This window comes from Nocardia terrae, assembly GCF_009760405.1.
Classification (GTDB): Bacteria; Actinomycetota; Actinomycetes; order Mycobacteriales; family Mycobacteriaceae; genus Nocardia; species Nocardia terrae.
In genome coordinates, this window is record NZ_WRPP01000004.1 from 803,227 (window position 1) to 851,696 (window position 48,470).

40 protein-coding genes and 1 riboswitch are annotated in these 48,470 nt (G+C 67.0%); of the genes, 22 read left to right on the forward strand and 18 right to left on the reverse strand.

What is annotated here, in order from left to right; all coding sequences use genetic code 11:
- Window positions 1-38 precede the first annotated feature (38 nt).
- Window positions 39-1,700 (reverse strand): phosphomethylpyrimidine synthase ThiC, encoded by a 1,662-nt coding sequence (thiC, locus tag GPX89_RS23755; protein ID WP_157389746.1) that lies wholly within the window; start codon window positions 1,698-1,700, stop codon window positions 39-41.
- A riboswitch (TPP riboswitch) is annotated at window positions 1,692-1,802 on the reverse strand. Its footprint overlaps the gene before it by 9 nt.
- Window positions 1,803-1,899: 97 nt before the next feature.
- Entirely contained in the window at window positions 1,900-3,294 is a 1,395-nt protein-coding gene (locus tag GPX89_RS23760; protein ID WP_157389747.1) for a lipase family protein, read from the reverse strand.
- A gap of 99 nt (window positions 3,295-3,393) precedes the next feature.
- Between GPX89_RS23760 and GPX89_RS23765 the strand changes: the two genes are divergently transcribed.
- Window positions 3,394-4,068: a TetR/AcrR family transcriptional regulator gene (locus GPX89_RS23765; protein ID WP_157389748.1), complete on the forward strand. Its 675-nt coding sequence runs from the start codon at window positions 3,394-3,396 to the stop codon at window positions 4,066-4,068.
- A 487-nt stretch (window positions 4,069-4,555) separates the two neighbouring features.
- Here GPX89_RS23765 and GPX89_RS23770 read toward each other — a convergent pair whose 3' ends face one another.
- The 4 genes from GPX89_RS23770 to GPX89_RS23785 all read right to left on the reverse strand — a co-directional run bounded on the left by GPX89_RS23770 (window position 4,556) and on the right by GPX89_RS23785 (window position 10,220).
- Window positions 4,556-6,907, reverse strand: a complete 2,352-nt coding sequence (locus GPX89_RS23770; RefSeq protein ID WP_157389749.1) for an MMPL family transporter — start codon at window positions 6,905-6,907, stop codon at window positions 4,556-4,558.
- A gap of 160 nt (window positions 6,908-7,067) precedes the next feature.
- Entirely contained in the window at window positions 7,068-8,246 is a 1,179-nt protein-coding gene (gene fahA, locus GPX89_RS23775; RefSeq protein ID WP_157389750.1) for a fumarylacetoacetase, read from the reverse strand.
- 36 nt (window positions 8,247-8,282) lie between these two features.
- Window positions 8,283-9,488, reverse strand: coding sequence for a homogentisate 1,2-dioxygenase (locus GPX89_RS23780; RefSeq protein WP_157389751.1), 1,206 nt, complete (start codon window positions 9,486-9,488; stop codon window positions 8,283-8,285).
- A gap of 105 nt (window positions 9,489-9,593) precedes the next feature.
- On the reverse strand, window positions 9,594-10,220 hold the full coding sequence (locus GPX89_RS23785) for a TetR/AcrR family transcriptional regulator (RefSeq protein ID WP_157389752.1): 627 nt from the start codon (window positions 10,218-10,220) through the stop codon (window positions 9,594-9,596).
- Between the two features lie 131 nt (window positions 10,221-10,351).
- Between GPX89_RS23785 and GPX89_RS23790 the strand changes: the two genes are divergently transcribed.
- The 4 genes from GPX89_RS23790 to GPX89_RS23805 all read left to right on the forward strand — a co-directional run bounded on the left by GPX89_RS23790 (window position 10,352) and on the right by GPX89_RS23805 (window position 16,205).
- On the forward strand, window positions 10,352-12,271 hold the full coding sequence (locus GPX89_RS23790) for an acyl-CoA dehydrogenase family protein (RefSeq protein ID WP_157389753.1): 1,920 nt from the start codon (window positions 10,352-10,354) through the stop codon (window positions 12,269-12,271).
- 234 nt (window positions 12,272-12,505) lie between these two features.
- Complete coding sequence (locus tag GPX89_RS23795; protein ID WP_157389754.1) at window positions 12,506-13,459, forward strand: oxygenase MpaB family protein; 954 nt, start codon at window positions 12,506-12,508, stop codon at window positions 13,457-13,459.
- Window positions 13,460-13,637: 178 nt separating this feature from the next.
- Window positions 13,638-15,464 (forward strand): acyl-CoA dehydrogenase, encoded by a 1,827-nt coding sequence (locus GPX89_RS23800; RefSeq protein ID WP_328602225.1) that lies wholly within the window; start codon window positions 13,638-13,640, stop codon window positions 15,462-15,464.
- Window positions 15,465-15,566: 102 nt separating this feature from the next.
- Window positions 15,567-16,205, forward strand: a complete 639-nt coding sequence (locus tag GPX89_RS23805; protein ID WP_157389956.1) for a hypothetical protein — start codon at window positions 15,567-15,569, stop codon at window positions 16,203-16,205.
- Window positions 16,206-16,211: 6 nt separating this feature from the next.
- Here GPX89_RS23805 and GPX89_RS23810 read toward each other — a convergent pair whose 3' ends face one another.
- The 3 genes from GPX89_RS23810 to GPX89_RS23820 are packed head-to-tail and all read right to left on the reverse strand — an operon-like array spanning window position 16,212 to window position 18,684.
- Window positions 16,212-17,027, reverse strand: a complete 816-nt coding sequence (locus tag GPX89_RS23810; RefSeq protein WP_328602226.1) for an exodeoxyribonuclease III — start codon at window positions 17,025-17,027, stop codon at window positions 16,212-16,214.
- Window positions 17,028-17,078: 51 nt separating this feature from the next.
- On the reverse strand, window positions 17,079-18,056 hold the full coding sequence (locus GPX89_RS23815) for an N-acetylglutamate synthase, CG3035 family (RefSeq protein ID WP_157389756.1): 978 nt from the start codon (window positions 18,054-18,056) through the stop codon (window positions 17,079-17,081).
- 7 nt (window positions 18,057-18,063) lie between these two features.
- Entirely contained in the window at window positions 18,064-18,684 is a 621-nt protein-coding gene (locus GPX89_RS23820; RefSeq protein WP_157389757.1) for a peptide deformylase, read from the reverse strand.
- A gap of 242 nt (window positions 18,685-18,926) precedes the next feature.
- Here GPX89_RS23820 and GPX89_RS23825 point away from each other — a divergent pair, with 242 nt between their 5' ends.
- The 5 genes from GPX89_RS23825 (at window position 18,927) to GPX89_RS23845 (ending at window position 23,376) form a co-directional block, all read left to right on the forward strand.
- Window positions 18,927-19,268 (forward strand): DUF3263 domain-containing protein, encoded by a 342-nt coding sequence (locus GPX89_RS23825; RefSeq protein WP_157389758.1) that lies wholly within the window; start codon window positions 18,927-18,929, stop codon window positions 19,266-19,268.
- 17 nt (window positions 19,269-19,285) lie between these two features.
- Window positions 19,286-19,870, forward strand: coding sequence for a LytR C-terminal domain-containing protein (locus tag GPX89_RS23830; protein ID WP_407939473.1), 585 nt, complete (start codon window positions 19,286-19,288; stop codon window positions 19,868-19,870).
- A 150-nt stretch (window positions 19,871-20,020) separates the two neighbouring features.
- Window positions 20,021-20,689 carry a superoxide dismutase[Cu-Zn] gene (gene sodC, locus GPX89_RS23835; protein ID WP_157389759.1) on the forward strand — a complete coding sequence of 223 codons (669 nt, stop codon included), beginning with the start codon at window positions 20,021-20,023 and terminating at the stop codon, window positions 20,687-20,689.
- Window positions 20,690-20,707: 18 nt separating this feature from the next.
- The gene (locus GPX89_RS23840; protein WP_157389760.1) at window positions 20,708-21,856 is read left to right on the forward strand and encodes a glutamate--cysteine ligase; all 1,149 of its coding nucleotides are present in this window, start codon (window positions 20,708-20,710) and stop codon (window positions 21,854-21,856) included.
- Between the two features lie 161 nt (window positions 21,857-22,017).
- Window positions 22,018-23,376 (forward strand): phosphatase PAP2 family protein, encoded by a 1,359-nt coding sequence (locus GPX89_RS23845; RefSeq protein ID WP_157389761.1) that lies wholly within the window; start codon window positions 22,018-22,020, stop codon window positions 23,374-23,376.
- Between the two features lie 22 nt (window positions 23,377-23,398).
- Here GPX89_RS23845 and GPX89_RS23850 read toward each other — a convergent pair whose 3' ends face one another.
- The 4 genes from GPX89_RS23850 to GPX89_RS23865 form a co-directional block, all read right to left on the reverse strand.
- Window positions 23,399-24,721, reverse strand: a complete 1,323-nt coding sequence (locus GPX89_RS23850) for a hypothetical protein (RefSeq protein ID WP_157389762.1) — start codon at window positions 24,719-24,721, stop codon at window positions 23,399-23,401.
- Window positions 24,722-24,807: 86 nt separating this feature from the next.
- The gene (locus GPX89_RS23855) at window positions 24,808-27,078 is read right to left on the reverse strand and encodes an AAA family ATPase (protein WP_328602227.1); all 2,271 of its coding nucleotides are present in this window, start codon (window positions 27,076-27,078) and stop codon (window positions 24,808-24,810) included.
- Between the two features lie 117 nt (window positions 27,079-27,195).
- A complete protein-coding gene (gene pssA, locus GPX89_RS23860; RefSeq protein WP_157389763.1) occupies window positions 27,196-28,110 on the reverse strand; it encodes a CDP-diacylglycerol--serine O-phosphatidyltransferase in 915 nt (304 codons plus the stop codon).
- The gene (locus GPX89_RS23865) at window positions 28,110-28,826 is read right to left on the reverse strand and encodes a phosphatidylserine decarboxylase (protein ID WP_328602248.1); all 717 of its coding nucleotides are present in this window, start codon (window positions 28,824-28,826) and stop codon (window positions 28,110-28,112) included. The genes pssA and GPX89_RS23865 overlap by 1 nt, the downstream gene beginning before the upstream one ends.
- 287 nt (window positions 28,827-29,113) lie before the next feature.
- On the opposite strand from GPX89_RS23865, the gene GPX89_RS23870 reads away from it, so the two are divergent.
- Complete coding sequence (locus GPX89_RS23870) at window positions 29,114-30,142, forward strand: beta-ketoacyl-ACP synthase III (RefSeq protein ID WP_157389765.1); 1,029 nt, start codon at window positions 29,114-29,116, stop codon at window positions 30,140-30,142.
- Window positions 30,143-30,205: 63 nt separating this feature from the next.
- Here the strand turns inward: GPX89_RS23870 and GPX89_RS23875 are convergent, their stop codons facing one another.
- Together GPX89_RS23875 and GPX89_RS23880 are read right to left on the reverse strand one after the other, a co-directional pair.
- Window positions 30,206-30,904, reverse strand: a complete 699-nt coding sequence (locus GPX89_RS23875; RefSeq protein ID WP_157389766.1) for an SIMPL domain-containing protein — start codon at window positions 30,902-30,904, stop codon at window positions 30,206-30,208.
- 15 nt (window positions 30,905-30,919) lie between these two features.
- Window positions 30,920-31,375, reverse strand: a complete 456-nt coding sequence (locus tag GPX89_RS23880) for an SRPBCC family protein (RefSeq protein ID WP_157389767.1) — start codon at window positions 31,373-31,375, stop codon at window positions 30,920-30,922.
- Window positions 31,376-31,957: 582 nt separating this feature from the next.
- On the opposite strand from GPX89_RS23880, the gene GPX89_RS23885 reads away from it, so the two are divergent.
- From GPX89_RS23885 to GPX89_RS23935, 11 genes are all read left to right on the forward strand, one after another.
- Window positions 31,958-33,631, forward strand: a complete 1,674-nt coding sequence (locus tag GPX89_RS23885; RefSeq protein WP_328602228.1) for an FAD-dependent oxidoreductase — start codon at window positions 31,958-31,960, stop codon at window positions 33,629-33,631.
- A gap of 10 nt (window positions 33,632-33,641) precedes the next feature.
- Window positions 33,642-35,117 carry an ATP-binding protein gene (locus GPX89_RS23890; protein ID WP_157389768.1) on the forward strand — a complete coding sequence of 492 codons (1,476 nt, stop codon included), beginning with the start codon at window positions 33,642-33,644 and terminating at the stop codon, window positions 35,115-35,117.
- Window positions 35,117-35,470: a UBP-type zinc finger domain-containing protein gene (locus GPX89_RS23895; RefSeq protein ID WP_157389769.1), complete on the forward strand. Its 354-nt coding sequence runs from the start codon at window positions 35,117-35,119 to the stop codon at window positions 35,468-35,470. Before GPX89_RS23890 ends, GPX89_RS23895 begins: the two co-directional genes overlap by 1 nt.
- 136 nt (window positions 35,471-35,606) lie before the next feature.
- Window positions 35,607-36,038, forward strand: a complete 432-nt coding sequence (locus tag GPX89_RS23900; RefSeq protein WP_157389770.1) for a hypothetical protein — start codon at window positions 35,607-35,609, stop codon at window positions 36,036-36,038.
- Between the two features lie 147 nt (window positions 36,039-36,185).
- Window positions 36,186-37,076, forward strand: a complete 891-nt coding sequence (locus tag GPX89_RS23905) for an RNA polymerase sigma-70 factor (protein WP_157389771.1) — start codon at window positions 36,186-36,188, stop codon at window positions 37,074-37,076.
- 92 nt (window positions 37,077-37,168) lie between these two features.
- Window positions 37,169-38,251, forward strand: a complete 1,083-nt coding sequence (locus GPX89_RS23910; RefSeq protein WP_157389772.1) for an NAD(P)/FAD-dependent oxidoreductase — start codon at window positions 37,169-37,171, stop codon at window positions 38,249-38,251.
- Between the two features lie 67 nt (window positions 38,252-38,318).
- The gene (locus tag GPX89_RS23915) at window positions 38,319-39,074 is read left to right on the forward strand and encodes a Clp protease N-terminal domain-containing protein (protein WP_157389773.1); all 756 of its coding nucleotides are present in this window, start codon (window positions 38,319-38,321) and stop codon (window positions 39,072-39,074) included.
- A gap of 107 nt (window positions 39,075-39,181) precedes the next feature.
- Window positions 39,182-39,484, forward strand: coding sequence for a hypothetical protein (locus tag GPX89_RS23920; RefSeq protein ID WP_157389774.1), 303 nt, complete (start codon window positions 39,182-39,184; stop codon window positions 39,482-39,484).
- Window positions 39,485-39,749: 265 nt separating this feature from the next.
- Window positions 39,750-41,372, forward strand: coding sequence for a chaperonin GroEL (gene groL / locus GPX89_RS23925; protein ID WP_157389775.1), 1,623 nt, complete (start codon window positions 39,750-39,752; stop codon window positions 41,370-41,372).
- A gap of 196 nt (window positions 41,373-41,568) precedes the next feature.
- Window positions 41,569-43,317, forward strand: a complete 1,749-nt coding sequence (locus GPX89_RS23930) for a DUF262 domain-containing protein (protein ID WP_157389776.1) — start codon at window positions 41,569-41,571, stop codon at window positions 43,315-43,317.
- Entirely contained in the window at window positions 43,304-44,542 is a 1,239-nt protein-coding gene (locus GPX89_RS23935) for a type II toxin-antitoxin system HipA family toxin (RefSeq protein WP_157389777.1), read from the forward strand. Before GPX89_RS23930 ends, GPX89_RS23935 begins: the two co-directional genes overlap by 14 nt.
- A 404-nt stretch (window positions 44,543-44,946) precedes the next feature.
- Here GPX89_RS23935 and GPX89_RS23940 read toward each other — a convergent pair whose 3' ends face one another.
- The 3 genes from GPX89_RS23940 to GPX89_RS23950 form a co-directional block, all read right to left on the reverse strand.
- Window positions 44,947-45,801 carry an SDR family NAD(P)-dependent oxidoreductase gene (locus GPX89_RS23940; RefSeq protein ID WP_235947783.1) on the reverse strand — a complete coding sequence of 285 codons (855 nt, stop codon included), beginning with the start codon at window positions 45,799-45,801 and terminating at the stop codon, window positions 44,947-44,949.
- A gap of 60 nt (window positions 45,802-45,861) precedes the next feature.
- Window positions 45,862-47,694: an ArnT family glycosyltransferase gene (locus tag GPX89_RS23945; RefSeq protein ID WP_157389779.1), complete on the reverse strand. Its 1,833-nt coding sequence runs from the start codon at window positions 47,692-47,694 to the stop codon at window positions 45,862-45,864.
- 166 nt (window positions 47,695-47,860) lie between these two features.
- Window positions 47,861-48,004, reverse strand: coding sequence for a hypothetical protein (locus GPX89_RS23950; protein WP_157389780.1), 144 nt, complete (start codon window positions 48,002-48,004; stop codon window positions 47,861-47,863).
- Window positions 48,005-48,470: the final 466 nt, after the last annotated feature.

Genomic DNA, 48,470 nt, shown 5'->3' on the forward strand with positions numbered 1-48,470 from the left:
GACGGCCCGAAAGCCATCCGCCCCGAATTCGATTCGTCCTACACGACCGGCAGGTACACCTTGTTGCCCGCGTCGGCGAACTCGGCGGACTTCTCCGCCATGCCCGCCTCGATGGCGTTCACGTCGGTGAGGCCGTGCTTCTCGGCGTAGTCGCGCACGTCCTGCGAGATGCGCATGGAGCAGAACTTCGGACCGCACATGGAGCAGAAGTGCGCGGTCTTGGCGGGCTCGGCCGGCATGGTCTCGTCGTGGTACTCGCGCGCGGTGTCGGGGTCCAGCGAGAGGTTGAACTGGTCGGTCCAGCGGAACTCGAAGCGCGCCTTGGACAGCGCGTTGTCGCGGTCCTGCGCGCGCGGGTGCTGCTTGGCCAGGTCGGCGGAGTGGGCGGCGATCTTGTAGGTGATCACGCCGACCTTCACGTCGTCGCGGTTGGGCAGGCCCAGGTGCTCCTTCGGCGTCACGTAGCACAGCATGGCGGTGCCGGCCTGGGCGATGATGGCCGCGCCGATGGCCGAGGTGATGTGGTCGTAGGCGGGCGCGATATCGGTGGCCAGCGGGCCGAGGGTGTAGAACGGAGCCTCCTCGCAGAGCTCCTCCTCCAGCCGCACGTTCTCCACGATCTTGTGCATCGGCACGTGGCCGGGGCCCTCGATCATGACCTGCACGCCATAGGATTTCGCGATCTTGGTGAGCTCGCCCAGGGTGCGCAGCTCGGCGAACTGGGCCTCGTCGTTCGCGTCCGCGATGGAACCCGGGCGCAGGCCGTCACCAAGGGAGAAGGTGATGTCGTACTTCGCGAGAATCTCGCACAGCTCGGCGAAGTTGGTGTACAGGAACGATTCCTGGTGATGCGCCAGGCACCACGCGGCCATGATCGAACCGCCGCGGGACACGATGCCGGTGACGCGCTTGGCGGCCAGCGGCACGTAGCGCAGCAGCACGCCCGCGTGCACCGTCATGTAGTCGACGCCCTGCTCGGCCTGCTCGATCACGGTGTCGCGGTAGATCTCCCAGGTCAGCTTGGTGGGATCGCCGTTCACCTTCTCGAGGGCCTGATAGATCGGCACGGTGCCGACCGGGACCGGCGAATTGCGCAGGATCCACTCGCGGGTCTCGTGAATGTTCTTGCCGGTGGAGAGATCCATGATGGTGTCGGCGCCCCAGCGGGTGGCCCACACCATCTTCTCGACCTCCTCGGCGATGGAGGAGCTCACGGCCGAGTTGCCGATGTTCGCGTTGATCTTCACGGCGAACTTCTTGCCGATGATCATCGGCTCGGACTCGGGATGCTTGTGGTTGGCGGGGATGACCGCGCGACCGGCGGCGACCTCGTCGCGGACCAGCTCGGGCGCGACGCCCTCGCGCGCCGCGATGTAGGCCATCTCCTTGGTGACGATGCCCTGGCGAGCCCAGTTGAGCTGGGTCGGCGGGCCGTCGACCTGCGGCTTGTCCCAGCTGTCGCGCAGCTTGGGCAGCCCGGCCTCGAGGTCGATGGTGGCGGTGTCATCGGTGTACGGACCCGAGGTGTCGTACACGTCGAAGTGCTCGCCGTTGGTGAGGTTGATGCGCCGCACCGGGACGTTCAGGGTCGTGCCGTCGGCCTCGACCTGCTCGTAGTGCTTGACGCTGCCCTCGATCGGACCGGTTGTCACAGAGTCGACGGGCGCGGCGGAGGCGCCATTGGACACACGACTGGACATTTGAATCCTCCCTACGCCGGCATTACCCGGTCAGGTTCATACGGTCGACGGCCCACTAGCCGTCCTCTCAGCCCGCTGGTGCGAGCCCCCGTTGGCATACGTACTTTCCCGCCGACCATACCCGGTCCCGGGCCGCCAACGACCCGGGACCGCGGAATATACGATCCGGTCCGGTTCAGTGAACGATGGTTCGCTCTACTCAGTGCTCCTGCGGTCCGATGGGCCAGCCGAGCGCGCCGAAGGCGGCGTTCAACTCGATCTCGACCTGGGTCGCGAGGGCATCCACGCTGCCGAGCATGGTGATGACATCGTCGGTGCGGCAGCCGGCCGGATCCGCCGCGCCCGGGGCGAGCCGGGACTTGATCCAGTTGAACGCGTCGGCCATGCCGAGGGTGGTCAGCGTCAGGTGCTCACTGAGGTGATCGCGTTTGTAGTACACCGAGCTGCCGCCGTCGCACCACCGCTGAACCATGCGGTCGTTGGTGTACCAGGGCACGGCCTCGTCGTAGACGCCTTGGTAGACCATGGTCGGCGCGGTCGGCGGATTGCCGCCCAGCACAGTCGAATCGAAGACCTCCTTGATCTCCGGCAGTGCCAGATAGTCCGCGATCGGGATGGTCATCATCCGCTGGTAGTCGGTGAACATCAGGTTCAGCACATTGCGCACCAGGCACTGGTTGGCGGTGCGGTCCATGATCGCGCGACCCTCCGGCGTGAGGTACTTCTCGGTGGTCTCCGCGAACTTCGGATAGGCGTTGCGCAGCGAGGCGATGCCGACGCCGATGAGGCTGGCGAACATGGAACCGTTGACATGCAACAGTGATTCGACATCCGAGACCGGCGCGCCCAGGGCGACGCCCTTGATGTTCAGCTCCGGCGCGTAACTCGGCTGCATCTCCGCCGCCCAGCCGCTGCCCATGCCGCCGCCGGAGTAACCCCACAGTGCCACCGGTGTATTCGCGCCGTCCAGGCCCAGCGGCTGGAAGCTCTCGGCGGCGCGCACGCTGTCGAGAATCATGTAGCCGGGCTCCTTGGCGACCGCGAGATGCCCGTTCAGGCCCTCGTAGTCCGGGACATTGACGGCATAGCCCTGGCTGATCGAGCCCGCGAGCTCCAGGTACTCGACCGTGGAGTGGATGCCTTCCAGCGCGGGCAGCCCGCCGCCCTGCTGCAGGATGTAGGAGGGTGCGCAGTTGGGTGAGGTGCTGTCGTAGAAGAACTGGTGCGAGACCAGCGGACGGGTGTGAGAAGTGTTGGCCCCCTCGGGAATCGCCACCGTGGTGGCCGCGACCGTGGGCTGCCCGAACAGATCGGTGGTGCGGTAGAGCAGCTGCCACGACCGCACGTGCACCGGCAGCACGGTGAGCACCGCCAGCTGCACCTCGCGGCTGCGCAGAATGGTGCCCGGATCAGCGGATTCGAATCCGTCGGGCGCTTGGTAGAACGGATCGGCGTTCAGTGGAAGCGGTTGCGCGGCCGCCGTTCCCGTGGTGACGCCCCCTAGTAGCACGGCCATCCCGGCCGTCAGCGCCGTCGCGAGTGCGGCCGCGAGCAGCCGCCTACCCCGCCTTCGGCGATCCCCTTTGATTGCCACGTCTCTGTTCCCTTCCTCATCGACGTGACAGCGATTACAACACGGCATCCACTTACCAACAAGATGTCTTTCTGAAAACTGCTTGGCTATCGTCTAGGCATGTCCCGCAGCACCCCCGCCGCGCCGACCGACCGGACCCCCGTGCGGCGTCGCATCCGCGGCCTCGACGCCGACGAGCGCAGCGCCCAGCGCCGCCGTCAGCTCCTCACCGCCGCCACCGAACTCTTTGCCCGCCAAAGCTATTCATTGACCTCGATCGAGCAGATCTGCCAGCACGCCTACGTCGGCACCAAGGGCTTCTACGACCACTTCGAGAGCAAGGAAGCCTGCTACACCGCGCTGCTGGTACAGATCAGTACCGGAATCCAGCAACGCGTCACCGAGGTCGCCCTCGAAACCGCCGACAGCGACTGGCCCACCCGCCGCGCCGCCGTGGTCGCCGCCTTCGTCCACGCCATCGCCGACGACCCCCGCCTGGCCAAGGTCACCTTCGGCGAGGCCGGCGGCATCTCCCCGGCCGTCGAGGCCCAGCGCCGCGTCAACCGCCGCTGGTCCGCCGAATTCCTGAAACACCAATGGCTGCAGGACGGTTCACCCGACGACCCCGCCCTGCTTCCGCTGGCCCTGGCCACGATCGGCGGCATGTTCGAACTCGTCGCCGACTGGCTGCACCACCACGACGACGGCGGCGCACCGGATTCCGTCGACACCCTGGTCGCCGACCTCCAGCATTTCGTCACCATCGTCGACGCGGGCCGCGCCGCGATCCGCTGAACGGTCCGGTTCAGCCGCGGGGCGGGCGGCCAGCATGATGTCCCGGAGCGAGATGTGGGCGGGTTCGGCGTCGTTGCGGGGTGCCAGGCCGATGCGTAGGGGAGGGGCGGGGTTTCGACGGGGAGGTCGAAGACCGTGAGGCCGAGCTGTTCGGCCATCGGGCGCACTGCTGATCGCGGTGCTGGCGTGGCATTCGCTGCGCTCACCGCATCGGCTCATCGATCCGCGGGTGTTCCGGTCGCGGCGGCTGCGGGCGGCGGTGCTCGGCACCGAGACCACCTTCTTCGGCCTGTTCGCGCTGTTCTTCGTGAATTCCCGATACCTGCAGTACGTCAAGGGTTTCTCGGCGGCCGCCGCGGGTATGGCCATCGTGCCGCTCACCATCGGCATGATCCTGGTGCCGCGCTACGCGGTGCGGCTGGAAGCCCGCCTGGGACCGCGGATTCCAGCCGCGGGCGGTCTCGCGGTCATCGGTACCCTTATGGCCTCACCCGCGGGGGACGGCGCCCGCCATCCGGCGGCCTTCGCCGACGGCATGGGAATCGGCCTCGGCGTCATCGGCGGCCTGGTTCTGCTCGCCGCCGCTGCCGTCGCCGTCGGCTACCGCCGGTGATTCCTCGAACCCGATCCGCTTGTGCAGCGCCGCAAGCGGTTTCGGGGCCCACCAGTTGCCGGTGGACATCAGGCGCATGAGGGCCGGGGCCAGCAGGCCGCGGATGATGGTGGCGTCGGAGACCACCGCCAGGGCCAGGCCGATGCCGAACAGTTTCATGGGCGCGACCTCGGAGGTGGCCACCGCCAGCAGGACCACGGCCATCAGGCCCGCGGCGGCGGTGAAGATCCGGCCGGTGCGGGCCACGCCGAGGGCGACCGAGCGGGTATTCGCGTCCCGGCCGCGGTCGGAGGCCAGCCACTCCTCGCGAATCCGGGACAGCAGGAAGACTTCGTAGTCCATGGACATGCCGAAGGCCAGGCAGAACATGAGGATCGGCATGAACAGGTCGATGCTGCCGGTCGAGGTGAAACCCAGCGGGCCGGACAGGTGGCCCTGCTCGAAGATCCAGATCATCGCGCCGAAGGTGGCGGTGAGCGAGAGCATGTTCAGCAGCAGCGCCTTCACCGGGAGCACCACGCTGCCGGTGAACAGGAACAGCAGGATCAGGGTGATGATCGCGATCAGCCCGGCCGCCAAGGGAATCCGGCTGATGACCGAATCCATGGTGTCCTCGTTCAGGGCGGCCGCGCCGCCGAAGAGCACGCTGCCCGGTGCGGGCACCGCCCGCAGGGCCGCGAGCTGCCGCTTGCCCTCGGGGGAGTAGGGCGCGACCGTGGTGCCGACGGAGAGGTAGGTCCCGTTCGATCCGGCCATCTGCGGGATACCGGCCGCCACCTTCTTGACCTCGGCAGCCCCGGGCGGCACGGCGTACACGCCGTCGCTCGACAGCACCGCCGCGACCCCCGACACCGCAGCCAGATCCTTGGCGTACGCACCGATCTCCTTGGCGTCACCGTGGAATCCGGGCAGTACCAGGACCGCGCTGGCGGCCATATTGGCATCGAAGTCCTGGCGCAGCGTGTCACCGACCTGCCTGCTGGAGGCGAACGTGCCGATCACCCGATCGTCGGGAGTCCCGAAATGCGCCTTCAGGAACGGGGATCCGAGCGCGAGCAGGACCGCCGTCGCGACCACCGCGACCGGCAGCGCGCGCCGCATCACCCAGGCGACCAGGCGATACCAGAAGGTGTCCTCGGGCCGCTTCGGTGCGGTCTCGCCGCGACCGAGCAGGCGGCGCAGCGGTTTCCGCAGATCCCAGGCATTCACACGATCGCCGAGCAGGATCAGCGCGGCGGGCAGCAGCAGGACCGACGCGCCGACCGCCGCCGCCACGACCGCGACACCGGCATAGGCGAAGGACTTGAAGAACGGCTGCGGGAACACCGCCAGCGCGGCGAGCGCCAGCGCCACGGTCAGCCCGGAGAAGACCACCGTGCGCCCGGCCGTCTGCACCGACCGCAGGATGGCGGATCGGGTATCGCGGCCGTTGGCCAGCTCTTCGCGGTAGCGGCTGACGATGAACAGGCTGTAGTCGATGGCCAGGGCCAGACCCAGCGCGCTGGTCATGTTCAGCGCGAAGATCGACACCTCCATGACCGTGGTGAGCCCGCGCAGAATGCCCAGCGTCGCGGCGATAGCGAACAGTCCCACACCGATCGGCAGCGCCGCCGCGATCACGCTGCCGAACACCAGCACCAGCAGCAGCCCCGACACCGGCACCGCGATGGCCTCGGCCAGCACCAGATCCTTCTCGACCTGGTGGTTGATATCGGCGAAGGTGCCGGCCATGCCGCCGACCCGCACCTGCACCCCGTCGTGGTCGCCGTTGAACTCGTTGGACAGGTCGGCGGCCCGGTTCTGGACGTCGGTGTCGGTGCCGGTGACCGTGGCCATGATGAGCCCGCGCTTGCCGTCCTTGCTCTTCAGCGCACCGGCCAGGTCGGAGCGGGTGGTGAGGTTGCTCCAATAGGACTGCACGCCGGTCACATTCGGGTTGCCGCGCAGTTCATCGGTGATGCGCTGCGCCTCGGCCCGCACGTCGGGGCTGTTGACGCCGCCCTCGCCGCTCACCATGACGATGAGGTTGGGATTGCCGCCGGGGAAGTTCTTCGTGATGAAGTCGTTGGCGCGCACCGACTCCAGCGAGTCGGTCAGGTATCCGCCACCGACCATGTGCGATTTCGCGGTGGCCCCGAAGCCGCCGCAGACGAGCATCAGCAGCAGCGCGGCCACCAGGACCGCGCGCGGGCGTGCCATGGCGAACCGGGCAAGACTGGTCAACATGACGCCACCCTCCGAAGTCTTCAGACATTCGGAACGGTAGCGTTCCTAACCTACCGGTAGGTAGGGTGATACTGCTCATGGACATAGCACATGGCTATAAAGACTGATTGTGGTCTCGCCGCAGCAGTAGCTGCGGCGAGACGAAGATTGGGGATAAGGGCTAGTTGGCCTTGACGACGCGGCCGCGCACCTCGCCCAGTGTCAGGCGGCCACCCCCGATCGCGGGCGCGGTCGCCGTGATCGTCACCTCGTCGCCGTCGTTGAGGAAGGTGCGCTGCACCCCGTTCAGCTCGATCGGTTCGGTTCCGCCCCAGCTCAATTCCATGAGTGACCCGCGCTCCGCGCGATCCGCGCCGGAAATGGTGCCGGACGCGAACAGGTCGCCGGTGCGCGTCGAGGCCCCGTTCACCGTCATGTGCGCGAGCATCTGCGCGGGAGACCAGTACATGCGCCGGAAGGGCGGTTTCGACACGACCTGTCCGTTCCATTCGACCGCCAGGTCGATGTCGAGTCCCCACGCCGCACTGTCGCGCAGGTAGGGAAGCGGCTCGGGATGCTGCGGCGGCAGCGGGATGCGCGCCTCGGCCAGTGCGTCGAGCGGAGTCACCCACGCCGACAGGGTGGTTGCGAAGGACTTGCCCAGGAACGGGCCCAGCGGTTGCCCCTCCCACGCCTGGATATCGCGCGCCGACCAGTCGTTCACCAGCGCCACCCCGAAGACGTGCTCGGCGAACTCGCCGGTCTCGACGGGCTTGCCGAGCTCCGAACCGGCGCCCACGATGAAACCCAGCTCCGCCTCGATGTCCATGCGCCGGCTGGGCCCGAAATCCGGTGTGCCCGAATCGGTCTTGCGCTGCCCGTGCGGCCGGACGATATCGGTGCCCGAGACCACCACCGTGCCCGCCCGCCCGTGATACCCGACCGGCAGGTGCCGCCAATTCGGCAGCAGGGGTTCGGAGTTGGGCCGCAGCATGCGTCCCAGGGCGGTGGCGTGATCGAGACTGGCGTAGAAGTCGACGTAATCGCCGATCTCCACCGGCAGATCCAGCCGCACGGCGCGCACCTCGTGCACCGCCGCCGCGGGCAGCTCCGATTCGGCGGCCGCGTGCACCCGCTCGCGCACCTCCCGCCAGCAGCTCGGACCCTGGGTCATGAAGGCGTTCAGGCTGGGCTGATGGAACATCGGATCGTCCAGCGCCACCGCCAGATCGATGATCGAATCACCCAGCCGCGCACCCACCCGGGGCTCCTCGCCCAGGGGCCGGAACACGCAGTACGGCAGGTGCTCCGGACCGAAACCCGAACCCTCGGGAACCTCGATACGCACCCGGCTGCTCATCTCCCCGCTCACCTTCCCCGTCACCAACCCATCCACTCAAATCCACTGACTCGGACCACGGCCCGACCAGGTCCACGCGTAGCCGGGGTCTTCGCACGCCATCGCGCCCTCACCCAGCTGCAGCGGGTGGAACGTGTCCACCATGACCGCGAGCTCGTCGAAGAACTCCTTGCCGATGCTGCGCTCGTAGGCCCCCGGCTGCGGCCCGTGCGCGTACCCGCCCGGATGCACCGACACCGACCCCTGCCCGATACCGGATCCCTTGCGCGCCTCGTAGTCTCCGCCGCAATAGAACATGATCTCGTCGGAGTCCACATTGGAGTGGTAGTAGGGCACTGGAATCGAGAGCGGGTGGTAGTCCACCTTGCGCGGCACGAAATTGCAGATCACGAAGTTCTGCCCCTCGAAGGCCTGATGCGCCGGCGGCGGCTGGTGCACGCGGCCGGTGATCGGCTCGAAGTCGGCGATATCGAAGGTGAACGGATACAGGCAGCCGTCCCAGCCCACCACGTCGAACGGGTGGGTGGCGTAAACCATGCTGGTGCCCACGATCTCACCCGCCGGACGGTGTTTGACCAGCACCTCGACATTCTCGCCCGTGGCGCTCACCGGTTCGGTCGGCCCGTGCAGGTCTCGCTCGCAGTAGGGCGAATGCTCCAGGAACTGACCGTATTTCGACAGGTACCGCTTGGGCGGTGTGATGTGGCCGGAACCCTCGATCACATAGGCGCGCAGGGGTTCGGGCCCGTCCGGGATCCAGCGGTGGGTGGTGGCGCGCGGCAGCAGGACCTGCAGGCCCTGCCGTACCGGCAGCGACCCGAAGACGGTTTCCACTCGCCCCGAACCGGATTCGATGTAGACCAGCTCGTCGCCGATCGCGTTGCGGTACAGCGCCGATTCCCGCAGCGCCGCCACATAGGAGATGCGCACGTCGGCATTGCCCAGCAGCAGCCGCCGCCCGGTCACCACATCGCTCTCGGCGGGCTTGTCGCCCAGGAACAGTTCATGCAGCTTCAAATGCCGGTGCCGCAGTGGGTGATTCGGGTACAGCCGCTGCTCGGGCAGCACCCACACCGACGAATCCACAATGGCCGGAGGCATTCCCCGGTGATAGAGCAGCGAGGAATCGCCGGAGAAGCCCTCTTCTCCCATCAGCTCTTCGTAATAGAGCCGACCCTGCTCGTCTCGATGTTGGGTGTGCCGCTTGGGCGGCACCGAACCAACTTGCCGATAGAACGTCATCGCGGCCTCCCGCATTGACCGATGGTCCCTTTCCCATCGTAGCCATCGGATTGCGGGTGCGGCCTCGGTTCGCGAAGGTGTGCTCGGGCGTGCCTGATCGTGTTCTCAGGCGTTGCGGAGCGCGCGGTACACGGCCGCTCCGACGAACTCGCCCAACGTGTCCGGGGTCCAGTCGCCCGGGTCGGTGAGCAGGGTCCGGACCGCGCCCTCGCCCGCGGAGACCCACAGTTCGACCAGTGCGGAGAGTTTGCGCTCGGCGTCCTCGGTGCCCCACGCCTTCAGGGTCGGCCGCAATCGCCGGGTGCAGCGTTCCACCGCGAGCAGCCGGCCCTTGCCGAACGAATCCGCCACGGCCGGATCGGGATTGCCGTAGAGCAGCCGCCAGCTGTCGGGGCGCCGGGACACGGTGTGCAGCAGGGCGCGGAAGCCCTCCACGAACACCGCCTCGTCGGCCTCCACCCGGCGGCGGGGCAGCACCTCGAGGACGCCCGCGACCAGGTACTCCTCCTCGCGGTGGATCAGCGCCTCCAGCAGTTCCACCCGGTCGGTGAAGCAGGCGTAGACGACGGGCCGGGTCACCTTCATGCGGTCGGCGACCGCGGCGATGGTCACCGCGGCGATGCCGTCGGCGACGGCGATCTCCAGTGCGGTGTCGAGGACTTGCGGGCGGCGACGTTCGGGACCCAGATGCCGCGCGCGCTGGCGTGGTCGTGTCGCCGAATCGGTGCCCATGCGCACCGACGATAGCAGTGTGTCCGGAGCGGGGAACGGCAGGTCGGGCGGCATCACAAGATCATTTCCTACATTGGTGGATAATAATGCTACATTCACGAAGGAAATCACCCGGAGGAGTCTGAATCCCGATGAGCCAGAGCTTGTTCAACCCGAAGACCTGCGAATTCACCGAATTCGACGCCGAGACCCGGCGACTGCTGCGCGCCACCGTCGACTACTTCGAGACCTTCGGCAAGACCCGGCTGCTGGCCGAGAGCCGGGACCGGGTCTGGTACGCGGACTTTCTGGACTTCTGCAAGCGTGAACGGGTCTTCGCGACCTTCCTGACCCCGGCCGCGCAGGCGGGCGGGGACCCGAACAAGCGCTGGGACACCGCGCGCATCGCCATGATGAGCAAGATCCTCGGCTTCTACGGCATGCAGTACTGGTACGTGTGGCAGGTGTCGATCCTGGGGCTGGGCCCGATCTGGCAGAGCGCCAACCAGCAGGCCAAGGCCCGCGCGGCCGCGCTGCTGGAATCCGGTGAGATCTTCGCCTTCGGTCTGTCGGAGAAGGAGCACGGCGCGGACATCTACTCCACCGGCATGGTGCTCGAGCCGAAACCGCGCGGCGGCTACACCGCGTCGGGCGGCAAGCACTACATCGGCAACGGCAATCTCGCGGGCATGGTGTCGGTCTTCGGCCGCCGCGCCGACAAGCCGATCATCGACTCCTCGGACTTCATGCGGAAGATGACCGACGAGGAGTACTCGGGCTACCTGTTCTTCGCCGCCGATTCCGGGCACAAGAACTACAAGCTGCGCAAGAACGTGGTCGACTCCCAGATGTATGTCGCCGCCTTCGATCTCGACGAGTATCCGGTCGCCGAATCCGACATCCTGCACACCGGCCGCGCGGCCTTCGACGCCGCCATGAACACGGTCAACGTCGGCAAGTTCAACCTCGGCTTCGGCGCGGTCGGCGCGTGCGAGCACGCCATGTTCGAGGCCGTCACCCACGCGCACGGCCGAATGCTGTTCGGGCACCGCGTGACCGAGTTCCCGCAGGTGAAATCGCTGCTCGCGGACAGCTACGCGCGTCTGATCGGCATGAAGCTCTACAGCGAGCGGGCCATCGACTACATGCGCTCGGCCAACGAGAACGACCGTCGCTACCTGCTGTTCAACGCCATCGAGAAGATGTCGGTCACCCGCCACGGTCAGAAGCTGTACGAAGACCTCGCCGATGTCATCGCCGCCCGCGGCTTCGAGAACGACATGTACTTCCCCATGGCCATGGTCGGCATGTTCGGCCTGCCGCGCCTCGAGGGCACGGTCCACGTGAACATGGCCCTGTCGCTGAAGTTCATGCCCAACTTCATGTTCCATCCCGCCGACGCCGGTCTGGCCGCGCTGCGCTACCTGCCGGGCGCGGGCGTCGCACCCAAGGGCGCGGTGCGCGCGGTCTCCGGCGCGCTGAGCTGGACCAGCCGCCGCACCGCCGGTCCGGCCGCCAGGGCCGTGCCCGCGCTGAAGTCCGAATTCGCCCGTGCCGCACACGCTCCCGTGCCGACCCGCCGCGACAGCGCCGACGACGAGTTCCTGTTCCGCCAGGGCCCCAGCAGCGGCCTGGGCAAGATCCGCTTCGCCGACTGGCGTCCGGTCTTCGAGAAGTTCGCGCACATCCCGAATGTCGCGGTCTTCACCGAACAGGCCCTGGCCTTCCAGACCCTGCTCGCCGCCGCTACCCCGACCGCCGCACAGCAGGAGGACGTCGACTTCCTCTTCGCCCTCGGCGAGCTGTTCACCGCGCTCCCGTACGCCCAGCTCATCCTCGAGCAGGCCGACATCGCCGGCGCCGACGAGGCCGTGCTCGACCAGCTCTTCGACCTCTTCGTCCGCGAGTTCTCCAAGCACGCCCTGACCCTGCACACCAAGCCCACCGCCACCAAGGCCCAACAGGTCCGCGCCCTCGACCTGGTCCGCCGCCCGGTCGCCGGCCCGGCTCGCTTCGAGCGCGTGCTCGAGTGGGTCACCGCCCTCGCGGGCGCCTACGAAATGAACCCCTGACCACCGCCGATGTGCACCGGCACTCCGGATCCGCAAATGCTACAGTCGTGAATGAAACCGGTGAGTTCGTTCGGGACTGGACAACTGATTTGGCGACGACCGGGGTAACTCCCCGGGTACGCCCGAGATTTATTCGGCACCCAACCGCCGGCACGGGTGCCCACCATCGACGGCTCCCAAGTCGCCCGCTGAAGTCGCGGGGAGGCGGGGGAGTGACTGCAAAGGAGCAGAACGATGACCGAAACGACCGCGCGCCCGCAGTTCGACGCCCCGGCTCGCACCATTCGTGAGGTCGACTACGGGTTCTTCGGGCCCGGTTCGCCGACCTGGAAGGTCTGGACCGCGCCGACCGCGCTGATCGGTTTCCAGCGCGCGGTCACGCTCGAACACTTCGATCCGGATCTCACCGCGGCCGTCGCGGATGTCGGCGGCATCTACAGCGATCCGCGCGGGCGGCTCGACCACACCTTCGCGTACTTCCTCATCGCGGCCGTGGCCGACAGCCGGATGGCGATCGAGGCGTCCGAGCACCTCATGCGGGTGCACGCCAAGGCCACCGGCATCGAGCCGATCAGCGGAAAGCGCTACAGCGCGAACAATCCCGACTCGCAGCTGTGGATCCATGTCACCGGCTGGCATTCGGTGCTCAAGTGCTACGAGATGTACGGCCCGGGTCCGCTGAGCCCGGAGGAGGAGGCGCAGTACTGGCGGGAGTGCGTCATTGCCGCCGAGCTGCAGACCTGCAAGCCCGAGGACGTGCCGACCTCCCGTGCGGAGGTCCGCGAGTACTTCGAGCGGGTGCGCCCGCGCCTGTGCACCTCCGAGCGCGCTCGCCGCGGCATGCGCTACCTGTTGTTCACCCCGTCCGAGAAGGGCGTGAAGCTCTGGGCCGGAAGCCGTTTGGTGGCACCCGCCGCCATCGCCACCCTGCCCGGGTGGATGCGCGAGACCGGCGGATTCGATCAGCCCGGCCTGCTCGACGCGGCCTACCCGCCCGCGGTGCGACTGGCGATGACCGCACTGAAGAACGACCGGCTCGAACTGAAGGTCGCCAAGAACTTCATCGGCAAGATGACCGGCCGCCTGCTCGAGGAGCACATGCGAGCCGGGGTTCCCACGAATCCAGTGACCGTCACTCCGGCGCAGGCCAAGGAACTGTACGGCCGTTCAGCACGCTCGAGTGCATAACGACGCGGTTAACATTTCACGGTTTTTACCGGTCGGAAGGGCCTTCCCGGGTTAAGGGGCTTGCCTACGCTTGCGTAACCGGACGGGCGTACGGCAACCTTCGCTTGATCGTCAAGGCGCTTGATCAGATCGTTCGACATTTTTGATCAGTTCAGACTTCAGCCGAGGAGGCCCTTCCGTGTCCCACTACAAGGCGAACCTACGAGACATCGAGTTCAACTTGTTCGAAGTACTGGGTATCGGGGATCTGCTGGACAAGGGCGCCTACGGCGACCTGGACGCCGACACCGCGCGCGAGATGCTCGCCGAGGCGAAGCGCCTGGCGGAGGGCCCGATCGCGGAGTCGTTCGTGGATGCCGACCGCCACCCGGTCGAGTTCCTTCCGGACCAGCACACCATCACCGTGCCGGAGTCGCTGAAGAAGACCGTGGCCGCGGTCAACGAGGCGGGCTACTCGGGTCTGGGCATGTCCGAGGACATGGGCGGCGTGCCCGCGCCGAACGCGCTGATCTGGGGCATCCAGGAAATGATCGTGGCCGCCAACAACTCGGCCTCCTTCTTCAACATGGGTCCGCTCATGCACAAGGTGCTCTTCGACGAGGGCACCGAGGAGCAGAAGAAGTGGGCCACGCACGCGTGGGAGAACCGCTGGGGCGGAACCATGGTGCTCACCGAGCCCGACGCCGGTTCCGATGTCGGCATGGGCCGCACCAAGGCCATCGCGCAGGCCGACGGCACCTGGCACATCGAGGGCGTGAAGCGCTTCATCTCCGGCGGCGACGTCGGCGACACCGCCGCCAATATCTTCCACCTGGTGCTGGCCCGCCCCGAGGGCGCCGGACCGGGCACCAAGGGCCTGTCGCTGTTCGTGGTGCCGCGCTTCCTGTTCGACACCGAGACCATGGAGATCGGCGCCAAGAACGGCGCGCTGGTCACCGGCGTCGAGCACAAGATGGGCATCAAGTCCTCGCCCACCTGTGAGATCACCTTCGGCGGCGACATCCCGGCCGTGGGCTACCTGGTCGGCGGCGTGCACAACGGCATCGCGCAGATGTTCAAGGTCATCGAGAACGCGCGAATGATGGTGGGCACCAAGGCCACCGGCGCGCTGTCCACCGGTTACCTGAACGCCCTGGAGTACGCCAAGCAGCGCGTGCAGGGCGCGGACCTGACCCAGATGGCCGACAAGGCCGCGCCGCGCGTCACCATCACCCACCACCCGGACGTGCGTCGTTCGCTGGCCACCCAGAAGGCTTACGCCGAGGGTCTGCGCGCGCTGTACATGTTCTGCGCCTCGTACCAGAACGCCGATGTGGCGCAGGCCAATTACGGTGTGGACGCCGAACTGGCCGAGCGGGTCAACGATCTGCTGCTGCCGATCGTCAAGGGCTGCGGCTCGGACCGGGCCTACGAGAGCCTGACCGAATCGCTGCAGACCCTGGGCGGCTCCGGCTACCTGCAGGACTACCCGATCGAGCAGTACATCCGCGACTGCAAGATCGACTCGCTTTATGAGGGGACCACCGCCATCCAGGCGCAGGACTTCTTCTTCCGCAAGATCATTCGCGACAAGGGTGTGGCCCTGGGCCACGTCGCGGGCCTGATCCAGAAGTTCATCGACGGCGGCCCGGACCAGTTCAAGGTCGAGCGCGGACTGCTCGGCGCGGCGCTGGCCGACGTGCAGGCCATGGCGGCCACGCTGACCGGGTACCTGATGGCCTCGCAGCAGCAGACCGACGAGATCTACAAGGTCGGGCTGGGCTCGGTCCGATTCCTCTACGCCGTGGGCGATCTCGTCATCGCGTGGCGTCTGCTCGAGCAGGCCGCCATCGCGCAGGCCGCGCTGGACGCGGGCGCGGACGCCAAGGACAAGAACTTCTACACCGGCAAGGTCGGTGTCGCGTCCTGGTTCGCGAAGAACAAGCTGCCGCTGATCAGCGGCGTGCGCAGCGTCGTCGAGAACATCGACAACGACATCATGAAGCTCGACGAAGCCGCCTTTTAGTGGGTTACTCCCCTCGGCGAGTCTCACGGCTCGCCGAGGGGACACGCACTTTTCATTTCTGACCTGCGGTGAAGTGTCGTGCCCACGGGGTACAACTACGACATGGTCTTCCCGGTTTCATTCGGCTGGATCCAGATCCTGTTGCTGCTGCTCGGCATTGCGGCGATCGGTCTGCTCATCACGGCCGTGTTCAAGGCGCGCAAGGTCGGCTGGCGGGTGCTGGCCGGACGCGGCGCGGGCGCGGTCGGACTCGTACTCGTCGCGGTGGTGATCCTGTGGATCACCACGCTGCTGCAGACCTTCCTCGGACTCACCGGGGAGGTGAAGGCCGCCCATATCGAGGCCAAACCCATTGCGGGCCAAGAACACATGATGACCGTGGATCTCACCCTCTACGGCGACAAGGACCACGGCGACCAGCACAAGACCTACCAGGTCGAAGGCGACATGTGGGTGCTGCAGGCCAATATCGTGGAGCTCGAGCCGTGGGTGAACGCGCTGGGCTTCAACTCCGGCTACAAGGTGACCCGGCTCTACGGCCAGCGCCTGGACGGCATCGCCACCAAGCAGAACCAGATCTTCCTCAATGGCAGCGACGCCGACTTCTTCCAGGACATGAAGAATCAGTCCTGGTACACAAAGCCTTTCGTGCGCTCGGCCTACGGCAACGCGGTCATCGCCATGGCCGGGAATTACGACGTCTTCATCTCGCGTGACGCCATCAAAACCCGACCGGTCTGATCTAAATCAGTCGGCGAGATCGGCCACCACGGGCGCGTGATCGCTGGCGCCCTTGCCCTTTCGCTCCTCGCGGTCCACGTTCGCCTCGGTGACGCGGGCGGCCAGGGCGGGGGAGCCCAGGATGAAATCGATGCGCATGCCCTCTTTACGGGGGAAACGCAGCTGGGTGTAGTCCCAGTAGGTGTAGACGCCCGGACCGGGGTGGAACGGCCGCATCACGTCGCCGTAGCCCGCCTCGCCGAAGGCGTCGAAGGCGTCGCGCTCCTGCTCGGAGACGTGTGTCTTGCCCACGAACAGCTCCGGATTCCACACATCCAGATCGGTCGGCGCGATGTTCCAGTCGCCGACCAGCGCGATCTGCGCGTCCGGATCCTCCGAGAGCCACTTCGCGCCCGCATTGCGCAGCGCGGCAAGCCATTCCAGCTTGTAGGTGTAGTGCGGATCGTCCAGGGCCCGCCCATTGGGCACGTACAGGCTCCACACCCGCACCCCGCCGCAGGTCGCCCCGATCGCCCGCGCCTCGACCACCGGCGCGCTCAGCAGCGACGCACCGGCGTCCTTGTCGAAGCCCGGCTGGTCCGGGAACCCGATCTCGACATCGTCCAGGCCCACCCGCGAGGCGATGGCCACGCCGTTCCACTGGCTCAGGCCGATGTGCGCGACCTCGTACCCGGCGGCCTCGAACGCCTCGAGCGGGAACTGCTCGTCCTTGCACTTGGTTTCCTGCATGGCGAGCACGTCGATGTCGGCGCGGTCCAGCCACGCCAGCACCCGATCCTGCCGGGTGCGAATCGAGTTCACGTTCCAGGTGGCGATGCGCACGGGTAAACCTCTCAGCAATAGTGTCTTTCGAAAGCTCGGGAAGCAGCAGGGTCAGGGCGCGACGTACCGGTAGCGGTGGTGCTCCACGAAACCCATCTCCTGATACAACGCCTGGGCCGCGTCATTGTCATCCGACACCTGCACGTACGCGTGCGTGGCCCCGCGCGCCTGGCCCCAGCGGATCATCTCCGCGCACACCAGCGATCCCAGCCCGTGCCTGCGGTGTCCGGCCGCCACCGCCACACAGGTGATCCCCACCCAGCGGCGGCCGTCCGGCGCGGTGGTGAGCGCGGCCCGGCCGATGGCCAGCGGCGTCGGCAAACCCAGTGTGGCGAAGGTTACTTCGCCGTCGCGCACCGCGGTGAGCACCTCCACCGACGGCGTGGACCCGACGTCGGTGTCCCCGCCGCGATGCCGGTGCATGGACAGCCACGCGCCGTCCGGTTCGGGGGTGAACCGCACCATGGGCGGCCCCTGCGGCAGCATCACGTTCTCGATATCGACGGCCATGACCTGGGTTTCGTTCCAGCTGCGCCACCCCGCGGGCGCGGTGGCCAGCCGATCCGGCAGCTGCAGCACCAGCGGCAGGCCGTGCGCGGTGTACCACTCGCCGATCCGCTGCAGGGTCTCGGTGTTCATCAGCGCCGGTCCGTCCGTACCGCCCAGTGGTACCGCGGAATTCGCCCGGTTGGTGTAGCCCTCCCCGGCGCGCAGCAGCCAGCCGTCGACCCAGGACCGCATCAGTCCCGGCCAGCCGTCGGCGGCCGCCGCCTCCAGGGCGCGGATCTCGCTGGTCCGAATGGGCCTGGGCCCGACCGGCTTCCACGCCACCACCTGATCCCAGGCGATCGAGACCACCTGGCCGTCGGCGGTGCGCACGGTCAGGGGATCGGTCGCGGTCAGTTCGCCGATGACGTCGGTCAGCGGCTGCGGGTACCCGGCGGGCAGGCGGTAGCGGACCACCACCCGCTTGCCGATCGGCGGGAGTGCTCCGGCGGTGCCGGAATCCCGCTCGGTGGGATCGGTCATACCCGAATCAGTCGTCGTCTTCGTCGTCGTGCCCGAACGGGTCCGGTACGGTGCCCGGCACCCAGCTCAAACCCGGCTTGCCCCAGCCGTTTCGCTTGATGGACTTCTTGGCGGCGCGGGCATTGCGGCCGACCAGCACGTCCACATACAGGTAGCCGTCGAGGTGACCGGTTTCGTGCTGCAGCATGCGCGCGAAGAAGCCGTGGCCCTCGATCTCGACCGGCTCGCCCTTCTCGTCGGTGCCGGTGACCTTGGCCCACTCGGCGCGGCCGGTCGGGAACTGCTCGCCGGGCACCGAGAGGCAGCCCTCTTCGTCATCGTCGGGATCCGGCATGGTTTCCGGGATCTCGGAGGTCACCAACACCGGATTCACCACACAACCGCGGCGGCGGACCATCTTTCCGCCCGGCGCCTCGTCGGGGCAGTCGTAGACGAACAGACGCGGCGCGAGTTCATCCTCGTCCTTGATGATGACCTGGTTGCCCGCCAGTCCCACGCCGTGGGCGGCGTCCATGGTCTCGTACATGTCCGCGATCAGCTCGGCCAGCTCCTCCGGGGACTGCGTGACCGGTGTGGTCGCGCGGTGCAGAACCGGGTCGCCGACAATGCGAATCGGGAGAATAGCCATGCTGAGCAGCCTACTGGGTGGTTGCGGGGGTCCTCGCGCTGCCCGCTGCCGACGCCCCCGGGCAAAATCGTCGGAGCGTCGGGCAGACTGATCACGTCAAACCGGACGGATGGATTCCCCGCGACACGCCGGGCATGCATCACAGAACACGCCGAGCGGTACGCATCGGGAAGCTCCCGTCGCGTGGTTGAATGATCGGCGACGCACAAATTCGTCTGGTGACCACTCGGCGAGGGAGCACTATGGACAGCGCAGCGGCACGAGACATCTCCGCAAGCGAGGACGGTATTCCCACGGACGCTGCCGGGACTCCGGCCGACGAGGATGGCGCGCACGGTCTTTCCCGCCGCGAACTCGACATTCTGGACTTCGAGCGCAAGTGGTGGAAGTACGCGGGGGCCAAGGAAGAGGCCATCCGCGAGCTCTTCGACCTCTCCGCCACCCGCTACTACCAGGTCCTCAATGCCGTGGTCGACAAGCCCGAGGCACTGGCCGCCGATCCCATGCTGGTCAAGCGTCTGCGCCGGCTGCGCGCCAGCCGCCAGAAGACCAGGGCCGCACGTCGTCTCGGTTTCCAGGTCTAGCCAGTAGGCTTCGACGCGTGAGCAACCCGAATTCGCCGTCCGGCGGTCCGCCGCTGCGGGCCCTGGCGATGGTTCTGATCGCGCTGGCCATCGTGTTCGCCGGTCTGGGCGCGATGTCACTGTCGAGTTCGGACTCCTCGGACACGAGTGCCTCCGGCTCGCAGTCCAGTAGCGCGGCACCCACCACCACTGCGGCACAGCAGAATTCGGCGCAGGCCACCACGGCCCCCGTGCTGCCGACCACTACCGCGGCTCAGCCCACGACCACGACGGCCGCACCCACCACGACGACGGCCGCGCCCACGACGACGGCGTCCGGCGTCGACAAGGCCCTGCCCGTACGGGTTTACAACAACGGCACCGTCGCGGGCCTGGCCAAGAAGACCGGCGATCAACTCACCGCCGACGGTTTCAACGTGACCGAGGTGGGCAACTACCCCAACGGTGTCATTCCGAAAACCACCGTCTACTACGGCAGTTCGCCCAAGGAGCAGGCGCTGGCCCAGGCCATCGCCGCCGAGCTGGGCTGCTCGGCCGAACCCCGATTCCCCGGTATCGCGGACTCGCCCTCCGGCGTCATCGTCATCGTCACCGGGGGCTGAGCGCGCGTTCCCACCCACTTTTCCGAACCGACAGAACACCCGGATGGCCCCTCCACGGGGCGAGTGCTCGGCTCTGGCATCATCTTGTCCGGTACGAACTATGTCCACCCTGCTTTCCCGATAAACTCGGACTCGTAAAGGAGTTCCCCGATGGCCTCGTCCTCAACTCGTCGCCCGTCCTGGTGGACTGTTGCTCCGGTGCTCGCGGTCGCGGCCCTCGGTCTCACCGCCTGCTCCAACAGCCAGGAATCGAGTGACGTCAAGGGGACGACCCCGCCGGTGTTCACCAGCTCGGCCGCCCCGGCCGGAACTCCGAGTGGACTCGGCAATGCCGCCGAGCCGCGCGACTCGGTCTCGGCCACCCTCAAGGACTCCAACGGCCAGACCGTCGGCACCGCGACCTTCACCAGCAACGGCGGCCACCTCGAGGTGATCGTGGAGGCGCACGGCCTCAAGCCCGGCTTCCACGGCCTGCACCTGCACTCGGTCGGCAAGTGCGAGCCCAACTCCGTCGCCCCCGCGGGCGGCGCGCCCGGCGATTTCCTTTCCGCCGGTGGCCACCTGCAGGTCGGCGAGGCCAACGCGCACCCCTCCAGCGGTGACCTCACCTCGCTCGAGGTGCTCAAGGACGGCACCGCCAAGCTGAGCACCACCACCGACTCCGTCACCCTGGACGAGATCAAGGGCAAGGCCCTGATCATCCACGCCGGCGCCGACAACTTCGGCAACATCCCCAACCGGTACGCGCCCGCACCGGATGCGGACACCCTCGCGACCGGCGACGCGGGCGCTCGGGTCGCCTGCGGCGTCGTCGCCTGAACCCTATTGAGGTGAGTCATGGCCGGGGCAGGCATTTCGAAGGTCCCCTTCAACTCATCGCCCCGGCCCACGCTCGGCGTGGAATGGGAGGTCGCGCTCGTCGACAAGCGCACGCGCGACCTGTCCAACACGGCCGCAGCCGTTTTCGAGGCCTGCGGTGATCTGCGGGCCTGGGACGGCACCCCGCAGATCACCAAGGAACTGCTGAGGAACACCGTCGAGCTGGTCTCCGGCAAGCACGACACCGTGAGCGAGGTGGTCGACGAACTGCGCGCCACCCAGGACGTGGTGCGCCGCGCCGCCGACGAGGTCGGGGTCGACCTGTTCTGCGCGGGCACGCATCCCTTCGCGCAGTGGTCGACCCAACAGCTCACGCGCAGTGCGCATTACGACGAACTCATCGAGCGCACCCAGTGGTGGGGCCGCCAGATGCTCATCTGGGGCGTGCACGTGCACGTCGGAATCTCCCACCCGGAGAAGGTCTTCCCGATCCTCAACGCGCTGCTGCCGTCTTACCCGCACCTGCTGGCCCTGTCCGCCTCCTCGCCCATGTGGGCGGGCGTCGACACCGGCTACGCCAGCAACCGGGCGCTCATGTTCCAGCAGCTGCCCACCGCCGGGCTGCCGTTCCAGTTCGAAAACTGGGGCCAGTTCGAGGGATTCGTCCACGACCAGATGAAAACCGGTGTGTTCGAACAGGTCGGCGGCATGCACTGGGACATCCGGCCCGCGCCCAAGTGGGGCACCATCGAGGTCCGCATCTGCGACGGCACCCCCACCAAGTCCGAACTGGCCGCCATCGTGGCGCTGATCCACTGCCTCATAGTCGATCTCGATCGGCGGGTGGAATCCGGTGAGCCGTTGCCGGCCATCCTGCCGCCGTGGCACGTGCAGGAAAACAAGTGGCGCGCAGCGCGATACGGGCTGGACGCCATCATCATCACCGACGCCGCGAGCAATGAGCGACTGGTCACCGACGACCTGATGGAACTGCTCAACCGGCTCGAACCGACCGCCAAGAGCCTCGGCTGCGAGAACGAGCTGGCCCTGGTCGCCGACATCCCCAAGAAGGGCGCGTCCTATCAGCGGCAGCGCCGGGTGGCCGCGGCCGCCCAGGGCGATCTGATCGCGGTGGTCGACTCGCTGGTGCACGAGCTCGAGCAGTGAAGACCGTCTTTCACGGTTGTGATTTCGGTTACGCCGACCTGCGTGCGCTGTACGCGTGGCCAGCGATGATAAATCGCTGACCGGGGGCTGTTCACCGGAGGTAGCCGCCCGCGTTCAACTGGCCATGGGGGTCGCGTTCATGCGGCGTTTACTATGGCTGGATGTTGCTCGACGACCCGCGCACCCGAAACGGCGACGCAGCACGCCGCCAGGGGGCGTGGATCTCGTCGCCGCGGATACGGCTGACGGCCGCGCTGGCCGCGGGGGCCGTACTGCTGATCGCGCTCCAGATCGTCGCCTCCCGGCATCACTTCGTCGGTCCCCTCGAGAGCATCTGGGACGACTTCGCGGGCAATGCCAAATCCTTCACCGTGCCGTGGGCCGGGCTCGGGCTCGCGCTCATCGGGCTGCCCTGGCGGCGGCGCGGCCTCGCGGTCGGCGCGGCGCTCGGCATCGACCTTGTGTACCAAGCGATTCGGTCGCTCAACGGCGGACCGCTCGCCATGGGCAACGGGCCGGTCCTCGTGCTCATCGCCATCGTGGTGCTCGCGCTGTGGAAGTGGCAGGGCGCCGAACGGGCCAACGCGCTGCACGCGGGCGCGCTCGGGCTGCTGCTGGTGCTGTCCAGCAAGGTCGCCGACGTGTGGCTGGGCATCACCGTGCTGGCCGGGCCGCGGGTGCTCGACGAGCACATCATCCTGGTCGACCACGCGCTGGGCGACCCGTCCTGGATGATGGGGCAGCTCGTCGACTGGCTCGGGCCGATCGCTTCCTCGGTGCTGCACTGGGTCTACATCGAGCTGCCGCTCGGCGCGATGATCGTGACCATCTGGCAGCTGCGCAATGTGGTGAAGACCGGCGAATGGCCCCGGCACTACCTGGTCCGCACCTTCCTGGTGCTGGGTCTGATCGGGCCCATCTTCTACGTCGTTTTCCCCGTCGTCGGGCCGATTTTCGCGTACGGCGCGGACGGGCACGCCTTCTCGCTCGGCCAGTTCTGGCCGAATGCGGTACCGCCGGTTGATCTTTCGCCCGGATCGATCGCCTTCGACCACTACACCCCGCGCAACTGCATGCCCTCGCTGCACACCGCCTGGGCGCTGTCGATCTTCATCCACTCCCGGCGCGACCCCTTCACCGGCGCGCCCGCACCCACCTGGCTGCGCTGGGGCGGCGCCTTCTGGCTGATCGCCACCCTGTCGGCGACCCTCGGCTTCGGCTACCACTACGGCGCGGACCTGGTCGCGGGCGCGGTGCTGTGCCTGACCATCGAATCCGCTCTGCGCGCACCCGAACGCGGCTGGGACCGCGCCCGGATCCAGCTCGTGTCGGCCGGGGCGGCGCTGTTCGCCGGACTGCTGCTCGCCTACCGGTACCTGTCGGTCGGCTTCGCCGAGCATCCGGTGCCGGCCGGCGTGATCGTGCTCGGCCTGTTCGCCGGGTTCGTGACGGCCTTCTACCGCACCTGGTTCGCGAACGCTCCGGCTCCGGTCCCCACCCTCGAAACCGCGCGCGCCTGAACGTCTCCCGAGCAGACGGGACTCAGTCGTCCGCGCTCGTTCCGGTCGCGGTATCGGGTGTAGCGGGCAGCGGCCGGGCACGGCGCAGTACCAACAGCCCGGCCAGACAACCCGCGGCCACCAAAACCGCCGTCCACCCCGGGGTCTCGGTGCTGCCCGACGTCACCGTGCACACCGCCGCGTGCCCGGGGGATTGCAGCGCGTATTCGCCCCGGGCCACATAGTCGCGCATGCCCAGCACCGCGGACGGCACGAAGATCACCATGGTGCCCAGCACCCGGCTCGGCACGTAGCGCGGCCGCGCCGAGGTGAGCCCGAAACCGATGAGCCAGGACACGATCGCCGCGCCGCCGACGATCAGCCACGCCATATCGGTGTCGGAGGTCAGGGCCGTGGAGACGCCGAGCACGATCGCCGCCGCCAGGCACGCCCGCGGCGCACCGACCCTGGTGCCCGTCCACATCCCGAACGCGGTCACCGCCACCAGCAGCGGAATCGACCACGCGGGCAGTTCGGCCGCTACCGTGGCCGCCCCGACCGCGCTGAGCCCCACCGCCAGCAGCACGATCTCGCCGTCGCGGCCCGGCAGCAGCATGGCCGCGATCATCGCGGTGCCGACCGCCGTCACCACGGCGAGCCCGATGCCCGCCTGATTGCCGCCGTGCCGGGCCAGCCATTCCGCGCTGGCCAGCGTGATCAGCACCAGCACCACGCCCGCCAGAATCGGCGCCAGTGGCAGTTCGATCGACAGTCGTTGCGTGGCCGGGCGATTCCGGTAGGTCAGGAAGCCGAACGCGACCAGGACCACGGCCAGCACGAGCATCCACCGCGGCGGCATATCGGTCGCGTGCCAGTGCAGGATCGACGACTCGTCGATGCCGCCGCCGATCCGCGGCACCGGATTCACCGAACCCAGCAGCAGGCTGATCAGAATGCCCAGCGTCCACCCGAACGCGGGCAGCCGATGATGCAGCACCGCCGCGCCCAGCGCCCCCAGCACCAGCCCGCCCGCCAGCGAATCGATGAAATTCATGGTGGACAGCGAGGAATGCGGGTCCGCGGCGTGCCCGAAGGAGTGATTGGCCAGCAGCACCAGCAGCCCGCCCAGCGTCGTCCCCCACGAGACCTTGGTACTGCCCAGGGTGGTGAGCAGCACCGCCGCGATCATGGCGACCAGCACACCCGCCGACACCGCCCGCGGCAGGCTGTAGGCCAGCAGATCCAGTTGCAGCGCGGAAGTCTGTGAGGTCCAGCCGAAGTCGATCGGCAATGCCAACGCCAACCCGGCAACCGTCGCGGTAACCAGCGCCGTGATCGTCTCGGCGGCGACCTGATACGACCTCACCTGCGCAAAGTTACCGGCGATAGCCGGACCGGTCGGTTCGACTCGCCTACTTTGCGAAGATTAGGCAAACGTACTGAATGGTCTTGTTAGACGTAGCCGGAGGGATCTCCCGGCGGGCCGGGCTTGTCACGCTTGGCCGCGAACCGCCGAAGCTGCTCCACCTGAACCGGATCCAGCGAGGGCCGCACCGCATTGCGGGCGATCGCGACATCCTCGGCGGTGACCTGCCCGGCATCCACATCGCGCCGCATCGCCGCCAGCGCCGCTTCCCGCAACAGGGCCGCACAGTCGGCGGCAGAAAAACCGTCGAGGTCGTCGGCCAGCCTGCGCAGGTTCACGTTCTTCGCCAAGGGCACTCCCTTGGCGGCCGCCTTCAGGACCTCGGCGCGACCCTCGGCATCCGGTGGCGGCACGAAGACCAACTTGTCCAATCGCCCGGGCCGGGTCAGCGCCGAATCGATCAGATCCGGCCGGTTGGTCGCGGCGACCACGACCACGTCGCGCAGCGGCTCGACGCCGTCCAGCTCGGTGAGCAGGGCGGCGACCACGCGGTCGGTCACGCCGGAATCCTGCGATTGCCCGCGCTGCGGTGCAAGCGCGTCCACCTCATCGAGGAAGATCAGCGAGGGCGCGGAATCCCGTGCCCGCTGGAACAACTCGCGCACGGCGCGTTCCGAGGCGCCGACCCACTTGTCCAAGAGTTCGGCACCCTTCACGGCGTGGACGCTCAGGTGCCCGGATCCGGCCAGCGCGCGCACCAGGAACGTCTTGCCGCAACCGGGCGGCCCGTACAGCAGCACCCCGCGCGGCGGCCTGATACCCAGGCGCTGGAACGAATCCGGATGCTTCAGTGGCCACAGCACCGCTTCGGTCAGTGCCTCCTTGGTGTCTTCCATATCGCCGACATCGTCGAGACTCAGATTGCCGATGAGCAATTCCTCGGACGAGGATCGGGACAGCGGGCGAATCACCTCCAAAGCGCCGGTCAGATCCTCCTGCAGCAGTACGGGATCCACCGTGCGGTTGGTCCCTTGCCGCTCTCGCACAGCTCGTGCCGCCGCACGCAGCGCGGCCTCCCGCACCAGGGCCGCCAGGTCCGACACTACGAATCCCGGTGTCCGTAAGCCGATCTCATCCAGCTTCAGCCCGTCGGTCGGCGCCCGGCGCAGCAACTGCTCCAGGAGCGCGGTGCGCACACCCGCCGTCGGCAGCGGCAGTGACACCTCCCGGTCGAAAAGCTCGGGACTGCGCAGCCGGGCGTCGATGCCGACCGGATTCGACGTAGTGGCCAGCACGGCGACATTCGTCAACGCGACGGCCCGACGTAACTGGTCCAGGATCATGGCGGCCACCGGCTCGGCCTCGGACGGCAGCAGCGCGTCGATATCGGTGATCAGCAGAATGACCTTCTCGCCGGAGACGATGTCGCCGATCGTGTTCGACACCGCGCACAATCGATCCCCGGCCGCAGTCGCTCCGATCGAGGGACCGTCCATTTCCACCAACAGTCGATCACCCGACACCGCGCGGGCCAGCGTCGCCTTGCCGACACCGGCAGGCCCGGTGATCAACACTCCCAAACGCGAGCTGGCGCCGAGGGCGTTCAACAACTTCGGCTCGTCCAACGCCAGACTCAGCCATTCCGTCAGCTTGGCGGCCTGGGCCTGGACTCCGGCCAGGTCCGCCACCGCCACCGCGGACGACGGGGCGGTGGTGACCGGCTGCTGCGGCGCGACACCGAGGGGCGCGGAAAGCGGCGCGTCGTCGAGCAGATCGTGAGGCGTATCCGTCGCGTCGATCGGCGCGCCCCGCGTCACCGCCGTACTCGGCCGGATGGTGACCGGTCCCGGATGCGGATCCGTGGCGACGACTCGCAAGACCTCCGCGGTCCAGGCGATACCCAAGCCCTTCAGGGCCTTTCGGGCCACGGACGGATTGTCGCTGGGCAGCAGATCACGCGGCAGCAGGGTGACGGTGTCGCCCACGGTCACGATCTTGCCGAGCAGGGCCTGTCGCAGCGTCTTTTCCGGAATTGTCGCCATGGCCAGGTCCGAACCGGTCACCGCCACCCGGCGCGCGTCGGACTCCGTCGCGCGCGCGATGGTCACGCCACCGCCGTCGCTCACGTTCGCGTTGGACAGGATCACCTCGTCGAGCAGCGCGACGGTGGGCGCGAATTTGTGCGTCGGCTTGAACGATCCGACGATGGCGGTCGTGCGCCGGCCGCCGATCAGCGTGACGCCGTCGCCGGGCCGCAACCCGAGCGCCATCAGGGCTTCCGGGTGCAGTCGCACCAATCCCCAGCGGGCGTCGCCACCCGACGAGTTCAGACGAGCTGTCAGCTTCTGTTCCGGCACGCGTCAATTCTGCCCGCGCGAACCACGACTGGGCCCCGCCGCTCGCGAATTGCGGCCCAGCCGTGCTCGCGAATTGCGGCCCAGCCGCGCTCACGAATAACGGCCCAGCCGTTGGGTTCAGCGGCTGTTGCGCTCGGGCACCCGCTCACGCGGACCCGGGCGGCGCAACCGCAGCCGGGCCGTCGACACTCGCGGCACCCGGCCGGCCAGCGGGCGCTGGCGGCGCTGGGAGCGGCGCTGCGCACGCCGCTCGGCGGGCTTGTGGTTCCAGGTCTCCGGCCGGGCGGCCACCCAGCGGGCGGAATGCACGGCGAAGGGGATGTGTCCCAGGTACAGCGCGACCAGCGCCATCATCAGGATGAGCGGGTAGGTGACCAGCAGCGCCGCGGCCAGACCGACCAGCACCAGCAGGATCGGCGCGGTGCGCGGGGCCACCGACACCGACTTCATGGCCAGGGTCGGCAGCGTGCTCACGCACAGCAGGCCGGTGAGCACGGTCCACACCGCCACCGCCGGGAAGCTCACCCACCAACCGTCGTGGAATTGCTCCGACAGCGCGATGGGCAGCAGCACGATCAGCGCGCCGGCGGGCGCGGGCACGCCGGTGAAGTACTCACGCTGCCAATCCGGCCGGTTGTCGTCGTCCATGAGCGTGTTGAAGCGGGCCAGCCGCAACACCATGCAGACCGCGAACATGAGCGCCAGGATCCAGCCGATGCTGTCCTGGTGCAGGAAGGTCACGTACAGCACCAGTGCGGGCGCGACACCGAAGGCGATGGCGTCGGAGAGCGAATCCAGCTCCGCACCCATCTTGGTGGTGGCGTCCAGCATGCGGGCGATGCGGCCGTCCAGCATGTCGAAGACCGCGGCCGCGCCGACCAGTGCGAGCGCGATGCCGAGCTGGTTCTCCATGGCGAACTTGATCGATGACAGCCCCGAGCACAGCCCGAGGATGGTGATCATGCTCGGCAGCAGCCGGACGGTGCGATTGCGGCGACGCTGCTGAGTGGGCGCGGGCGCGAGTTGCTCCATCACGAATCCAGTTCGGCCAGCACCGTTTCCGCGCCGATGGTCCGCTGCCCCGGCGTGACCAGCAGCTCGGTACCGGCCGGGAAGTAGGTGTCCACGCGCGAACCGAAGCGGATCAGGCCGTAGGTGTCACCGATATTGATCTTGTCGCCCGCCTTGGCCTCGCACACGATGCGGCGCGCCAGCAGACCGGCGATCTGCACCACCACCACGCGCTGACCCGACGCGGTCTCGATGACCATGCTGTTGCGCTCGTTGCGGTCGCTGGCCTCCGGCAGATCCGCCGAGAGGAACTGGCCCTTCTGATAGGCGATCTGCTCGACCAGGCCGCTCACCGGCACCCGCTGCACGTGCACGTCCAGCACCGACAGGAAGATGCTCACCCGCGGCAGCGGCGCGTCGCCCAGGCCCAGTTCGGCCGGCGGCACCGCGGTGTCGACCAGGGCGACCTCCCCGTCTGCGGGGGCCACGACCGCGCCCGCCCGGTTCGGCGGCACCCGGTGCGGGTGGCGGAAGAAGGTGGCGCAGGCCGCGGCCGCCAGCAAACCCGTGCGGCGCAGCCACTTTCGCCGGTAACCCAGGGCGGCCACCGCCAGCGGCGCGGCCACGAACGGCAGACCCGCCGGATGCAGCGGCGGAATGGAGGATCGGACCAGGTCGGCGACGTGACCGAGGCCGGTCTGTTCCGGAGTGCCGGGCGGGGTGGGTCGGCGGGCCACAAGCTCCTCTTTCATGCGCGGATAGGTGCGGTCAGGGACCGCGATCACAGCGTACGGGAAGCGCGTTCGACGCTCGCGTTCTGCGTTCCTGAACGCCCGCTGACCCGCGTGTGAAATGTCGGTGAGCCACCTGGCAATACCGCGCGATTGTGAGCATACGCACACACATTCGGCGCTATCGCGCTTAAGCTGAGGGTGCCTCATGTCTGCGGTGTCATCTGGTTCCGCGCGGGGGTGGGGAACCCGATGAAGGTCACGTTCGACACGCAGTACATAGGAGAGAACCAATGGCTGCTCGAATTGCCTCGATCAGCGGGGTAGAGCACACGGCGATGCTGGGGCTCGGGGTGTATCGCCCGCAGCGCGTCGTCACCAACGATGAGGTCGCCGGACCCATCGCCTCCAGCGACGAATGGATCCGGACCCGTTCCGGCATCCGCACCCGTCGCTTCGCCTCCCCCGAGGAGACGATCATCAGCATGAGCGCCGCGGCCGCCCGCGACGCCATCGACGCCGCGGAGATCGATCCGAGTCTGATCGACTGCGTCATCGTCGCCACCTCCACCTGGCTGCTGCTCACACCCGCCGCGGCGCCGCAGATCGCCACCGAACTCGGCCTGGACAATGTGGCCGCCTTCGACGTCTCGGCCGGCTGCGCGGGCTTCTGTCACGCGGTGGCCATGGCCTCGGACCTGGTCAAGGGCGGCACCGCCCGCAACGTCCTGGTCATCGGCGTGGAACGGCTGACCGACACGATCAACCCGACCGACCGCGGCACCGCCTTCCTCTTCGCCGACGGCGCGGGCGCGGTGGTGATCGGCGCATCCGACGAACCCGGCATCGGTCCCACCGTGTGGGGCTCCGACGGCACCCAGCACCACGCCATCCGCCAGGACAAGGACTGGATGGAGTTCTTCGCCGAGATCGACGAGAAGGGCACGGACGCCGTCCGCCCCTACCTCGCCATGGAGGGCACGGCCGTCTTCCGCTGGGCCGCACACTCTTTGGAGAAGGTCTGCCGCGACGCCATCGAACGCGCGGGCCTCACCCCGGAAGACCTCGACGCCATGGTTCCGCACCAGGCCAACGGCCGCATCATCGAGATCATGGCGCGGGTGCTCAAACTCCCCGAGAGCTGCGCCCTCGCCAATGACATCGAGGAGACCGGCAACACCTCGGCCGCCTCGATCCCCCTGGCCATGGAGGCCATGATGCGCGTGGGCGACGCCAAACCCGGCGGCACCGCCCTGCTCATCGCCTTCGGCGCGGGCCTGTCCTACGCGGCCCAGGTCGTCGCCCTGCCGAACTGGAAGTAAGGGAAGACTTCCGATCAGCTCGCCCTCCGCGCGCCGCCTCCGGGCGGCGCGCGGGATCAAGAGTTATCCCAAATCCCAGGCGACGGTCACGGTGAAGGTGACCGTCTGCTGGCCTGGTTCGAGGTTGATATTCGGCGCGGCACTCGGCGCGACATCCTTGTACATCGGGGTAGGCGTTGTGCCGCTGCCGTTCTCGCTGATGGTCTTGACCTTCTTCAGCTTCAGACCCGACAGGTCCGCGTACTGCTGGGCGCGGGACTTGGCGTCGTCGAAGGCGCGGGCGCGGGCATCGGAGAGCAGCTTGGTGTTGTCCTCCAGCCCGAATGCCACCGAGCTGATGCGGGTGTCATTGCCCCCGGCCTGCACCGCCGCCGACAGGATGCCCGACGCCTTCGGCAGATCCCGCACCGCCACATGCATGGAGTTCGTGGCCCGGTACCCGGTGATGTTGTGTCCGTCCGGCCCGTAGGTGGGCTGGACGGACAGATCACTCGTCTTGATGTCCTCGCGCTTCGCGCCCGCGGTGACCATGGCGTCGGTGATCGACTTGGCCTTGGCATTGGCTTGGTCCACGGCGGCCGAGACGTCGCCCGCGCTCACCTCGGTGCCGAGGTCGGCGTTGAGCACATCCGGTGTGCCCTGGACCTTTCCGGTTCCGCTCACGGTCACGGTCCGGTCGCCGGAGGAATCCGAGCTGCCGCATCCGGTGAGCAGCAGCGCGACCCCGGCGCTCGCGGCGCAGATCGCTGTAAGTCGTCGCATAGGCCGAACCTACGCTCAGCGCTCCACGGTTTGCTTGATCTTGCCGAGGGTTTCGTGCATGCCGTCCACGAGCGCGCCCTCGAACGGCTGCTCACCGCCGAAGACCTTGTCGATGGTGAACTGCAGCCAGCCGGGCAGCTTGCCGTTGGGGACGTCGCGGCGCTGGATCAGCTTGGTGCCGCCTTCGGTGGGCTCCAGAGTGTAGCTCCAGACCGTCCGGTTCTCGGTCATGCGGAAGGCGATCGCCTTGTTCGGCTCGTACCGCACGACCTTGGAGGTGGTCGGGTAGACGTAGCCCGACGCCTTGTTGAGATTCACCGTCCAGGTACCGGTGTGCACCGACCGGCCGAGCGGTTGCATACGCAGGGTCTGCGGACTGAATTCGGGAATGCGCTTCAGATCGGAGACGACGCTCCAAACCTGCTCGGGCGCGGCCGCGATATCGATGCTTGCTTCGAGAGTGTTCGGCAACGCTGCCTCCGGGAACGTAACGATCGGTACCGGTAATCCTAGTTCGGAGTGGCTTGCATCACCGATTCCGCGTGGCGTGGATCACCACACCCCACCAGCACGTATAGCTCCGACCACGGGTTCATTCCCGCTGGTGAAAATCAACTAGATCACATTCCGGGGGTGTCGATGTCCGAAATGTAATGCGCGGCGCACAATGTGGGATAGACGAAGCAACAGACACTGCCACCAGCTTCCGATTGGGAAACGTGAGGTGATCGGCCGTGAACCTGCGCTCGCTCCTGCATCGTAAGACCGAGATGGTCCCGCTCCTCCCCGCCGAGGACTCCGGAGCCGATGTGGGGTCTTCCACGACGCCGAAGCATTCCGGACGCAAGAAGGCCAACGGGGCCCTCGAAGAACGATTAGAGCGATTGCTCACGCCGACTGAGCTGGATCTCGTTCAGCATCATCGGATTTGACGCGGGTGTCCCGGGTGCCGAGCACAGGTCCACGCGGGTTGCGCCCGTCGCGACGGAGTTTGACGCAAGAACGGCGCGATCCGACCGCTGCCCACTTGCCTCGCCATTCCATACTCGATAGGTGACTTCACCAGCTGCCGTGAAACCGGCCATTCTCAGCGTCGACGACGATCCTGGCGTCTCGCGCGCGGTCGTACGGGACCTGCGCCGCCGGTACGGGGCGGATTACCGAATCCTGCGGGCGGAGTCCGGCGCCGACGCACTCGAAGCGCTTCGTGAGATGAAACTGCGCGGCCAGCCGGTCGCGGTCCTGATCGCCGACTACCGGATGCCCGGTATGAACGGTGTCGAATTCCTCGAGCAGGCCATGGACCTGCACCCGTACGCGCGCCGCGTGCTGCTGACCGCCTACGCGGACACCAATGCCGCCATCGAGGCCATCAATGTGGTCGATCTGGACCACTACCTGCTCAAGCCGTGGGATCCGCCGGAGGAGAAGCTCTATCCGGTCATCGACGCCCTGCTCGAGGCTTGGCGCGGGGACGACCACAAGCCGGTCACCGAGACCAAGGTGGTGGGCCACCGCTGGTCGGCGCGCTGCTCGGAGGTGCGGGAGTTCCTGGCCCGCAACCAGTTGCCGTATCGCTGGTACCAGTTCGACGAGCCCGAGGGCGCCCGCCTGCTGGCCGCCGCCAATGCCACCGAGGACCAGTGCCCGGTCATCATCAATCCCGGCGGCGACGTGCTGATCATGCCGACCGACGCCCAGCTGGCCGAGGGCGTGGGCCTGAACACCGCGGCCGCCAGCGACTTCTACGACCTGATCGTGGTCGGCGGCGGCCCGGCCGGTTTGGGCGCGGCGGTTTACGGCGCGTCGGAGGGCCTGCGCACGGTGCTGGTGGAACGCACCGCCACCGGCGGGCAGGCCGGGCAGAGTTCCCGCATCGAGAACTACCTGGGCTTCCCGGACGGGCTCTCGGGCGCGCAGCTGGCCGACCGGGCGCGGCGGCAGGCCGTGAAGTTCGGGGCCGAGCTGATCACCGCGCGCGAGGTGGTGGCGCTCGAGGCGTGTGGTTCCGCGCGGGTGGTGAAGTTCGCCGACGGCGGCAGCGTGGCCGCGCATTCGGTGCTCATCGCGACCGGCGTCAACTACCGGCACCACCCGGCTCCGGGCGTGGACGAGTACACCGGGCGCGGCGTCTACTACGGCTCGGCCATGACCGAGGCCAGCGACTGCGCCGAGAAGGACGTCTACATCGTGGGCGGCGCGAATTCGGCGGGTCAGGCGGCGGTGTTCCTGTCCCGGCGGGCCAATGCCGTGCACATCCTGGTGCGCGGGGAGTCGCTGGAAGCGTCCATGTCGCACTACCTGATCCAGCAGATCGAGCAGATCCCCAATATCAAGGTGCACACCCGCACCGAGGTGGTGTCCGCCGACGGCGACGACCATCTGGAGCGGATCGTGCTGCGCGATAACGCGACCGGCGTGGAAGAAAAGGTGGATGCGGAGCGTTTGTTCCTGTTCATCGGCGCCGCGCCGGAAACCGACTGGCTGGATGGTGTCGTCAAGCGTGACGACAACGGCTACGTGCTGGCCGGACCGGACCTCATGGTGGACGGCGAACGGCCCGCGGGCTGGGAACTGCCGCGGCCGCCACAGCATTTGGAGACCAGCGTGCCCGGCGTGTTCGTGGCCGGCGACGTGCGGTCGGAATCCGCGAAGCGGGTGGCCTCGGCGGTCGGCGAGGGCGCGATGGCCGTCATGCTGGTGCACCGCTGGCTCGCGAAACAGTAGGAGTGGCTGAATGGGCAACACCCGATTGATCTGCGACCCGAACGAACTGCGTGGGCTGTTCCTGTTCGAGAAGCTGAATGACGACCAGCTGGCCTGGCTGTGCAAGGACGGCCGGGTCGAGATGTTCGAACCCGGACTGGTTTTCCGCGAGGGCGATCCGGCCACCTGCTTCTACGTCCTGATGGACGGCGAGGTGGTGCTGACCAAGATGTCGGGCGGCGAGGAGATCGAGCTCGTGCGCACCGAGCACGTCGGCTCCTACTCGGGCGCGTGGACCGCCTACATGGGCGACAAGGTCGAGCAGACCTACACGGCCTCGTTCTATGTGACGCGGCCGTCCAAGTTCTTCGTGCTCGACGCCGGGACCTTCGCCAAGATGATGCAGGAATGGTTCCCGATGGCCCTGCACCTGCTGGAGGGCGTCTTCTTCGGCAACCGCAATGCCAATGAGCGCATCGGCCAGCGCGAACGACTGCTGGCGCTGGGTTCGCTGTCGGCGGGCCTGACCCACGAGTTGAACAACCCGGCCGCGGCCGCCGTGCGCGCCACCTCCTCGCTGCGCGAGCGGGTGGCCGGGATGCGGCACAAGCTGAAGATGATGGCGCACGGCAAGTTCGACTCCCAGACGCTCGAGGCGCTGGTGCAGCTGCAGGAGGAGGCGGCCGCGCAGGTCGCCAAGGCCCCCAAGCTCACCTCCATGGAGGCCGCCGACCGCGAGGACGAGCTGGGCGACTGGCTGGAGAACCACGACATCGGCAACGGCTGGGATCTGGCCCCGAACTTCGTGCAGGCCGGTTTCGACATCGACTGGCTGGAGAAGGTGCACGGCACCCTGTCCGGTTGCGGCCCCGACGTTTTCGAGGGCGCCATCCGCTGGCTCAACTACACCGTCGAGACCGAACTGCTGATGAACGAGATCGGCGACTCCACCACCCGTATCTCCTCGCTGGTGAACGCGGCCAAGCAGTACTCGCAGATGGACCGGGCCCCGTTCCAGGTGGTGGACATCCACGAGCTGCTGGACTCCACGCTGGTCATGCTGGCCCGCAAGATCGGCGACGACATCACGGTGGTCAAGGAATACGATCCGGCGCTGCCGCCGGTGCCCTGCTACGCCGCCGAGATGAACCAGGTGTGGACCAACCTGATCGACAACGCGGTCGCGGCCATGGAAGGGCGCGGCACGCTGACGGTCCGCACCTACCGTGAGGGTCCTTGCGCCGCAGTGGAAATCGGCGACACCGGGCCGGGCGTCCCGGACGAGATCCGCACCCGCATCTTCGAACCGTTCTTCACCACCAAACCGGTCGGCGAGGGCACGGGCCTCGGTCTGGACATCTCGTTCCGGATCGTGGTGAACAAGCATCACGGCGATATTCGCGTCGAATCCGAGCCCGGCGACACGCGATTCATCGTCCGGCTGCCGCTGGAAGCGGCCGCTCCCGCCGAAAACGGTGTGGCGCAATCCACTACGGAAGGCAACTGATGACCGAACAGATCGAAGGCATCGATCCGACGGTGGCGCCCAGCGGGTCCGGCTGCGTCGAATGCGATGCCGCCGGCGGCTGGTGGGTGCACCTGCGCCGGTGCGCGCAGTGTGGACATGTCGGCTGTTGCGACATGTCGCCGAACCAGCACGGCACCAAGCATTTCGAGAGCACCGGGCACCCGTTCATCCAGAGCTTCGAGCCGGGTGAGGAGTGGTACTACAACTTCACCAGCAAGGAGATGTACGAGGGCGGGCCGGAACTCGCGCCGCCGCACGCGCATCCGGCCGATCAGCCGGTGCCGGGTCCGCGCGGCCGGGTCCCCGCGGACTGGCAGCAACACCTGAACTGACGCGGAATCCGTGGGGGCTTCGCCCCGAATCTCCTGTTCCGAGCTTTCACTTCCGGGAGTTGCCGACGCCGGGTACGCTGCCCAGCGCCGGGCCGCTCCGGTGTCAGGCACTCTCGGGAAGTTCGGAAAGCAGGGTATGAAGCGTCTTTCGATCGTCGCCCTCGCGGCAGGTGCGATGGCGTTGAGTCTCGCCGCGTGTAGTTCGGACAAAACTGCTGATACCAACGGCCTGAAGCAGGCGGGGACCACCACGGCCGCCCGCACCACCAACCCGGTCGCCTCCACCGCCGCCGCGCCGGTCGTGCAACCGCCCGCCGACGCCCCGACCAGTGCGACGGCCGCCAAGAAGACCAGCGCGCCCGCGGGGGCCCAGACCACTTGCTCCGATTTCCGCGACCTCACCGAGGATGCCGAGAAGCAGGTGATCGATCAGGTGCTGGCCGCCAATCCCGGCTCGTTCCTGGCCGGCAGCCCGAATGTGGCGCTCGGCACCGCCAAGCTCGCCTGCCTGGCCACGACGTATGCGAATACGCCGGTCGCGGTGGCAATCCGCGTGGCTCCCAAGTAGTTTCGTTTTCGATCTCCATTAGGGAACCATTGGCGTCTCCTCAGCGGAGGGGCTCACGGTGGCAGCGTGTGGATAGTCACCGCCGTGACCGGGGCCCGCAGGCGTATCGTCCTCAAACGATTGCGTACGACGAGGACTGGGGTACGGATGGACGCCTACGGACTGGCCGAATTCGAGCGACACCGCCCGCGTCTGTTCGCGCTCGCCTATCGCATGCTCGGGTCCGCGGCCGAAGCCGAGGACGCGGTCCAGGAGACCTACCTGCGCTGGGACGCCACCGATCGCGCCGGAATCCGTTCCGCCGAAGCCTGGTTGACCACCATTCTGGTGAATCTCTGCCGCAGCTGGCTGGATTCGGCCCGCGCCCGTCGCGAGAAGTATGTCGGCCCCTGGCTGCCCGAACCCGTCCCGACCGGGCGCGGTGAACTGGGTCCGCTGGAATCGGCCGAACAGCGGGAACTGGTGTCGATGGCCTTCCTGACCCTGGCCGAACGGCTCAGCCCCACCGAGCGCGCCGTCTTCGTGCTGCGCGAGGCGTTCGGCTACGCCCACCGCGAGATCGCCGACATGCTCGAGCTCACCGAGGCCAATTCGCAGCAGGTGTACCGCCGCGCCGCGCACCGCGTGCAGGAGGAGCGCACGCGCTTCGAGCCCGCCCCGGGGCACGCCCGCGAACTGGTCGAAAAGTTCCTCAACGCAGCGCAATCCGGTGACCTCGCGGCACTCGAGTCCATGTTCACCGCCGATATCGTCGCGATCGCGGACGGCGGCACGAAGGTCAACGCGGCCAAGCGGCCCATCGTGGGCGCGGCGGCCGTCGCCCGCTACCTGGTGGGTCTGTTCGCCAAGATCCCGAATTTCCCGGGAGTCGCCTTCTCGGTCGAAGAGGTCAATGCGGTGCCGGCGTTCGTGGTGCGGCAGGGCGAGACCGTGCTGGGCACCGTGTCTCCCGCCTTCGACGGGGAGTCGATCGCTTCGCTCCGGCTCGTGGTGAACCCGGACAAGCTGGCCTATTTCGAGCAGCAGGTTCGCGTGTGACACAGGACACGTCCCGGATCTGTCAGGGATCGCGGGGCTGCCCGGTCTAGAGGGTGTCGGCCACCGAGCGGGGCCAGAAAAGGAGCACTCTCATGAGCGAGCAGCATCGAATCGTGGTTCTGGGCGCGGGCTACGCGGGACTGGCCGCGGCGCAGCAGGCCCGCAAGGCCAAGGGTGTGCGGGTCACCGTCATCGACCTGCACACCGAATTTGTCGACCGGGTGCGGCTGCACCAGGTCGCCGCCGGGCAGGACGTGGCCCGCTGGGAACTGCGGAAAGAACTGGCGGCCAAGGGAATCGAGTTCGTCAACGGCCGCGCCGAACGCATCGACACCGCCGCCCGGCGGGTCGAACTGGCCAGCGGCGAGGCCGTCGAATACGACTCGCTGATCTACGCCCTCGGCAGCCGCGCGAACCTCTCGATGGTCCCCGGCGCCGCCGAATTCGCCCACACGATCGCGACTTCCGAAGACGTGCGCAGGATTCCGGCGCTCACCGGCCGGGTGGCCGTGGTGGGCGGCGGCGCGACCGGTCTCGAAGCCGCCACGGAACTGGCCGAAAGCCGCCCCGACCTCGAGGTCGTGCTGGTCAACTCGGACGAGCCGGGCAGCTGGCTGATCCCCAAGGCCGTCGCGCACATTCGTACCGTACTGGACCGCCTCGGCGTGCAGGTGCGCGTCGCCAAGGTGGCGGCGGTGACCGCGCCCGGACTCGAGCTGGTCGACGGTGACCGTATCGACGCCGACACCGTGCTCTGGACAACGGGTTTCACGGTGCCGGACGTGGCGGCCCGTTCGGGTCTGCCGGTGGACGCGCGCGATCGCGTCCTGGTCGACGACACCCTGGCGGTGCGTGGCGTGCCGGACGTGTACGCGGTCGGTGACGCGGCCGTCATGCTCGGGTACAACGACCGCGAGGCGCGAATGTCCTGCCAGGCCGCCCAGCCCGCGGGCAAGTACATCGGCGGTGCCGTGGCCGCGCGCGTGCACGGCAAGCAGCCCGCCCCCTACAAGGTCCGCTTCCTGCTGACCTGCATGAGCCTGGGTCGCCGCGATGGACTGGTCCAGTTCATGAAGGCCGATGATTCCAATGGCAGCACGGTGCTGACCGGCCGCACGGCGGCCTTCATCAAGGAGCAGATCGTGAGCGCCGTGGGGCGGGCCGCGAAGCCTTGATCCGTCCGATCCGACAATCGTCAACTAATGGTTGACCGCAGCGATGCGGTCAACCTAGAGTTGACGCATGACAAACCCCATCCGCCTCGACGACCTGATCGACGGCATCAAGAAGGCCCGCCCCGGCGACGTGCTCGAACAGCTCTCCGACGCCGTGGTGCTCGGCAACCACATCGGTGAGGTGGCCGACCACCTGATCGGCCACTTCGTCGACCAGGCCCGCCGCTCCGGAGCGTCCTGGACCGATATCGGCCAGAGCATGGGCGTCACCAAACAGGCCGCGCAGAAGCGTTTCGTGCCCAAGACCCCGGTCGACGCCGGCCAGGCGGGCGTCCTCGATCCCAGCGCCGGTTTCGCCCGCTTCACCCCGCGTGCCCGGCACGTCGTGATGGCGGCGCAGGAGGAAGCGCGCGCCGTCGGAAATCTCGAAACCCGGCCCGAACACCTGATCCTCGGGCTGCTCGCCGAGCCGAAGTCCCTCGCGGTGAAGGTCATCGAGGCCAAGGGCATCTCCGCCGACGCCCTCCGGCGCGTGGCCACCGCGGCACTCCCGGCCGCCACGGGCGATCCGGTTCCCGCGCTCATCCCGTTCGACGCTCAGGCCCGCAAGGCGCTCGAACTGACCTTCCGCGAGGCATTGCGCCTGGGCCACAACTACATCGGCACCGAGCACATGCTGCTGGCCCTGCTGGACCTCGAGAACGGCACCGGCGTGCTGTCCGGCCTGGGTCTCGAGAAGGAACCGGTCTCGGCGGAGATCGCGGCCCTGCTGGGTTCGCTGCCGATCCCCGGCCTGACCGCCCCGGCCGCGGACGCGCAGTAGTCGGCGTGTCGCTGCACCATGCTGTCGACCTGGTGTTGTAAGGCTTGCGACCGCTCCCGTGCCACCGGGTCCCATGGTGTGCATGATGCGCCAGATACGATTGTGGAATGGCGGGCGACGAGGGTTCCGACCTAGTTGCGGGGGAAAAGCGCGCCGATCTGCTGCGCGCGCTCAGTTATGTCTCCACCGAGGACACCCCGGACGGCGGTTACATCGTGAACGGAGACCTCCCACCCGAGGTCGCACCCCCGTTCATCCGGGCCATCATGCGCATCGAAGCCGAACTCCTCCTGCAGGATGCCGAACTCGTCACCATCGAGCACGGCGAACCCCGCACCCCGGAGGAGCGCCGCACCGACGCCCTGATCGCCCTGCTGCTCCGCGTGGACGACCGCAGTCACTTCTCGTAGTCCTCGGAGACATCGGCCGCCGAGACGACTCGTGCGGCCATCCTTGGTTTTCGCTGCTTCGGGGGTCCGGGGCGGAGCCTCGTTTTCCGTTTTCGGGCAACGCCCCAACCTTGCACTCACCCGGGGCGAGTGCTAGAAAGGGGTTTGGCACTCCGTACCCGTGAGTGCTAGGTCGGAACGGTGAGGCCGGTACCTCCGGTCGTCCGTCGCGGGCACCGAAGCTGACCAGATCATGCCCATCCCTGATCTGGAGGATCTCAACGCAATGGCCAAGACAATTGCGTACGACGAAGAGGCTCGCCGCGGACTCGAGCGTGGCCTGAACAGCCTCGCCGACGCTGTCAAGGTGACCCTCGGCCCCAAGGGCCGCAACGTGGTGCTGGAGAAGAAGTGGGGCGCCCCCACCATCACCAACGATGGTGTCTCCATCGCCAAGGAAATCGAGCTCGAGGACCCGTACGAGAAGATCGGCGCGGAGCTCGTCAAGGAAGTTGCGAAGAAGACCGACGACGTCGCGGGTGACGGCACCACCACCGCCACCGTGCTGGCCCAGGCGCTGGTCCGCGAGGGCCTGCGCAACGTGGCCGCCGGCGCCAACCCGCTGGGCCTGAAGCGCGGCATCGAGAAGGCCGTCGAGGCCGTCACCGCCTCGCTGCTCTCGACCGCCAAGGAGGTCGAGACCAAGGAGCAGATCGCCGCCACCGCCGGTATCTCGGCCGGCGACTCGTCCATCGGTGAGCTCATCGCCGAGGCCATGGACAAGGTCGGCAAGGAAGGCGTCATCACCGTCGAGGAGAGCAACACCTTCGGCCTCCAGTTGGAGCTGACCGAGGGTATGCGCTTCGACAAGGGCTACATCTCCGGTTACTTCGTGACCGACCCGGAGCGTCAGGAAGCCACCCTCGAGGATCCGTACATCCTGCTGGTCGGCTCCAAGGTCTCCACCGTCAAGGACCTGCTGCCGCTGCTGGAGAAGGTCATCCAGGCCGGCAAGCCGCTGCTGATCATCGCCGAGGACGTCGAGGGCGAAGCGCTTTCGACCCTGGTCGTGAACAAGATCCGCGGCACCTTCAAGTCCGTCGCCGTCAAGGCCCCGGGCTTCGGCGACCGCCGCAAGGCCATGCTGGCCGACATCGCCATCCTGACCGGTGGCGAGGTCATCAGCGAAGAGGTCGGCCTCTCGCTGGAGACCGCCGGCATCGAGCTGCTGGGCCAGGCCCGCAAGGTCGTCATCACCAAGGACGAGACCACCATCGTCGAGGGCGCGGGCGACCAGGAGGCCATCAAGGGCCGCGTGGCGCAGATCCGCACCGAGATCGAGAACTCGGACTCGGACTACGACCGTGAGAAGCTGCAGGAGCGCCTGGCCAAGCTGGCCGGCGGTGTTGCGGTGATCAAGGCCGGCGCCGCGACCGAGGTCGAGCTCAAGGAGCGCAAGCACCGCATCGAGGACGCCGTCCGCAACGCCAAGGCCGCGGTTGAAGAGGGCATCGTCGCCGGTGGTGGCGTGGCCCTGCTGCAGTCGGCTCCGGCGCTGGACGCGCTGACCCTGACCGGTGACGAGGCCACCGGCGCGAACATCGTTCGCGTCGCGCTGTCCGCGCCGCTGAAGCAGATCGCCTTCAACGCGGGCCTGGAGCCCGGCGTCGTCGCCGAGAAGGTCTCGAACCTGCCGGCGGGCCACGGCCTGAACGCCGACTCGGGCGAGTACGTCGACCTGCTGGCCGCCGGCGTTGCCGACCCGGTCAAGGTCACCCGCTCGGCCCTGCAGAACGCCGCCTCCATCGCGGCGCTCTTCCTCACCACCGAGGCCGTCGTCGCCGACAAGCCGGAGAAGGCCGCCCCCGCGGGCGACCCGACCGGTGGCATGGGCGGCATGGACTTCTAGTCCGCGCCACCGGCAACGGAATCGAGTCAACCGGGCCCGGTCACCGCGAGGTGACCGGGCCCGGTTTCGTTGTAGGATTGGGCGTTGGATCTAGTGATCTACGGTTTCTACACCCGCAGCTCAGCTGTGCATTACACGTGACAGGCTCTCCGTGCCCTGAAATGATGGTCTGAAACGACTTGCGGAGGGTGGATCAATGAGTGCGGGACTGGGTACCCGACCGAACGCGACCACATACGACATCGAGCGCCTGGTCGGTATGGTGTGGGAGGGGCGGATTCGTGTTCCCCACTTTCAACGTGAATTACGCTGGGGGCGTAAAGACGTCATCTATTTGTTCGACAGTATTGTCAAAGGCTATCCGATTGGCAGCTTACTGTTGTGGGTACGGCCGGCGCCGGCCGAGCGCCTTCACCTGGGCGCGTTAGACATTGATGCGCCGAGCTACGACCAATCTCTATGGGTAGTGGACGGTCAGCAGCGTGTTATGAGCTTGGCCAATGCGCTAAGCGAGGACGGAGCCCAGGATCCAAGGTTCGCGCTTTCCTACGATCTTCGTGAAGAGGATTTTGTAGCGAGCCCCACCGTCGCCGAGCCGCACATAGTGCCATTGCCGACGCTGTTCGACCTGCGGAAGCTGTTGACCTGGTTCGCCAAATATCCAAATCTTGGTGAACTACAAGACCGCGCGTTCAATCTGACAACGGTGCTTCGGCAGTATCCGGTACCGGCTTATCAGGTCGAGCAGGGGGAAACAGAAGTTCTTCAGGTCATTTTCGACAGGATGAACAACTACGGCAAGCGGCTGAGCAGGGCTGAGATCTTCTCGGCACTTAACGCGGGCCCCGAGGGCGTCCGAAGTTTGACATTGAGCGATCTTGCCGATCATATAAGCAATGACCTGGCTTTCGGTCAGATCGACGATGATACTGTACTGTACGCGGTTCTTGCTCGTCGGGGCGCCGATGTTCAGCGAGATATTCATCTCGAATTTGGTGACGATCGGCGGCGTGGGCAAAGTGAATTCCCGGGTGAGGACCGTGACGGTGCTTACCGTGCAGGGGAGGAGGCGTTGATCCGTGCAGTGCGCTTCCTGCAGACTGATGCTTGTGTGCCGCACTTCACGCTCCTGCCCTATCGATATCTATTGGTCGTTCTTGCTAGGTTCTTTGCACATTTCCCGGACCCTGATCCGGCAAACCGTCGTTTGCTTCGGCGCTGGTTTTGGCGTGCTGCGCTGGTAGGGCCTGCAGTCTTCCGCGGCAGCACTACCGGCGCAGTGCGTACGTTGTGTGGGAAAATCCGTGCTGGCGACATTACTGGGTCCGTGCAAGACTTGCTTGCCGCCGTGGATCCACCTGCGGCGGTATTGCCAGATTTGCGTCGATTCAGGACAAATGAAGCCTATACAAAGATCGCACTATGTTCGTGGTGGGAGCTTTCTCCGCGGGATCCCACAACGGGCGCGGTGACCGAAATAGAGGATCTTGGCGAGCAGCTTGCCGATCGCACTACGTGTGCCGATGCGGTTCGATATATTGTTCCGAGCCGGCGAGTGGAGGCGGGGCAGCGATTGTGGGCGGCTAACCGAGTTTTAATGCCGGTTATGCAGCATGAGGCAGGCAGAGATGTCATTGATATTTTCGTGAACCCACCTATCGCCCTGGTTGGCGTGCTTAACAATGACGAAGGCGATCAGCAATGGCAGTCAGTACTGGCATCGCATCTAATGTCGTCGGATATGGTCGGATTGCTTCGGTCTGGGCGCGATTCAGAATTCTTGAATAGGCGACAGGAAGCTGTAATTGCGCATCTCGACTCTTTTCTTCGACGCAAGGCCGAATGGGGATTCGAAGACACTCCTCCAATGTCCGAGTTGCTGATCGAAGACCTGTCGGATGAGGAGAGGCCCCTGACGGATGAGGAGTCATATGGCCCTGCCTGAGCGATCATATGCGGTTCTCATGGGTATTGAGCGGGTCGGGACACTGCTACAGCGGGGCGATTTCACTCGGTTTGTCTTCTCCGAGGAATATCTTCGTAATCCGGTACGTCCCGTTCTTGGGTTGACCTTCGAGCAGAGTCTGACTGCACGTCAGTCAGCTAGCTTGCGGCTGCCGCCATGGTTTTCGAACCTTTTGCCCGAAGGAGTCCTACGGGATTGGATCGCAACGGCGCGCGGCGTGTCAGCCGCTCGCGAGATGGAACTGCTTGCTCAGGTTGGACACGATCTTCCGGGTGCAGTCCGCGTGATGCCGTGTCCCGAGGACGAGACGTGGGAGGAGTCCGAGTCATGGGATTTGCCTTCGCGTGAATCGGGCTCGGATCCTGACTATCCGGAATTGCGGTTCTCTCTTGCGGGTGTCGCAATGAAATTCTCCATGCTTGCGCAGGGTGACCGACTAACCTTGCCTGCTTATGGCCAAGGAGGTGATTGGATCGTCAAGCTGCCCGACCGGTCGCATTCCAACGTCCCGCTGAACGAGTATACGATGATGCGTCTAGCCGATGCCGTGGGTATTGATGTGCCAGAGGTGCGCCTATACCAACGAGACGAGCTTGAAACTCTGCCGCCGCATGTGTGGCCGAATACCGAGACGGTGGCGTACGCCGTGAAACGATTCGATCGAACTCAGGACAGGTCGTCGATTCATATCGAGGATCTTGCGCAGGTCAGAGATGTGTATCCAAGTGAGAAGTATGCGGGAAACTATGAGACGGTGGCCTCACTGATTTATCGGCGCCGTGATGTAATGGGATTGCGTGAATTCGCTCGCCGCCTGGCGTTCAATATCTTAGTATCTAATGGCGACGCTCATCTGAAGAATTGGTCTTTGATCTACCGGAATCCGGGCTTGCCTACGCTCGCCCCTGCCTATGACTTGGTCTCAACCCGCCCTTACATGGGCGAAGGAGAGACACTGGCGATGAAACTCGCTGGTTCGCGGCGGTTCGATCGGGTCACGGCCTACACCTTCGAGCGTTTGGAGCGACGGTTGAGTGCCTCGGATGCGGCACTTGGCGCTGTTGTAAGCGAACTTGTCGAGAAAGTCCATACGGCGTGGCCGCAGTTTGCGGATGAGTTGGCAATCGCACCGCATATTCGACGGTCGGTCGCCGAGAGCATCGAGGTCCACGGTCGAACCATCTTGTCATCGCGCAGAGATTGATCCAGCGTCAAGAATTTCCCAACGCCCGCTCGTCATTTCAGGATGTCTGCAGGCGTCTGATACCCCTCGCATTGACGAGCCAAATGTCGTGCAGGGCGAACTCACCGTTGGTATGGAGGCTCTGAGTTCCTGCTTTCGCCAGAAGCCTCGTCGAACCTTGCGGTGTCTACAGTAGGCCCTCGGTTACGGCGAGACGGTGGCCGTAACGATTGCGCTGCATGTGAGGCCACCTTCATGGTGGTAGCCGGTATTCGGACCTCGGCTGTTGAGCGGACTTATGGAAGCACGGCCGCCGAGACAACGCAGCTGTCCTGGCCGGAGACTGCTTAGCTCTGGGCCGCCGAGATCCGTCTGGCTCGGCCGGAGGATACGTGCCCCGCAGACTTCCCGTTGGCTGACCTTGTTCACATTCCTCTGGTGAAGCGGGCGTTGCGGATGGAGTCGGCGCGCTCGGGGAGGGTGGCGTCGACGAAGGCGGCGACGCGGCCCATGACGGGGGCCAGACGACGCGGGCGGTCGATGATGGCGTCGCAGATGATTCGGCCGCCTTCCTCGGGGGTGAGGGCGTTGGCGGTGGCCTGCTGGTAGACGGGGTTGGCGGTGATCATGTCGGTGCGGACCAGGGGGAGATAGATCGAGGTGAATCTGAGGTTCTCGGTGTGGGTTTCGGCTTGGAGATTGGTGGCCAGCGAGTCGAGCGCGGCCTTGGACGCCACGTAGGCGGCGTAGCCGGGGCCGCCGTAGAGGTTGGCCAGGGACAGGATGTTGATGATCTGGCCGTCGCCGCTCGCGCGCATGGCGGGGGCGAAAGCCAGGATGAGGCGGACCGCGGCGAAGTAGTTGAGGCGCATGGTGCGCTCGAAGTCGTGGAAGCGGTCGTAGGACTCGTCGAGGCGGCGGCGGATGGAGCGGCCCGCGTTGTTGACCAGAATGTCGACGCGGCCGTGGTCGGCCAGCGCCTTGGCGGTCATGGCGTCGAGGGCGTCGAAATCGTTGAGGTCGCAGGGGTATCCGAAGGCGCGACCGCCGCGGGCCTCGATCTCGGCTACGGCGCTGTCGAGTTCGTCGGCGCGGCGGGCGACCAGCAGGACCGTCGCCCCGGCCGCCCCGAGTGCGATGGCGGCGGACCGGCCGATTCCCGAGGAGGCTCCGGTGATCAACACGGTGCGCCCGGCGACGGCCTCGGCGAGGGTGCGGTGCCGGCGCAGCCGGGACAGGCTCACCTGGGTGTCCAGGCCGTGTCTGATTTTGTAAAGCAAACCGCTTAAATCCTGCATGGTCAGGGATGCTAAGTGCCGCAGGGTGATTCGGGGCGGTGTTCAGCGACGTGCGCAGTTATAAGCCTGAATCGCGTTGCCGTCACCCCTGCCCGGGAGCACACGGCAGTGCTGCCGGATCCAGATCAGCCGATCGTCCTGAGCGGGGGTGATCAGGGCCAGCCCGACCTCGCCGGACTCGATCATGCGGGCGACCTCGTTGGTGCTTGGGGCGGGTGACTCCCCGGTGAAGCCGCCGATGGTGGGGACCTGCGTTCCGCTGACCAGGATGAACGGCGAACCCAATGCGGTGGTGAAGGTCAGCAGCGGATAGCGCGGACGGACCGGCTGTTTCGCCAATTGACCGTAGAGTTCGCGGGCGCTGGTGATCGCGGAAGCCATGTATCCCTGCGTGACCTGACGGGCCCGCGTCGATTCGTACGGGGTGTCGAGCGGGCCGTACCCGTCGACGACCACCGACGCCGCGGCCGCGGTCGGCGCGGCGAGCGCCGCGACCAGTAGCAGAGCGGTCGCGAGCGATTCGCGAACACGAAGCGCGGCCCCGATGAGCACCACCGCCGCGACCACGATGCCGGTTCGCACCCAGCTCGGCGCGGCGGCCGACAGCCACCAGCCGTAGGCGACGGTCGCGGCCACGGCGCCGATGCCCAGCAACCGGACCCGCCGGTCGGTGGATTCGCGGAAAGCGTTGGCCCCCATGCCGATCAGGGCCGCGACCGCCGGTGTCAGGACGGCCAGGTAGTACGGGTTCACGGTGCCGATGGCGAGGAACACCGCGAGGTGGATCATCAGCCACCCGCCCCACAGCAGCAAAGCGGCGGTATCCCGGTCGGTGCGCGGCCGCCGCCGAGCGGCCCAGGCCAGGGCGGTCAGGCAAACCAGTGCGAGCGGAATCAGCCACCCGGCCTCCCGTCCGCCGCCACCGCCGAAAAGATGGTCGAAGCGATTGTCCGGGCCCAGTACCAGCTCCGCGCGGAACCCGGTCTGGTTGCCGCCGGAGGTGAAGTTCGCGGCCCCGACACCGAATCCGTCATTGGTGCGACTGGCCGCGTTGTAGACGAAGACCTGCTCGAACAGCGAGTTGTGGTGACTGCCGTCGACGTAGGGCCGGTGCGCGGCGGGCAGCAGGCCGACCAGCGTCATCCAGCTCACCGACACCGCCAGCGCGAGCGCACCGAACCAGGCGAGCCCCGTGATCCGTTGCCGCAGTCCGGTTTTCGGCGCGGCGATGAGAACGGCCGCCATGATGGCCGGGGCGACGAGCCACGCCTGCACCATCTTGGCCTGAAAAGCGAGGCCGATGCACAGCCCGCAGTACAGCAGATTCCGCGTCCGCCCCGAGACGATCGCGGCCGCGGCCTGGTCCGCGGCCAGCACCAGGAACAGGATCAGCAGCGTGTCGGAGATATTGCCGCGGTTCAGCGCGACCGTCGCGGGTGCCAGCGCCGCGACGACGGCGGCGATGAGGGCCGTGTAGGTGCCGGACAGCCGCCGCACCGCGCGATAAAGAACGAGAACGGTCAGTACGCCCTCGATGACCTGCGGCAGCAGATACGCCCACAGGTGCGGCCCGAAGATCCGCACGGACAGCGCCTGCACCCAGATGGCGCCGGGCAGCTTGTCGATGCTGATCGTCGCGGCCGGATCGAAGGCCGCGAAGAAGAAGTTGTGCCAGCTCATGCTCATCGACCGCGCCGCGGCCGAGTAGTACAGATGCGGCGTCTGCGCCCCGATGCCCCAGGCGTAGAGGACGGCCGCCACGGCCGCGACGGCGATCAGTGCGGGCCGGGCCCAGCGCGGTTGGTCTTCCGATCCCCGCAGCCATCGTGACCAGTCGGTTCCGGACCGTACGGGTAGTGCGAGTGCCCCTGTCACAAGCCCAATCTCGGCCTGCGCCGGGAACAAGTCAAAGCAATTCCACCCGTAGGGGGATCTGGCCCAGTGGAAATCGGCCCGGAGGTGTACATGCCCGCCGCTGGGTGGATACCCGTGGGCCGACCCATCTCCGCCGTTCGGCCGCGCGCCGGATGCTGATCGCCGGTCACGGGCCCGGGTGCCGGGCGGAGAGCGCGACGGCGATGTCGATGGGCCGGATGCCCAACTGCTCGGCGATGCCGGCGATGAGGCTGTGTGTCCGGTCGTCGCCGGCGGTGGCCGGGTCGTAGAGCAGCTCGACCAATTCCATCGCGGCGATCGCTTGTTCTCTGGTGAGCAATCGACCCGGTAACCAAGAGACGCGCCAGTCGGTTTCTTTATGTCCGGGCAGTCTCTCCGCGAACTCGTCGACGACGGAGCTCGTAATCGACCAATCGCAGACGTACACATGAGCCAATTTAGTCCGCTGACCAGCCGATTTGACTCTGTTCGTAGCAACACGTAACTTATTCCAGGTCAGAGCGACACGGACACCGACCCGGAGCCCCAAGGGCCTGGGAAACGAGGCTGTACGAGGAGCGCCTGATGATCACACTAGCTTCACCTGACCAGCGGATTTGGTTCTGCTGAGACGGCTGGGCTAAGCTGTAAAAGTTGCCTCACGATCGAGCGGGACTAAGAGCCCGGGAGATCGTTTGTGCGTGTGTTCTTTGAGAACTCAATAGTGTGTCGATGAATGTCAGTGCCAAATATTTTATTTGGTTCCAATCATTCTC

Excerpts from the sequence above, each read along its gene's own strand:
- GPX89_RS23895 (WP_157389769.1), top strand. The coding sequence starts at position 35,117 with ATGACCGAACAGATCGAAGGCATCGATCCGACGGTGGCGCCCAGCGGG.
- GPX89_RS23785 (WP_157389752.1), bottom strand. The coding sequence starts at position 10,220 with ATGGGCACCGATTCGGCGACACGACCACGCCAGCGCGCGCGGCATCTG.
- GPX89_RS23920 (WP_157389774.1), top strand. The coding sequence starts at position 39,182 with ATGGCGGGCGACGAGGGTTCCGACCTAGTTGCGGGGGAAAAGCGCGCC.
- GPX89_RS23815 (WP_157389756.1), bottom strand. The coding sequence starts at position 18,056 with ATGACCGATCCCACCGAGCGGGATTCCGGCACCGCCGGAGCACTCCCG.
- GPX89_RS23765 (WP_157389748.1), top strand. The coding sequence starts at position 3,394 with ATGTCCCGCAGCACCCCCGCCGCGCCGACCGACCGGACCCCCGTGCGG.
- GPX89_RS23875 (WP_157389766.1), bottom strand. The coding sequence starts at position 30,904 with ATGCGACGACTTACAGCGATCTGCGCCGCGAGCGCCGGGGTCGCGCTG.
- GPX89_RS23805 (WP_157389956.1), top strand. The coding sequence starts at position 15,567 with ATGGTCTTCCCGGTTTCATTCGGCTGGATCCAGATCCTGTTGCTGCTG.
- fahA (WP_157389750.1), bottom strand. The coding sequence starts at position 8,246 with ATGAGCAGCCGGGTGCGTATCGAGGTTCCCGAGGGTTCGGGTTTCGGT.
- thiC (WP_157389746.1), bottom strand. The coding sequence starts at position 1,700 with ATGTCCAGTCGTGTGTCCAATGGCGCCTCCGCCGCGCCCGTCGACTCT.
- GPX89_RS23820 (WP_157389757.1), bottom strand. The coding sequence starts at position 18,684 with ATGGCTATTCTCCCGATTCGCATTGTCGGCGACCCGGTTCTGCACCGC.
- GPX89_RS23905 (WP_157389771.1), top strand. The coding sequence starts at position 36,186 with ATGGACGCCTACGGACTGGCCGAATTCGAGCGACACCGCCCGCGTCTG.
- pssA (WP_157389763.1), bottom strand. The coding sequence starts at position 28,110 with ATGGAGCAACTCGCGCCCGCGCCCACTCAGCAGCGTCGCCGCAATCGC.
- GPX89_RS23790 (WP_157389753.1), top strand. The coding sequence starts at position 10,352 with ATGAGCCAGAGCTTGTTCAACCCGAAGACCTGCGAATTCACCGAATTC.
- GPX89_RS23770 (WP_157389749.1), bottom strand. The coding sequence starts at position 6,907 with ATGTTGACCAGTCTTGCCCGGTTCGCCATGGCACGCCCGCGCGCGGTC.
- GPX89_RS23825 (WP_157389758.1), top strand. The coding sequence starts at position 18,927 with ATGGACAGCGCAGCGGCACGAGACATCTCCGCAAGCGAGGACGGTATT.
- GPX89_RS23780 (WP_157389751.1), bottom strand. The coding sequence starts at position 9,488 with ATGACGTTCTATCGGCAAGTTGGTTCGGTGCCGCCCAAGCGGCACACC.
- GPX89_RS23935 (WP_157389777.1), top strand. The coding sequence starts at position 43,304 with ATGGCCCTGCCTGAGCGATCATATGCGGTTCTCATGGGTATTGAGCGG.
- sodC (WP_157389759.1), top strand. The coding sequence starts at position 20,021 with ATGGCCTCGTCCTCAACTCGTCGCCCGTCCTGGTGGACTGTTGCTCCG.
- GPX89_RS23950 (WP_157389780.1), bottom strand. The coding sequence starts at position 48,004 with ATGGAATTGGTCGAGCTGCTCTACGACCCGGCCACCGCCGGCGACGAC.
- GPX89_RS23870 (WP_157389765.1), top strand. The coding sequence starts at position 29,114 with ATGGCTGCTCGAATTGCCTCGATCAGCGGGGTAGAGCACACGGCGATG.
- GPX89_RS23795 (WP_157389754.1), top strand. The coding sequence starts at position 12,506 with ATGACCGAAACGACCGCGCGCCCGCAGTTCGACGCCCCGGCTCGCACC.
- GPX89_RS23840 (WP_157389760.1), top strand. The coding sequence starts at position 20,708 with ATGGCCGGGGCAGGCATTTCGAAGGTCCCCTTCAACTCATCGCCCCGG.
- GPX89_RS23915 (WP_157389773.1), top strand. The coding sequence starts at position 38,319 with ATGACAAACCCCATCCGCCTCGACGACCTGATCGACGGCATCAAGAAG.
- GPX89_RS23910 (WP_157389772.1), top strand. The coding sequence starts at position 37,169 with ATGAGCGAGCAGCATCGAATCGTGGTTCTGGGCGCGGGCTACGCGGGA.
- GPX89_RS23845 (WP_157389761.1), top strand. The coding sequence starts at position 22,018 with ATGTTGCTCGACGACCCGCGCACCCGAAACGGCGACGCAGCACGCCGC.
- GPX89_RS23890 (WP_157389768.1), top strand. The coding sequence starts at position 33,642 with ATGGGCAACACCCGATTGATCTGCGACCCGAACGAACTGCGTGGGCTG.
- groL (WP_157389775.1), top strand. The coding sequence starts at position 39,750 with ATGGCCAAGACAATTGCGTACGACGAAGAGGCTCGCCGCGGACTCGAG.
- GPX89_RS23930 (WP_157389776.1), top strand. The coding sequence starts at position 41,569 with ATGAGTGCGGGACTGGGTACCCGACCGAACGCGACCACATACGACATC.
- GPX89_RS23900 (WP_157389770.1), top strand. The coding sequence starts at position 35,607 with ATGAAGCGTCTTTCGATCGTCGCCCTCGCGGCAGGTGCGATGGCGTTG.